This is a genomic window from Acinetobacter sp. ABJ-A23_2 (genome assembly GCF_044538765.1).
In the GTDB taxonomy this organism is placed as follows: Bacteria; Pseudomonadota; Gammaproteobacteria; order Pseudomonadales; family Moraxellaceae; genus Acinetobacter; species Acinetobacter nosocomialis_A.
Window position 1 is genome coordinate 1 of the sequence record NZ_JBIUCP010000020.1, and the last position, 57,671, is coordinate 57,671.

At 39.0% G+C, this 57,671-nt stretch carries 53 protein-coding genes (1 of these 53 running past the window's edge); 39 read left to right on the forward strand and 14 right to left on the reverse strand.

Annotated features, from left to right (window positions below; genetic code table 11):
• Positions 1-245: 245 nt before the first annotated feature.
• From ACH63V_RS08785 to ACH63V_RS08795, 3 genes are read right to left on the reverse strand one after another with little or no spacing between them, the layout of a single operon-like run.
• Positions 246-854, reverse strand: coding sequence for an OB-fold-containig protein (locus tag ACH63V_RS08785; protein WP_396463279.1), 609 nt, complete (start codon positions 852-854; stop codon positions 246-248).
• A 25-nt stretch (positions 855-879) separates the two neighbouring features.
• A complete protein-coding gene (locus ACH63V_RS08790) occupies positions 880-1,188 on the reverse strand; it encodes a Rieske (2Fe-2S) protein (protein ID WP_002050689.1) in 309 nt (102 codons plus the stop codon).
• A 16-nt stretch (positions 1,189-1,204) separates the two neighbouring features.
• Complete coding sequence (locus ACH63V_RS08795; protein ID WP_233929883.1) at positions 1,205-2,209, reverse strand: adenosine kinase; 1,005 nt, start codon at positions 2,207-2,209, stop codon at positions 1,205-1,207.
• A gap of 237 nt (positions 2,210-2,446) precedes the next feature.
• Between ACH63V_RS08795 and ACH63V_RS08800 the strand changes: the two genes are divergently transcribed.
• From ACH63V_RS08800 to ACH63V_RS08810, 3 genes are all read left to right on the forward strand, one after another.
• Positions 2,447-4,537 carry a TonB-dependent receptor gene (locus ACH63V_RS08800; protein WP_396463280.1) on the forward strand — a complete coding sequence of 697 codons (2,091 nt, stop codon included), beginning with the start codon at positions 2,447-2,449 and terminating at the stop codon, positions 4,535-4,537.
• Between the two features lie 252 nt (positions 4,538-4,789).
• Positions 4,790-7,729 carry an insulinase family protein gene (locus ACH63V_RS08805; RefSeq protein ID WP_396463281.1) on the forward strand — a complete coding sequence of 980 codons (2,940 nt, stop codon included), beginning with the start codon at positions 4,790-4,792 and terminating at the stop codon, positions 7,727-7,729.
• 20 nt (positions 7,730-7,749) lie between these two features.
• Entirely contained in the window at positions 7,750-8,901 is a 1,152-nt protein-coding gene (locus tag ACH63V_RS08810) for a phospholipase A (RefSeq protein WP_263613854.1), read from the forward strand.
• Between the two features lie 44 nt (positions 8,902-8,945).
• Here ACH63V_RS08810 and ACH63V_RS08815 read toward each other — a convergent pair whose 3' ends face one another.
• From ACH63V_RS08815 to ilvA, 3 genes are all read right to left on the reverse strand, one after another.
• Complete coding sequence (locus tag ACH63V_RS08815; RefSeq protein WP_396463282.1) at positions 8,946-10,283, reverse strand: TrkH family potassium uptake protein; 1,338 nt, start codon at positions 10,281-10,283, stop codon at positions 8,946-8,948.
• A gap of 15 nt (positions 10,284-10,298) precedes the next feature.
• On the reverse strand, positions 10,299-10,949 hold the full coding sequence (locus ACH63V_RS08820; protein WP_311070804.1) for a TrkA family potassium uptake protein: 651 nt from the start codon (positions 10,947-10,949) through the stop codon (positions 10,299-10,301).
• 144 nt (positions 10,950-11,093) lie between these two features.
• Positions 11,094-12,641 carry a threonine ammonia-lyase, biosynthetic gene (gene ilvA, locus ACH63V_RS08825; RefSeq protein ID WP_171063662.1) on the reverse strand — a complete coding sequence of 516 codons (1,548 nt, stop codon included), beginning with the start codon at positions 12,639-12,641 and terminating at the stop codon, positions 11,094-11,096.
• Positions 12,642-12,742: 101 nt separating this feature from the next.
• Here ilvA and rpiA point away from each other — a divergent pair, with 101 nt between their 5' ends.
• Positions 12,743-13,414, forward strand: coding sequence for a ribose-5-phosphate isomerase RpiA (gene rpiA / locus ACH63V_RS08830; RefSeq protein ID WP_000061060.1), 672 nt, complete (start codon positions 12,743-12,745; stop codon positions 13,412-13,414).
• Positions 13,414-14,094, forward strand: a complete 681-nt coding sequence (locus tag ACH63V_RS08835) for a SprT family zinc-dependent metalloprotease (protein WP_396463283.1) — start codon at positions 13,414-13,416, stop codon at positions 14,092-14,094. The genes rpiA and ACH63V_RS08835 overlap by 1 nt, the downstream gene beginning before the upstream one ends.
• On the opposite strand, the gene ACH63V_RS08840 is transcribed toward ACH63V_RS08835, so the two are convergent.
• On the reverse strand, positions 14,091-15,611 hold the full coding sequence (locus ACH63V_RS08840; RefSeq protein ID WP_396463284.1) for a hypothetical protein: 1,521 nt from the start codon (positions 15,609-15,611) through the stop codon (positions 14,091-14,093). The two genes, ACH63V_RS08835 and ACH63V_RS08840, sit on opposite strands and share 4 nt — an antisense overlap.
• A 183-nt stretch (positions 15,612-15,794) precedes the next feature.
• Between ACH63V_RS08840 and argC the strand changes: the two genes are divergently transcribed.
• From argC to ACH63V_RS08870, 6 genes are all read left to right on the forward strand, one after another.
• Positions 15,795-16,850 (forward strand): N-acetyl-gamma-glutamyl-phosphate reductase, encoded by a 1,056-nt coding sequence (gene argC / locus ACH63V_RS08845; RefSeq protein ID WP_396463285.1) that lies wholly within the window; start codon positions 15,795-15,797, stop codon positions 16,848-16,850.
• 75 nt (positions 16,851-16,925) lie between these two features.
• A complete protein-coding gene (locus tag ACH63V_RS08850; protein ID WP_263614982.1) occupies positions 16,926-17,684 on the forward strand; it encodes a DUF6776 family protein in 759 nt (252 codons plus the stop codon).
• Positions 17,685-17,693: 9 nt separating this feature from the next.
• Complete coding sequence (gene clpS / locus ACH63V_RS08855) at positions 17,694-18,107, forward strand: ATP-dependent Clp protease adapter ClpS (protein WP_001260033.1); 414 nt, start codon at positions 17,694-17,696, stop codon at positions 18,105-18,107.
• Positions 18,108-18,116: 9 nt separating this feature from the next.
• Positions 18,117-20,393, forward strand: a complete 2,277-nt coding sequence (gene clpA / locus ACH63V_RS08860) for an ATP-dependent Clp protease ATP-binding subunit ClpA (RefSeq protein WP_263613848.1) — start codon at positions 18,117-18,119, stop codon at positions 20,391-20,393.
• 3 nt (positions 20,394-20,396) lie between these two features.
• The gene (locus ACH63V_RS08865) at positions 20,397-20,759 is read left to right on the forward strand and encodes a YnfA family protein (protein WP_107972808.1); all 363 of its coding nucleotides are present in this window, start codon (positions 20,397-20,399) and stop codon (positions 20,757-20,759) included.
• Between the two features lie 425 nt (positions 20,760-21,184).
• A complete protein-coding gene (locus ACH63V_RS08870) occupies positions 21,185-22,240 on the forward strand; it encodes a 3-deoxy-7-phosphoheptulonate synthase (protein WP_263613846.1) in 1,056 nt (351 codons plus the stop codon).
• 50 nt (positions 22,241-22,290) lie between these two features.
• Here ACH63V_RS08870 and ACH63V_RS08875 read toward each other — a convergent pair whose 3' ends face one another.
• Both ACH63V_RS08875 and ACH63V_RS08880 read right to left on the reverse strand, forming a co-directional pair.
• The gene (locus ACH63V_RS08875; RefSeq protein WP_396463286.1) at positions 22,291-23,208 is read right to left on the reverse strand and encodes an alpha/beta fold hydrolase; all 918 of its coding nucleotides are present in this window, start codon (positions 23,206-23,208) and stop codon (positions 22,291-22,293) included.
• Positions 23,209-23,210: 2 nt separating this feature from the next.
• Positions 23,211-23,771 (reverse strand): PadR family transcriptional regulator, encoded by a 561-nt coding sequence (locus tag ACH63V_RS08880; protein WP_000056573.1) that lies wholly within the window; start codon positions 23,769-23,771, stop codon positions 23,211-23,213.
• A gap of 135 nt (positions 23,772-23,906) precedes the next feature.
• On the opposite strand from ACH63V_RS08880, the gene ACH63V_RS08885 reads away from it, so the two are divergent.
• The 4 genes from ACH63V_RS08885 to ACH63V_RS08900 all read left to right on the forward strand — a co-directional run bounded on the left by ACH63V_RS08885 (position 23,907) and on the right by ACH63V_RS08900 (position 28,276).
• Positions 23,907-25,931 carry an FAD-dependent oxidoreductase gene (locus ACH63V_RS08885; protein ID WP_396463287.1) on the forward strand — a complete coding sequence of 675 codons (2,025 nt, stop codon included), beginning with the start codon at positions 23,907-23,909 and terminating at the stop codon, positions 25,929-25,931.
• A 69-nt stretch (positions 25,932-26,000) separates the two neighbouring features.
• Positions 26,001-26,408 (forward strand): nuclear transport factor 2 family protein, encoded by a 408-nt coding sequence (locus ACH63V_RS08890; RefSeq protein ID WP_240061649.1) that lies wholly within the window; start codon positions 26,001-26,003, stop codon positions 26,406-26,408.
• Between the two features lie 37 nt (positions 26,409-26,445).
• Complete coding sequence (locus ACH63V_RS08895; protein WP_396463288.1) at positions 26,446-27,162, forward strand: SGNH/GDSL hydrolase family protein; 717 nt, start codon at positions 26,446-26,448, stop codon at positions 27,160-27,162.
• Positions 27,163-27,181: 19 nt separating this feature from the next.
• The gene (locus ACH63V_RS08900) at positions 27,182-28,276 is read left to right on the forward strand and encodes a YheT family hydrolase (protein WP_396463289.1); all 1,095 of its coding nucleotides are present in this window, start codon (positions 27,182-27,184) and stop codon (positions 28,274-28,276) included.
• 54 nt (positions 28,277-28,330) lie between these two features.
• Here ACH63V_RS08900 and ACH63V_RS08905 read toward each other — a convergent pair whose 3' ends face one another.
• Together ACH63V_RS08905 and ACH63V_RS08910 are read right to left on the reverse strand one after the other, a co-directional pair.
• A complete protein-coding gene (locus ACH63V_RS08905; protein WP_396463290.1) occupies positions 28,331-29,176 on the reverse strand; it encodes a metal-dependent hydrolase in 846 nt (281 codons plus the stop codon).
• Between the two features lie 233 nt (positions 29,177-29,409).
• Positions 29,410-29,898, reverse strand: coding sequence for an internalin (locus ACH63V_RS08910; RefSeq protein WP_396463291.1), 489 nt, complete (start codon positions 29,896-29,898; stop codon positions 29,410-29,412).
• A gap of 223 nt (positions 29,899-30,121) precedes the next feature.
• Between ACH63V_RS08910 and ACH63V_RS08915 the strand changes: the two genes are divergently transcribed.
• From ACH63V_RS08915 to eno, 3 genes are read left to right on the forward strand one after another with little or no spacing between them, the layout of a single operon-like run.
• Positions 30,122-31,759, forward strand: coding sequence for a CTP synthase (locus ACH63V_RS08915; RefSeq protein ID WP_263613838.1), 1,638 nt, complete (start codon positions 30,122-30,124; stop codon positions 31,757-31,759).
• A gap of 30 nt (positions 31,760-31,789) precedes the next feature.
• Positions 31,790-32,647, forward strand: coding sequence for a 3-deoxy-8-phosphooctulonate synthase (kdsA, locus tag ACH63V_RS08920; RefSeq protein WP_000080538.1), 858 nt, complete (start codon positions 31,790-31,792; stop codon positions 32,645-32,647).
• A 45-nt stretch (positions 32,648-32,692) separates the two neighbouring features.
• Positions 32,693-33,982 (forward strand): phosphopyruvate hydratase, encoded by a 1,290-nt coding sequence (gene eno / locus ACH63V_RS08925; protein ID WP_004701335.1) that lies wholly within the window; start codon positions 32,693-32,695, stop codon positions 33,980-33,982.
• Positions 33,983-34,079: 97 nt separating this feature from the next.
• Here eno and ACH63V_RS08930 read toward each other — a convergent pair whose 3' ends face one another.
• A complete protein-coding gene (locus tag ACH63V_RS08930) occupies positions 34,080-34,757 on the reverse strand; it encodes a YetF domain-containing protein (RefSeq protein ID WP_311070836.1) in 678 nt (225 codons plus the stop codon).
• 265 nt (positions 34,758-35,022) lie between these two features.
• Here ACH63V_RS08930 and ACH63V_RS08935 point away from each other — a divergent pair, with 265 nt between their 5' ends.
• From ACH63V_RS08935 to ACH63V_RS09030, 20 genes are all read left to right on the forward strand, one after another.
• The gene (locus ACH63V_RS08935) at positions 35,023-35,751 is read left to right on the forward strand and encodes a sulfite exporter TauE/SafE family protein (RefSeq protein WP_396463292.1); all 729 of its coding nucleotides are present in this window, start codon (positions 35,023-35,025) and stop codon (positions 35,749-35,751) included.
• 232 nt (positions 35,752-35,983) lie between these two features.
• Positions 35,984-36,373: a cell division protein FtsB gene (gene ftsB / locus ACH63V_RS08940; RefSeq protein ID WP_004701341.1), complete on the forward strand. Its 390-nt coding sequence runs from the start codon at positions 35,984-35,986 to the stop codon at positions 36,371-36,373.
• Positions 36,339-37,055, forward strand: a complete 717-nt coding sequence (gene ispD, locus ACH63V_RS08945; protein ID WP_396463293.1) for a 2-C-methyl-D-erythritol 4-phosphate cytidylyltransferase — start codon at positions 36,339-36,341, stop codon at positions 37,053-37,055. The genes ftsB and ispD overlap by 35 nt, the downstream gene beginning before the upstream one ends.
• A gap of 348 nt (positions 37,056-37,403) precedes the next feature.
• The gene (locus ACH63V_RS08950; RefSeq protein ID WP_272305809.1) at positions 37,404-38,075 is read left to right on the forward strand and encodes a 3-oxoacid CoA-transferase subunit A; all 672 of its coding nucleotides are present in this window, start codon (positions 37,404-37,406) and stop codon (positions 38,073-38,075) included.
• An 18-nt stretch (positions 38,076-38,093) separates the two neighbouring features.
• The gene (locus ACH63V_RS08955; protein WP_163082065.1) at positions 38,094-38,747 is read left to right on the forward strand and encodes a 3-oxoacid CoA-transferase subunit B; all 654 of its coding nucleotides are present in this window, start codon (positions 38,094-38,096) and stop codon (positions 38,745-38,747) included.
• A gap of 12 nt (positions 38,748-38,759) precedes the next feature.
• Positions 38,760-39,971, forward strand: a complete 1,212-nt coding sequence (pcaF, locus tag ACH63V_RS08960; RefSeq protein WP_396463294.1) for a 3-oxoadipyl-CoA thiolase — start codon at positions 38,760-38,762, stop codon at positions 39,969-39,971.
• 2 nt (positions 39,972-39,973) lie between these two features.
• Positions 39,974-41,332 carry a 3-carboxy-cis,cis-muconate cycloisomerase gene (gene pcaB / locus ACH63V_RS08965; protein ID WP_114251679.1) on the forward strand — a complete coding sequence of 453 codons (1,359 nt, stop codon included), beginning with the start codon at positions 39,974-39,976 and terminating at the stop codon, positions 41,330-41,332.
• Positions 41,329-42,114, forward strand: coding sequence for a 3-oxoadipate enol-lactonase (pcaD, locus tag ACH63V_RS08970; RefSeq protein ID WP_114251681.1), 786 nt, complete (start codon positions 41,329-41,331; stop codon positions 42,112-42,114). The genes pcaB and pcaD overlap by 4 nt, the downstream gene beginning before the upstream one ends.
• Before the next feature lie 42 nt (positions 42,115-42,156).
• Entirely contained in the window at positions 42,157-43,512 is a 1,356-nt protein-coding gene (locus ACH63V_RS08975; RefSeq protein WP_000168125.1) for an MFS transporter, read from the forward strand.
• A 15-nt stretch (positions 43,513-43,527) separates the two neighbouring features.
• Positions 43,528-43,941, forward strand: a complete 414-nt coding sequence (gene pcaC, locus ACH63V_RS08980) for a 4-carboxymuconolactone decarboxylase (RefSeq protein WP_000997505.1) — start codon at positions 43,528-43,530, stop codon at positions 43,939-43,941.
• Between the two features lie 10 nt (positions 43,942-43,951).
• Positions 43,952-44,677: a protocatechuate 3,4-dioxygenase subunit beta gene (pcaH, locus tag ACH63V_RS08985; protein ID WP_000077912.1), complete on the forward strand. Its 726-nt coding sequence runs from the start codon at positions 43,952-43,954 to the stop codon at positions 44,675-44,677.
• A 14-nt stretch (positions 44,678-44,691) separates the two neighbouring features.
• A complete protein-coding gene (gene pcaG / locus ACH63V_RS08990; protein ID WP_396463295.1) occupies positions 44,692-45,321 on the forward strand; it encodes a protocatechuate 3,4-dioxygenase subunit alpha in 630 nt (209 codons plus the stop codon).
• 69 nt (positions 45,322-45,390) lie between these two features.
• On the forward strand, positions 45,391-46,218 hold the full coding sequence (gene aroD, locus ACH63V_RS08995; protein WP_081037734.1) for a type I 3-dehydroquinate dehydratase: 828 nt from the start codon (positions 45,391-45,393) through the stop codon (positions 46,216-46,218).
• Between the two features lie 19 nt (positions 46,219-46,237).
• Positions 46,238-47,689 carry a nitrous oxide reductase family maturation protein NosD gene (locus ACH63V_RS09000; RefSeq protein ID WP_396463296.1) on the forward strand — a complete coding sequence of 484 codons (1,452 nt, stop codon included), beginning with the start codon at positions 46,238-46,240 and terminating at the stop codon, positions 47,687-47,689.
• Positions 47,690-47,748: 59 nt separating this feature from the next.
• A complete protein-coding gene (locus ACH63V_RS09005) occupies positions 47,749-49,068 on the forward strand; it encodes a carbohydrate porin (RefSeq protein ID WP_002047625.1) in 1,320 nt (439 codons plus the stop codon).
• An 81-nt stretch (positions 49,069-49,149) separates the two neighbouring features.
• Positions 49,150-51,579 carry a glucose/quinate/shikimate family membrane-bound PQQ-dependent dehydrogenase gene (locus ACH63V_RS09010; protein ID WP_396463297.1) on the forward strand — a complete coding sequence of 810 codons (2,430 nt, stop codon included), beginning with the start codon at positions 49,150-49,152 and terminating at the stop codon, positions 51,577-51,579.
• Positions 51,580-52,209: 630 nt separating this feature from the next.
• On the forward strand, positions 52,210-52,677 hold the full coding sequence (locus tag ACH63V_RS09015) for a DUF6438 domain-containing protein (protein ID WP_002048825.1): 468 nt from the start codon (positions 52,210-52,212) through the stop codon (positions 52,675-52,677).
• 135 nt (positions 52,678-52,812) lie between these two features.
• Positions 52,813-53,226 carry a YeeE/YedE family protein gene (locus ACH63V_RS09020; protein WP_396463298.1) on the forward strand — a complete coding sequence of 138 codons (414 nt, stop codon included), beginning with the start codon at positions 52,813-52,815 and terminating at the stop codon, positions 53,224-53,226.
• Positions 53,227-53,230: 4 nt separating this feature from the next.
• Entirely contained in the window at positions 53,231-53,644 is a 414-nt protein-coding gene (locus tag ACH63V_RS09025) for a DUF6691 family protein (RefSeq protein ID WP_049836833.1), read from the forward strand.
• A 4-nt stretch (positions 53,645-53,648) separates the two neighbouring features.
• On the forward strand, positions 53,649-54,515 hold the full coding sequence (locus ACH63V_RS09030) for an MBL fold metallo-hydrolase (RefSeq protein ID WP_396463299.1): 867 nt from the start codon (positions 53,649-53,651) through the stop codon (positions 54,513-54,515).
• A 58-nt stretch (positions 54,516-54,573) separates the two neighbouring features.
• Here the strand turns inward: ACH63V_RS09030 and pcaU are convergent, their stop codons facing one another.
• Both pcaU and ACH63V_RS09040 read right to left on the reverse strand, forming a co-directional pair.
• The gene (pcaU, locus tag ACH63V_RS09035) at positions 54,574-55,386 is read right to left on the reverse strand and encodes an IclR family transcriptional regulator PcaU (protein ID WP_396463300.1); all 813 of its coding nucleotides are present in this window, start codon (positions 55,384-55,386) and stop codon (positions 54,574-54,576) included.
• Between the two features lie 42 nt (positions 55,387-55,428).
• Positions 55,429-56,349 carry a LysR family transcriptional regulator gene (locus ACH63V_RS09040; RefSeq protein WP_396463301.1) on the reverse strand — a complete coding sequence of 307 codons (921 nt, stop codon included), beginning with the start codon at positions 56,347-56,349 and terminating at the stop codon, positions 55,429-55,431.
• An 88-nt stretch (positions 56,350-56,437) separates the two neighbouring features.
• Between ACH63V_RS09040 and ACH63V_RS09045 the strand changes: the two genes are divergently transcribed.
• Positions 56,438-57,671 carry the 5' portion of an acyl-CoA dehydrogenase family protein gene (locus tag ACH63V_RS09045; protein ID WP_396463302.1) on the forward strand. Its footprint extends 11 nt past the window's final position, so the window shows 1,234 of its 1,245 coding nt (coding positions 1-1,234); the start codon lies at positions 56,438-56,440; its stop codon lies off the right edge, out of view.

Here is a 57,671-nt window from a genome sequence, read left to right on the forward strand (position 1 = left end):
AAATATCTTACTAAAATAGTTTGAATTAATTATTAAATCCAACTAAAACACTTGTAAATAAATATATTAAGTTGATTAAAATGGTATGGTTAAATTTAATTCTGATTAAAATGGTTGGATATAATAAAGGTGATTTTATTTCAAACTAAAATAGTTGGATTAATTTTAATTAAAGAAAATAATAGGATAGAGAGAAGTAATAAAGCCTGTAAAAAGCGATAAAAGACTACAGAAATTAAAAATAATTAATCAGGAGCGAAAAGATCGTTTGAGAGAGAAATTTTCTTGGCAACGTAATGGCTTTTATGAACTTTAATAAGAATCACTTGAGAATATAGTTCTAACTCACCAAATTCTGGTTCAACTTGTACATAGTGTAATTGACCGAACTCATCACGTACACGTGCTTGAGCTGAAAAACCGGGTCTGGCACTACCACTGGAAATAGTGGCTAATCGCCCTAATAGATTGTAATTGGTATGCGTAAGTTTGGGTTTAATCACTTGGTCAAGACAATGGATCATGAACACTGTAAAAAAGATTGCGATGACCAGTGCAGGAATAATTAAGTAAAACGGGGTAATAAAGTAATGCTGTATAGCAAAGAAAGAAAGCTGTAAGAAATAGCCAGCAAAACTGAAATTAATAAGTAAAAAAACAAAAATTAGAGCTTTAGAAAATTTAACATTAAATAGAGGTGAGTTAGTAAGCCAATCTGGTGCAATTTTTTTTAGGAGTTGGCTTGGTCGTAACCCTATATACATACCAATGGTTTCTACCACGCTGAGCAATATCAAAGCCACAACACTTAAATGAAATGGCATAAGATAATAATTAAAAAAGAAATCAGCCATGGTAGAAACTCTAATGTTGATGATCTCAGTCTACGATATAAATACCGCCATCTGAATGTACTTTAATCTCAACTTTATTTAAAAAATCACCTAAACAAGGACCTGAAATACATTCGCCCGTTTCCACGTTAAATAAAGCACCGTGAGTAGAGCATTGAATATATTCTTTGTCTTGGTCTAGAAATTGATTTTCTAAATATTCAAGTTCGGTTTGCAAATGTGGGCATAAATTCTGATAGGCATAGAATGAGCCATCACGCTGTGTAATGAAAATAGTCGTTCCTTGTAAAGTGTCAAAAGCTCTAGCTTCACGCTCAGGAACTTCTTCCGTCATACAGATCCTTTCCATTTCAAGCACATTCCTTCTGAAAATTTTCGAGAAGTTTAGCATAGTCATTAATGGCTAAACGAGGACCAAATTGAGACACAACTTCACTCGAAATTAAGATGGCTAACTGTGCAGCAGCAGTTAAGTCTTCATGATGGTTTAATGCATAAAGGAATGCACCCGCAAAAGCATCACCAGCACCATTTGTATCTACAGCTTCGACGTGACGGCCTGGTACATGGAAATGTTGAGTTGGGTTTGCAACTAGAGCACCTTTTGCACTTTGTGTAATCACAACAGTATGGTTTTTAAAACGCAATTGAGTGAGAGCATCTTCAACTGTAGCGGTATTGGTATACATTAAAGCTTCTTGCTCATTACAGAACAATAAATCTACACCATCATCCATAAGTTCTTCTAAGCCTTCACGGGCATATTGAACCATTGCTGGGTCTGATAAAGATAAAGCGATTTTAACACCGTTAGCTTTTGCAATTTCTCGAGCTTGTTTTACTGCTTTACGAGCTGTTTCACTTGTAGAAAGATAACCTTCAATATAAAGCCATTTTGCTGTTTTAAGTGGCTCAAAATCGATTTGATCTTGAGAGAGTTCAGCCGTAATACCTAAATAGGTATGCATGGTACGCTCAGAGTCTGGGCTAATAAGTACCATACAGGTACCTGTTACACCTTCACTGATTGACTTTGGCGTGGTTTGGATGCCTGCATCATTTAGACCTTGTAGGTAAATTTCACCTAATTGATCATGACCAACACGACAGCCATAAAAAGCGCTACCACCTAATGCACTAAAGGCTACAGTTGTGTTCGCAGCAGAGCCGCCACTTGCTTGGCCTTTGTAATCTTGAGTTTGCTTTAAATTTTCATATAAAGCAGATTGTGTTTCACCATCAGACAACTGCATTGTGCCTTTTTGTAAGCCTTGCTGACTAAGAAAATCATCAGACACTTTAAATTCTTGGTCGATTAATGCATTACCAATTGCAAAAAGATCTACAGTTGCCATATGTGTTGTCACAGAATAAAAAATCAGATCGATAAGTTTACACCATTGCTCACATTTGCTGTAGTTTGTTGAATAAAATTCAGGTAATTCAGCGGCTAGCAGAGTTTTATTGTTTGCCTAAGCAATTGAAATATTCTTTTTAATAAATATTATCAATTAATAATGATTCTTGATAATATTTACAAACGTATAGTATTTCATTGAAACTTCGCCTGAAATTATTCATAGCGAACTTACATGAAACGTTCTATTTTATTTATTTCATCAGTTGGGGTTATAACAGGCCAAGTATATGCTGCAGATACAGACTCTCAGGCGGTAACCAACCTTCCAACAATTTCAGTCAAAGCTGACAAGGAAATCAGTTTAAAACAAGAAGTGGGACAAGCATCAAGTGCAACTAAAGGACTTATGCAATTAAAAGATGTTCCTCAAATTGTAAATGTCGTACCTAAGCAAATTCTAAGAGAGCAGACTGTGACCTCTATGCAAGGTGCCTTGCAAAACGTTGCTGGTTTGAGCTTTAGTGTCGGTGATGGACAGCGTGATCAAGTCATGATTCGCGGTTTCTCAGCAATCACAGATAATTATGTAGATGGTATTCGCGATGATGCATTGTATTTTCGTGATATGTCGAATGTTGAGCGAGTTGAGGTACTAAAAGGACCTGCTTCCGTACTTTATGGACGTGGTTCAGCGGGTGGTTTGGTCAATAAAATTAATAAAAAACCAATGGATCAATCTTTGCGTGAAGTGAGCTTGATTGGTGGTACTACAGGTCAACGCCGTGCAGAAGTCGATGTGAATGAAAAAGTCGCAGAGAATGTTAAGGTTCGTTTAACTGGCGCAGTTGAAGATTCAGATGGTTATCGTGATCAGGCCTTTTTAAAACGTCAGGCGCTGGCTCCATCAGTACAGTGGGATATTAGCGATAAAACTAAACTTTTACTTCAGGCTGACTATTTGCATGATGATCGTTTAGCTGATCAAGGCTTCCCGACAGATCCAATTACAGGTAAACCTGTTAAGACAAATCCTAAAACTTTTTATGGTGCATTAAACGGTAAAGAAGTCGGGGATGTTGACACTGAAATCTCAAGTCAAACTATAAGTTTGGATCATGAGTTTAATGATCAACTCAAATATCATGGTGCAGTTCGCCACTATAACTACTCATTAGACCGTCAATATAGTGTTGATACGCATCCTGCTGATAAATCAAAAATTACTTTGACTCAAAATAAACGCTTGCGTAATGAAGATGGTGTGTATGTTCAGCAAGAGTTGAGCGCTTTATTTAATACAGGTTTCTTAAAGCACAATACCTTAATTGGTGCTGAATATAGTAAGCAGCATAAAGATGAGATACTTTGGCAAGGTGCTAAAACAACCACTGATTTATATGATCCTAAATTAGAGTACTGGGCACCTATTAATACCGGAACAACAGTTGCGCGTAATAACAATAGCAATACCTTTGAAAACTACGGCGTGTATCTGCAAGACTTAATGACAGTGACAGACCAGCTTAAAGTTTTAGTTGGTTTACGTTATGACAATCTATCTCAAGATCGCAATGATAAAGTGAAGTCTCAAATATTAAATAGAACTGATAACACCTATTCTCCACGAATCGGATTGGTTTATCAGCCAGTAAACAATCTTTCACTTTATACTTCTTATAACCGTTCTTTCCAACCTTTAGCTGATTCATTTGTTTTATATACAAATAGTGCTGATTTAAGTCCCACAAAAACTGAAAATTATGAGGTGGGTGCGAAGTGGGATGTAAATGATCAATTGAATGTGACATTGGCTTTGTTTGAAATGAGCCAAACTAATATTCAAAACCAAGATCCGGCTAATCCAAATCAAGCACTGTTAGCGGGTGAGCAAAAAACTAAAGGTGTTGAACTCTCGTTAACAGGTCAGTTGACTGATCAGTTGTCAGTGCTAGCTGGCTATTCTTATATGGATGGTAAGATTGAAAAGTCGACTATTGGATTTACGGGGAATCACTCAGCGCTTACACCAAACAACACTGCTAACCTGTGGTTAAAATATCAAATTAATGATCATTGGTATGCGGCTGTAGGTGGTCGTGGTGAATCATCGCGCTTTAGTGCACCAGATAACAAAAACGTTTTACCAGGTTATGCAGTTGTGAATGCGGCCTTAGGTTATCAAAGTGAACGTTATGATGTGAACTTGAACTTAAATAACTTGTTTGATCGCGATTATTTTGTTTCAGGTCATAGTGGAGCAAATGATTCAAACATGATGGGTGACCCATTAAATGCACAAGTTGCTCTTCGCTATCGTTTTTAATTAAAAAAATATCAAAAAAGCTCATCGAAATGATGAGCTTTTTTATTTGTTGTATAGGATATAGATAGTATTAAAAGGTTTTGTTCTGCTAGGATACAATGATGCGGGCTATGTGCTTGATATCAAAGCTATGCCTATGAAAACTAATACTCAACAAAAACATAGTATTTTACTTGGCTTTTGTTCGCCAATCTCAAGCCGACTCAGGCTATAATGAGACTTATTCACTTATCCGATATGTTAGGAGATCACATGACTGTAGATGTCACTGAAACCATTTCTCAAACTGTTCACCCTGCGTTTCAGTTGCTACGTCAGCACCATGTTGAAGCATTAGATATTTTAGTGTCTGAATATAAGCATAAAGTCACAGGTGCGGTGCATTATCACTTGGCAACTGATTATGATGAAAATGTATTCCTTGTTGCGTTCAGAACACAACCGATGGACTCTAAAGGAACTGCACATATTTTAGAGCATACCGCTTTATGTGGTTCTGAAAAGTTTCCTGTACGTGACCCATTCTTTTTAATGATTCGCCGTTCATTAAATACATTTATGAACGCGTTTACAGCAGCAGATTGGACAGCATATCCGTTTGCAACACAAAATAAGAAAGATTTCCAAAACTTACTCTCTGTTTATCTAGATGCTGCTTTTTCAGCAAATTTAAATCCTCTTGATTTTGCTCAAGAAGGTATTCGTATTGAACTTGAAAATGATCAGCCTGTATATAAAGGCGTAGTGTTCAATGAAATGAAAGGTGCGATGAGTGCGCCGTCTGATCAGCTTTATCACCAGTTGGCTCATCATCTATTCCCTGAAACTACATATCACTACAACTCAGGTGGTGATCCAAAAGATATTCCTGACTTAACGTATGAACAGTTAGTCGAATTTTATAAAACTCATTACCATCCAAGTAATGCGGTATTTATGACTTTCGGTAACCAAACGGCGTATGAGTTACAAGAGCAATTTGAAAAACTAGCTCTACATAAGTTTGCTGCGGGCACAACTTTATATTCAAAACCAGAAAAACGTTTAACAGCACCTGTAGAAGTTACAGAAAACTATGCTGTTGATGGCGATGATTTAAAAGATAAAACTTACCATGTATTGTCTTGGTTATTACCACAAGCGAGTGATATCAAACTACGTCTAGGTATGCGGTTGGTCGAAGGTGTTTTACTTGAAAACTCAGCGTCGCCACTACGTCATTATTTAGAAACTTGTGGTTATGCTCAGTCAACTGGTCCATTAATGGGCGTAGATGACAGTAACTTTGAAATGACATTCTACTGTGGTGTTCAAGGTTCAAACCCAGAGTATGCAGAAAGCTTTAAAGATGGTGTTTTAAACATTTTACGTGAAGTGGCTGCAAAACCAATTGATTCGGCTTTAGTTGATGCGATTTTGCATCAAATCGAGTTGCATCAACGTGAAATTAATGGTGATGGTACGCCGTATGGTTTAAGCCTAATTTTAAATGGTTTAAGTGGCGCTATTCACCATAATGACCCAATTCAGATTTGGGATGTTGACAGTGCGATTGCTCAGGTCAAAGAAGAACTTCAAGACCCAATGTGGTTATCTAATCTGATTCAAACACATTTGTTAGATAACCCGCACCGTGTACAAATGACTTTAGTACCGGATGCAACCAAGTCAGTAAAAGAGCAAGAAGCTGAAAAAACACGTTTAGCTGCGATTGGTGAAAAGCTTACTGAAGAAGACAAAGCAGAAATCATTGCTAAAACCAAAGCATTACAAGAACGTCAAGATACACCAGACAATCTTGAGCTGTTACCAAAAGTAGGTCTAGAAGACGTTCCAGCTGACTTGCATATTGTACAAGGTCAATTGCGTGAAATTATTTGTAATCGAATGGATACGCCGTTGAATTTGTATCATGCTGGAACGAATGGTATTTACTATCAACAAGTCCTCATTCAGATTCCTGATGATGTGGTTAAATCACCATACTTCAATTTGCTCTCTATTTTAATGGGAGAGGTTGGTGCAGGTGAGTATGACTATCTTGAACTACAAAACTTACAAACAGCTGTAAGTGGTGGTTTAGGAATGGGTGCTTCGCTACGTAGTAAGGTTGATGATAAAGACAAAATTAGTGCTTGGTTAACTTTAACGACTAAATCTTTAACTCAGAAGTTCGATGCGATTCATTTATTAAAATTAGCATTTGAACAACTTCGTTTTGATGAGAAAGAGCGAATTATTGAGTTGTTACAGCAACGTAAGACACGCTGGCAGTCTCGTTTGTCGGGCGCGGGCCATAGTTATGCGATGCAAATTGCTTCTCGTAACATGAGTGCATTAGCTCAACGCGACTATCAAAACACTGGTTTAGGTGCATTAAATTGGTTAGGTGAGCTTGTTACTAAAATTACCCAAGACGATGGCGCTTATGATGCACTTATTGCTGAATTGAAGCATATCCATACCAAATTATTGCAAGCACCTAAACAGTTCTTGTTGGTATGTGAAGAGCATCAGTCAGAGCGTTTAGTTGAAGAAATTCAGAATGTTTGGGATAAGCTAAACGTTGATACAGCAGCGACTGAGTTAACTCTAGTTGAGCAAGAAAACGATAATGAACATGAAGCATGGTTAATTCAAACCAATGTTCAGTTCTGTGCTTCAGCATATCAAGCTGTGGACGTATCTCATCCAGATGCTGCGCCTTTAATGGTGTTGGCAGCCTACTTGCGTAATGGTTTCTTGCACAGTGCTATTCGTGAAAAAGGTGGTGCTTATGGTGGCGGTGCTAGTTATGATGGAAATGCATGTTCATTCCGTTTCTTTAGTTACCGTGACCCACGTTTAGCTGAGACGTTTAAAGACTTTGAAGCAAGCGTGCAATGGTTGTTAAATACAGAGCAACAACCTCATCAGCTTGAAGAAGCAATTCTTGGTTTGGTGGCGAGTATGGACAAACCTGGTTCACCAGCCGGTGAAGCAATTACAGCATGTTATGCACTGTTACATGCAAGAACTCCAACTTTCCGTCGTACATTACGTGAAAGATTATTGCATGTGACTTTAGAAGACTTACAACGTGTCGCGCGTCAATATTTAATTGAACAAACACCTGTAAAAGCTGTGGTTGCACCTTTTGCAAAACGTGATGAATTGCAACAACTGGGCTTTACGATTAAACAAGTTAATTAAAATAAAAATTGGAGATGAACATGGCGTTCAGACAATTTGAACGCACATCATTACAGCTAAGTATGGGAACCCTGCTTAGCTGTTTATGTGCGTCGGTGGCATATGCTGACACCTTAGCCCCTGTAAAACCTGCGACCGTAGATGCATGTGTTGCCCTTGCTTCAAATGCTGATCGCCTAGCTTGTTATGACTCTGTATTTAAGCCCTCAGCTTTACCGGCTGTTCAAGCTGCAGCAGTACCAGAGCCTGTTAAAAAAATTGATAAACCTGCTGTTCAGCCTGAAACATTTAAAGAGAAGGTTGTAGATACAGTTAGTAATATTAAAGTAATAGGGAAGGCTCCAAAAATTGAACCTACTACTTCTTTATTAGATCAACGTTGGGAGTTATCTGAAAAAAGTAAACTTGGTGTTTGGAACATTCGAGCTTATCAGCCTGTCTATTTGCTGCCTGTATTTTGGACCAGCGATAAAAATGAATTTCCAAGTAGCCCAAATCCCAATAACACTGTTAAAGAAGCTCAAGATTTGAAATCTACGGAAACTAAATTTCAAATTTCTTTAAAAACGAAAGCTTGGGAAAATATTTTCGGTAACAATGGTGATTTATGGGTGGGTTATACTCAATCATCACGTTGGCAGACATTTAACTCTGAAGAATCTCGTCCTTTCCGTGAAACGAATTATGAGCCTGAAGCAAGCTTAATGTTTAGAACAAACTATGAGTTGCTTGGTTTAGATGGTCGTTTATTAGGTGTAACTTTAAATCACCAGTCAAATGGTCGTTCAGATCCCTTATCTCGTAGCTGGAACCGTGTCATCTTTAATGTGGGCTTAGAGCGCGGTAATTTTGCCGTAATGCTTCGTCCTTGGGTACGTATTAACGAAGCAAGTAAAGATGATAACAACCCTGATATTGAAGATTATATTGGTCGAGGTGATTTAACCGCTTTTTATAAGTGGAAAGACAATGACTTCTCGCTAATGCTACGTCACTCTTTAAAAGGTGGTGATGACTCTCATGGTGCGGTTCAGTTTGACTGGGCATTTCCAATCAGTGGTAAGTTGCGTGGTCACTTCCAGCTATTTAATGGATATGGTGAAAGCTTAATTGACTATAACCACCGTGCAACTTATGCAGGTTTGGGTGTTTCACTCATGAACTGGTACTAAGTTCGAAGCCTATAAAAAAGCCGCTTTTTACAGCGGCTTTTTTATTAACCAATTTGAATGTTGGCCTGAGGATGTTTGAGACGACTCTTTTTAGGAGTAGCGATTAAATATGCCAGTGTTAACGGTCCAAGTCTTCCTGCAAACATAAGTAGACTTAAGATAAACAAGCTACCATTATGTAAGTCTGGTGTAATCCCTCGAGACAGCCCAACTGTGCATGCTGCCGATACCGCTTCAAATAATAAGTTCATAAAGTCGGCTTTCGGTTCTAAAAGCAAAAGTATAAAGAACCCAATAAATATGAGTATGCTGGTAATCGCGGTAACTGCTAAGGCCTTATAAGTGGTTTCGTGGGAAACAGAATGATTGAAAACCCTGATTTCATCGGTACGTCTTAAAAAGGACAGTACACTTAAAACTAATATAACAAAAGTACCCACTTTTATACCGCCAGCAGTGCTTAACGAACCACCACCAATGAACATCAGTAGCATCATAAGCAAAGAGCTACTATTGGTCATTGCTCCTGTATCAATGGTGTTAAACCCGGAAGATCGCGGAACAGTCGCTTGAAACCAAGCATGTAAAGCTTGATCACCTACGCTTAGCATGCCTAATGTGTGAGGGTTTTGTGCTTCCATAGCCCAAATTAAAATAAAAGCGACTAAATTAATAATGGCAATAGTCGTTAAAATCAGTTTGCTGTTTGGGCTAAGTTTTTTCCATTTTTTATTCTGTTTAATGTCCATGAGAACTAAAAAACCAAGTCCACCTATTGTATAAAGCAAACTCACCGTAAGACAGATCACATAGTTGTTTTGAAAACCCATTAAACTGTTATTAAATAATGAAAAACCGGCATTATTAAACGAAGAGATACTATAAAACATTGCATAATACAAACCACGAGCGAAGCCAAAAGCAGGCGTAAATGCGCACGTGAGAATGACTATTCCAATCAGTTCAAATAGGAGAGTGTAGGTCACAACTCCTTTAGCCACAAAAGTCACTTTTGATAAACTGGTTTGGCCAAGGCTGTCTTGGGCCATCATTTGCTGTTTAAGACCAATTTTAGGCGAAAGGCTTAGTGCGGCCAAAATGGCAAAAGTCATAAAGCCTAAACCACCGGACTGAATTAGTAATAAAATAATGACTTGCCCAAAAAGTGTAAAAGATTCATGAATATTTAAAACAGATAATCCAGTAATGGTAACTGCTGAGGTTGCCGTAAACAGTGCATCCATCCAGCTCACATGTCCGTTATTGGCAATTGGAAGTTTAAGCAATAATGTGCCAAAGACAATAAAGCCTAGAAAGCCCAGCGCTAAAAGAGAAGGTGGACTTAAATTTAGTGTTTTATGTGGTTTGGGCTTAAGAGACATATTTTTGGTTCGTTTTTATAGGAAACAATTAGAGAGTTTTTTAAGTTGCTGTAAATGTCCTTCTAAAATAAGAATATCATGCGTTTGTAAAGTAAAAGTCTCTTCAGTTTCAAATAAAATCTGCTGCTTTCGTTTTACAAGTAGCGTTTTAACTTGTGGTGCTTGCTGCATAATCCCATACAAATTAATGCCATTCAATTTCTCTGGAATGTCAATTTTCACAATATAGTGATCATCATCTAAAGACATGTACCGACTTACCATTGGGTAATTGAGTGCTTGAGCAACACGTACGCCCATATCTTCTTCAGGATGAATGATTTTGTTGATATTAAGGTGAGATAAAATGGTGTGGTGGGCTTTGGTTTTTGCTTTTACCCAAATTTTATCAATACCGAGATTTTTTAAATTCAGCACACATAAAATACTGGCTTCAATATCTTCACCAATTGCAACAACAACCGCATCACAATTTTGAATGTTTAATTCATCTAGTACATGTTCATCTGTAGCATCAGCAATGACAGCATGAGTTAAAACATCGGCAAGATTCTCAACATTCTTTTTGACTGTATCAATGCCAATAACATCATGATTTAATTTTGTGAGTTCTTGAGCAACTGTTGCTCCAAAACTTCCCAAGCCGATGACCGCGAACTGTGCCATAAATAACCTTTTATACTTAATTAGGGCTTTATTTTTAATGATATTTTCTTTGAGATAAAGAGAAGCAATGTAAATATAGAAAATATTGGGCTTAAATAATAAAAAAGCCGACAAATTTGTCAGCTTTTTTATCAAAATCAGAGATTATTTTAAGAAACGCTTATAGCCCACATTGTCAGTAATTTCTGCATATGGATAGCTAATTTGCTCTAGGGTTTCAATTAAGCCATCTGGATTTTGTTTGGCATCTGTGGCTTGTAAGCCAACCAATACACGACCTTCAGCAGCACCGTGGTTACGGTAATGGAACAGGGTAATATTGTGGGTTGGACCTAAACGAGTTAAGAAGGTGAGTAATGCGCCCGGACGTTCAGGGAATTCAACACGGAACAATCTTTCATCATCCAGATTGGCATGACCACCAATTAAGTAACGAATATGCAATTTAGCAACTTCATCATCAGATAAATCATCGACAACATAATTTTGCTGTTTAAGCTGCTCTAAAATTTCATGACGTTCGGCGTCACCACCTTTTAAGCTAATACCCACAAAAACTTGTGCTTCTTCTGTGTTATTTGCGCGGTAGTTAAACTCGGTAATATTGCGGCCTTGTAGGGCACGGCAGAAACCTAAGAATGCACCTTTTTCTTCAGAAAGTGTAACTGCATAAATTGCCTCGCGCTGTTCACCGAGCTCAGTACGCTCTGCAATGTAACGTAAGCGGTCAAAGTTCATGTTGGCACCACAAACAATCGACACCATGTTTTTACCGCTAATTTTATGCTCAGCTACATATTTTTTAATACCCGCTAACGCCATTGCACCTGATGGTTCAACAATGCTACGGTTTTCATCAAAAGTATCTTTAATTGCAGCACAGATTTCATCTGTATTTACAGTCACAATGTCTGGGTCAACAATTGGACCTGAGTTATCAGATTTGCGAAGACGAATAATATCAAACGGCAAAGCACCAATTTGTGCAACAGCAGTACCGTCTGCAAATAAGCCTACATGTGGCAAAATTACACGTTCATTTGCTTCTAGTGCTGCTTTTAAGCAAGCAGACTCTTCATATTCAACGCCAATAATTTTCACATGGGGTGCAACTTCACCAAGATAAGCTGCTACGCCTGAAATTAGACCACCACCACCTACAGCAACAAACACATATTCTACATCACGCCATTGACGTAAGATTTCATTTGCAATGGTGCCTTGACCAGCAATAACAAGTTCATCGTCATAGGGTGGAATGAATACAAGACCTTCAACTTCGGCACGTTGCTGAGCGTATTTATTTGCTACATCAAAACTATCACCATGTAATACAACTTGACCACCCAAGCGTTTAACTGCTTGAACTTTAATGTCAGGAGTTGTACTTGGCATAACAATAATTGCAGGAATGCCTAAACGTTGACCAGACAATGCCACGCCTTGCGCATGGTTGCCTGCAGATGCACAGATTACACCACGCTCAAGTTGATCTTTCGGTATTTGACTAATACGGTTATAAGCACCGCGTAATTTAAAAGAAAAAACAGGTTGTAAATCTTCACGCTTAAAACGAATTGTATTATTTAATTTTTGACTAATTCGTGGAGCTGCTTCGAGAGGTGTTTCAATTGCAACATCATAAACCGTTGCTTGTAAAATTTGTCGTACCACACGAGACAGCATGTTCATCTTCCCTATAACAGTTTAAAATAGGAAATTATTGTAGCAAACCCTTGTGCATTTGCGCCGATTATTGGCGCATAAATGTCAAAAAATAGTTGAGTGATGTAATGAGCCTATATGCAACCCAAGATGAAAAGAAACAAGCTGCTGCTAAAGCTGCTTTAAAACACTTACCCAAAGGTGGCATTTTGGGGGTAGGAACTGGAAGTACTGTAAATTTTTTAATTGATTTATTACCTGAACTACAATTAGAGGCAGCTGTGGCAAGTTCGCAAGCAACAGCAGATCGTCTTAAAAAATTAGGTATTGAAGTGGTTGATATGAACCATGTAGGCAGCCTTGATGCTTATGTTGACGGTGCAGATGAGATTGATCGTCACATGCATATGATTAAAGGCGGCGGCGCAGCATTAACTCGTGAAAAAATTGTAGCTTCAATTGCTAAAAAATTTGTATGTATCGTTGATGATTCGAAATGGGTTGATCAACTTGGTCGTGATTTCCCATTACCAGTAGAAGTGATTCCAATGGCGCGCTCTGCTGTAGCTCGTAAATTGGTCAGCTTAGGCGGTGATCCGGTTTATCGTGAAGGTGTAGTAACAGACAATGGTAATGTGATTTTAGATGTATTTAATTTGAACATCTTAAACGCAATTGATTTGGAAAAGACCATCAATAATATTCCGGGTGTTGTGACTAACGGTATTTTTGCGTTAAACCCTGCAACAATTGCAATTGTTGCGACAAATAATGGTATTGAAGAGCGTACTGCACAGTAATGTCTGTGGAAATGCCAGAAATTAAAATTGTTCGTCACGTAAGGGCAAGAAAATTGCGCTTACGTGTTGAGCCTGCGTCTATACGACTGACTGTACCGTTATTTTGTAGTAAGAAACAAATTCAGCAGTTTTTGGCGCAGTCTGAACAATGGCTGATCGAGACGTGGAGTAAACAGCAACACGTTCAGTCTACGTCGTTTAAGATTCCTTCAGAAATTTCTTTTTTCAATAGAGAACAGCCTTTTCAAATTGTGGTACAAAAGCAACATCGTATTTTTCAATTTGATTGGGAAAATAATTATTTATTTATTAAAGATCAACAACCTTATCAAGCTTTACAAAATGCTGTGATTGCTTATGCCAAACAAGAGTTGCCACTTCTTTTGTCAGAACTTAGTCAAAAAACACGGTTAAGTTATGCCGAATGTGCAATTCGACGTCCTAAAACACGTTGGGGAAGTTGTAGTAGTCAGCATAATATTATGTTGCATGCAGGACTGGTTCTTATGCCAGCCCAAATTACCCGTTATGTTTGTATTCATGAGTTAGCACACACCAAACACTTCGACCATAGCCCTGCATTTTGGGCCGAAGTTGCAAAGTTCGACCCTCACTATATGCAGCATCGCAGACAATTAAAAGGTAATCCATTGCCTGCGTGGTGGTATGTCACAGCTTAGTTAAAGCTACATTCTAATTGTATTGTCTGTAATACATCCGGTGCTTTGCGGCTATCGAGGCCTGCTTGAGCACTAACAATTTTGTTCGCTTTAATATGTAGCTGTATAAAATTATATTGCTGTGTTGAATTGTTGGGTTCAGATGAGCTTGAGTTAAGTAAGTAACTATAACTTGCAGCGTCTGTTTGCAGTAAGTTGTCTGTACTATCTGCACTCAAAGCAGAACGATAACTTTGTGAGCCTTGAATTAACTCAATTTGGCCATTTGCACGGAAATTAAGTTGGCAGCCCGATGCGCTGTTTTCATAGTGACCGACTAAATAGTCTGTGGCTGGGAGTTTAGGGTCAGCTATATTGATGCTGGTTAAACCTTGTTTACACGGATAAGCCGAACCATTACAAGTCGCCGTAGTACCACTAAAACCAACAGCACGTCGGTAATCACCCGCACCATCTATACGGAAAAAGTCAGTCGTATTTCCAGAAGGCACAACACCAGAATAGAGTTTTTTCTGCAAAAGAGCATATCCAGTTTGATCTAAACTGGACTGACTTTGTGAATCTGCTAATTGCAATGTGGCAGCTTTTAAATTGGTAGCAAAATAATCACGAGTTGCTTTTTGATTGGCTGCAATGTCCAAAAGCGTATTTTTTACAGGGTCAATATTATCTGGCGATGGGCTAAAAATAGGTGTCATGCTTGTATTGTCACCAATAAGTTTTTTGCCGTCTAAATATCCATCTTTTAAATCGGTTGCAAGGCTATTAGTCAGTTCTTGATAAGTATTCACATTGCCATGAATCGTATTCCAATATTGTAAATATCCAAAGCTCAGATAGCTATCTACATAACTACTTGGTTGCTTTGTTGAATACTGTAATAAATTTAGCACAGTCAGTGGGCTAGCTGGGCTTAAGCTTGGAATGGCAGCATCTTTAAACGCGCTAATAAGGGCGTTGTAAACATCTTGAGAAGCCAAATCAACATGTGATTGTTCAATACGGGTTGGATCTATCGTTTCTTGTGGAAGTTGTCCTGATCGGATTACAGCGCGTTGATAAATTGCTTCTGAACTTGGACTAATCAGTTGAGTTTTATTACTTATTGAACTTGGGGTAATAAAAGCGTGGTAGACGCCAGAAATACTCTCATATTTAGAATTAATTGGATCAAATACTTGAGATGAAGCTTGAGTTGTGACTTCTACTCGATAAAGCCGATTCAACTTGGTACTTGGAAGTTTAATATTATAACTTGTTAAACTGGCAACTTGGGTATCAATCAAAATACTATTGTCGGTATTGTCATAGACTTTGAGTTGAACATTGCGCATTTCGACAGGGGTTTTAAGCGTAAAATCTGTCATAACTTCAGGAGTTGGCACAGTTGGTGTTGGGGTACTAGATGAACCTCCGCTACTACTGCCACCACCACATCCAACAAGGGCTACGCTTAAAATTAAAGTACTAAGGCCGAGATAAGTGCACAACTTTGTTTGTTTTGATTGATCAAGCATCCTAGCTCTCCAAAAATGGATCTGGTATTTATTTACTGATATTTGTTTGGTTCTGACAGACCAGCAAGTGCTATGTAATTAACGCTAAAAAATAAAAAAATTAAAATTACCAAGCATGAAATGGTTTTGTAAGCCTGGACATCCTGTCATACTACCGCAAGTATAGATTCAATATTTGAGGTAATGCACGTGATTTCTGTCGGAATTGTTGGTGGAACTGGTTATACAGGCGTTGAACTATTACGTATTTTATTACGACATCCAAAAGCGCAGGTTCGAGTTCTGACTTCACGTACAGAAGCAGGCAAACCAGTTGCTGATATGTTCCCAAACTTACGTGGGCATACAGATCTTCAATTTTCAGATTTAAACATTGATGCATTAAAAGAATGTGATGTTGTATTCTTTGCGACCCCACATGGTGTTGCGATGCAGCATGCAAAAGATTTGATCGAAGCAGGGACCAAAGTTATTGATTTGGCAGCGGACTTTCGTTTGCAAAATCTTGAACAGTTTGAAAAATGGTATGGCATGGAACATACGTGCCCAGACGTACTAAAAGATTCTGTTTATGGTTTAACTGAGTTAAATCGTGAAAAAATTAAACAGGCTCAAGTCATTGGTAATCCAGGTTGTTACCCAACAACTGTTCAATTAGGTTTGGCTCCACTTTTAAAATCTGCACAAGCATTGATTGAAACCAAGAATATTATTATTGATGCAAAATCAGGTGTTTCTGGTGCTGGCCGTAAAGCAAGCTTAGGCATGATTTACAGTGAAAATGCCGATAACTTTAAAGCGTATGGTGTTGCAGGTCACCGTCACCATCCAGAGATTGTCGAAGCATTAGAAAATATTGCTGGGCAAAAAGGTGGGTTTGATAGTCTTTTATTTGTACCGCATTTGGTACCAATGATTCGCGGTATGTTGAGTACAATTTATGTGGACTTGACTGAGGCAGGTAAGCAAGCAGACTTACAAGCTTTGTATGAAAACTTCTATGCAAATGAAAAATTTGTGGATGTCATGCCTGCGAATAGTTCACCTGAAACACGCAGTGTGCGTGGAGCAAATGAATTACGTATTGCTTTATATAAACCACAACCAAATAAACTCATTATTTTGGCGGCTCAAGATAATCTTGTAAAAGGTGCATCTGGTCAAGCTGTACAAAATATGAACCTTATGTTTGGCTTTAATGAAGACGAAGGCTTACAAGGGATTGGTTTATTACCATAAAAAACTCTTTTTTGCTTCACACACATTTAAATTTCGATTTAAATGTGTGTCTTGACTCTGATCTTAAACACTGAGATGACGATGCAAAACTCGGAACAGACGACTTCTGTAGAAAGTTCGTTGCAAAAGAAAAAATTTTTAAACACCAATAAGCCTTTGTTTATTGGTGCTGCTATTTTAATGAGTGGTTGTTTTGCGCTCGGCTATACAATTGGGCACCGTCAAGGTTTAACTGTTGTAGGTTACGATGCAGATGCAGAGCAATTGGTTGAAGTGGTGCAAAAACAAAAAACAGCGTTAGATGCAGTCAACAAAAGCCTGAATGCTGCTGTACAAGAGCGTGATGTTGCTGTTACAAATGCGAATGACTTGTTTACAGCACTTAATCAAGCCAATGCTGATAAAACACAACAACAAGGTATGAGTAATATCTACCGTGAAATTTTAAGACAACGTGGTGGTTTAAGCTTAACCATTCAGGATTTGGCAATTAAACCACTACCAGAAAATGCTTATGAATATCAGCTTGATCTGGTGCAAGTTAGCCCAAGCAAACGCCGTGCTTCAGGTTCAGTTGAAATAAGACTGATTAAAGATACTGAAGTCTTGGTTGTGCCACTTGAAGATAAGAACTTTAACTTCACTGATTTTGAGCGTTTGACTGGCCGTTGGACCATGCCTAAGGGCTTTACACCTCAATATATTGAAGTGCGTTTAACAGGTGGTTCTGAGACACCAGTAATTAAACGTTTTAGTTGGCAGCGTGGTAAACCTGTCGAAACACCTTCTGCTTTTGTTGCAGAAATTCCTCAAGCTGAAGCAAATTCACAATAGTAACATCATATGCGAACAAATAAGCGTCAAACAAATTTAAAAGATATTAAGGCTTCTTTTCAGCAGTCTGGCTATGTCGATTGGCACTTCAATCCACGCTTAAGTGATTCGCAAAACGAAGATCATGACGGAGAGGTTGTTGTTCAAACAGCACCTCCCGAACTCAAGCGTCCACCCTTATATGCAGTAGTATTATTGAACGACGATTACACGCCAATGGACTTTGTAATTGAAATTTTACAACAATACTTTGCAATGAATCTTGACCAAGCAACTCAAGTAATGCTAACAGTACACTATGAAGGTAAAGGTACTGCCGGGGTATATCCAAGAGACATCGCGGAAACCAAGGCAAACCTTGTTAATAATTACGCTCGATCGCAAGGTCATCCATTACTTTGCCAGATTGAGCCTAAAGCATAAGGGGGTCACATGCTCAGTCGTCAATTAGAAGTATCATTACGTTTGGCTGTTAGCATGGCTCGTCAAAAGAGACATGAGTTTCTTACAGTTGAACACTTACTATTAGCCTTACTCGATAACGATTCGGCTGTGAATGCATTAAAGGCATGCGGAGCTGATATTGTTTCTTTACGTAAAGAATTAGAAGAATATGTAGAACAACATACTCCTAAGCTTGGCGAAAATAGCGAGCAAGCTCCACATCCAACAGAAAGTTTTGACCGCATTTTGCAACGTGCAATTTTCCACGTGCAATCAAGTGGTGGTGATCGTACTGTCGAAGGTGCGGATGTTTTGGTCGCAATGTACTCAGAGCGTGATTCTTTTGCTGTTTATTTACTTAAACGTCATCAAATTAATCGTTTGACTTTGACTCAATACTTGTCTCATGGGACACGTAAAGACGAAGTTCAGGTTGAAGAAGAAGTTGAAGACATTGAGGGTGAAAGCAACTCAGGCAATGCTGGGCCATTGGAACTTTATACGCTCAATTTAAATGTTGAAGCGCAAAAAGGAAAAACAGACCCACTCATTGGTCGTGAAAAAGAAATTGAGCGTACAGCACAAATTCTTTGCCGCCGTCGTAAAAACAACCCATTACTAGTGGGTGATCCAGGTGTAGGTAAAACTTCAATTGCAGAAGGCCTTGCATGGCTCATTGTAAATGGTAAAGCACCAAAACCACTAAGCAATGCAGAAGTCTATAGCCTCGACATTGGTGCATTGGTCGCGGGTACAAAATACCGTGGTGATTTTGAAAAACGTTTAAAACAATTGCTGAATGCTTTGAAGAAAAATCCAAACGCGATTTTATTCATTGATGAAATTCATATGATCATTGGCGCTGGCTCAAGTATGGGCAGTACTATGGATGCATCGAATCTCATTAAACCAGCTTTGGCAAATGGTACTTTACGTTGCATCGGTTCAACTACTTTCCAAGAATATCGTCAGGTATTTGAAAAGGATCATGCGTTATCTCGTCGTTTCCAAAAAATTGATGTAAATGAACCAAGCATTTCTGAAACTATTGATATTTTACGTGGCTTGAAAACTAAGTTTGAAGATTTCCACCACGTACAGTATGACGACAAAGCTTTGGTTTCTGCGGTTGAGCTTTCTGCGAAATTTATTAATGATCGTTTCTTGCCAGATAAAGCAATTGATGTCATTGATGAAGCAGGTGCACAGCGCCGCTTAAAAGCAGAAAGTGAAGACAGCTTAATTACTGTTGAAAATATTGAAGACATCGTTTCTAAAATTGCGCGTATTCCGCCTAAGACTGTGTCTAAAGATGATAAATCAGTACTTGAAAATCTTGAGCGTGACCTAAAACGTGTTGTTTTTGGTCAAGACGAAGCAATCACTGCATTGGCTTCTGCAATCAAGTTGTCACGTGCTGGTTTGAAATCACCAGACAAGCCTGTTGGTAGCTTTGTATTTGCTGGTCCGACGGGTGTTGGTAAAACTGAAGTCACTAAGCAATTAGCGAAATTGTTAGGCGTTGAGCTTGTTCGTTTCGATATGTCTGAATATATGGAACGTCATGCTGTTTCTCGCTTAATTGGTGCTCCTCCGGGTTATGTAGGTTATGATCAAGGTGGTTTGCTCACAGATGCGATCCATAAAAATCCACATTGTGTTTTATTACTGGATGAAATTGAGAAAGCACATCCTGATGTGTTTAACCTGTTGTTGCAAATCATGGATCATGGTGCGTTGACTGATAATAATGGCCGTAAGTCAGACTTCAGAAATGTCATTATTGTATTGACTACAAACATTGGTGCAGAAAGTATTTCTCGTGCAAGCATTGGATTTACCGAGCAAGACCATAGCTCGGACAATCAAGAAGCAATGAAACGTGCATTCTCACCGGAGTTTCGTAACCGTTTAGACAGTGTTATTCAGTTTAAAGCTTTACCAACCACAGTGATTGAATCTGTAGTTGATAAGTTCTTAACAGAATTACAAGCACAGCTAGATGAAAAACGTGTAGTTCTAGATGTAGATCAAAGTGCGCGTGACTGGTTAGCAACCAATGGTTATGACCGTTTAATGGGTGCTCGCCCAATGCAACGTCTTATTCAAGAACACTTGAAGAAACCATTAGCTGAAATGATTTTGTTTGGTGAACTTGCAGATCATGGCGGTAATGTGGCGGTATCAGTGAAGAAAGAAGATGGCAAAGCAGTTGGCCTAAAACTTGAAGTTTTTGAAGATCACCATACGGCAGAACCAGCTTAATTTATGTTAATTGATAGTCTTTCTATAACCCGAATACTCAGTGTGTTCGGGTTATTTATTATTACTGCAATCGCTGAGATTTTAGGGTGTTACTTTCCTTATCTTATTCTAAAAGAAGGGAAGTCCGCTTGGTTGTGGTTGCCGACAGTCTTAAGTTTAGCTGTCTTTGTCTGGTTACTTACATTACATCCAGCAGCCTCTGGACGAATTTATGCGGCCTATGGTGGTATTTATATTTTTACTGCGCTGATGTGGCTGCGTTTTGTAGATCAGGTTGCTTTAACGAGATGGGATATTTTAGGTGGCTTTATTGTGCTTTGTGGTGCAAGTTTGATTATTTTACAGCCGCAAGGATTAATTCGTTAATTATGAAAGTGGTCAGTTAAGTTTTAAGTGAAAAATAAGAAATATTTTCGCAAAAAATACTTGTCAAACTCATCAACAATGCGTATTTTAGATTTAAGGAACATTTTTTAATATTTGAGATAAAGATGTTAAATCAATCTGTGAATTCTAACGCTTACTTTTATTTCTGGCAATTTAGATAGTTGCCTGAGCGTATTCGGGCACGAAAGTTGCCCATCACAGTTAATACCTGATCGGCAACCCCGATCAGGTTTTTTTATGCTTTATCTTTTTCAAATCGAGGAACTCAAAATGAACAACATGACTTATTCATACTTTAGCAACTTTTATTGGTTTTACTTTTGCCTACCTTTGCCAACGAATAGATCCAAAACGCTCAAATAAATGATCGGACTGATTCGGTTTCAGTCCAAAGGAAAAGACCAATGAATGCTTTAAATACTCTACTAACTCAAAGTAATACAAAAGAAACACCAGTTAGTTTGCCTGTCCAGTTAAAAGCTAAATATCCGCTTGTGCAGACCTTCGCACGTCAAATTGCAGAACACCGTCAAATTATTCAAAATATTCTAGCTGGTAAAGATCAGCGCTTAATGGTTATTACAGGACCATGTTCAATTCATGACCCAGTTGCGGTTCTTGAATACGCAGAAAAACTGCAAAAATTACAAGAAAAAGTAAAAGATCAAATATTCATTGTAATGCGTGCTTATATTGAAAAGCCGCGTACAACTGTAGGTTGGAAAGGTTATATGTATGATCCAAATCTTGATGGATCATCTAATCTACAATTAGGTTTAGAAAAATCACGTGAGCTTTATTTACAAATTATTGAAAAGGGTTTGCCGATTGCGAGCGAAATTTTAAGTCCAATGGCAACGGGTTATTTTGATGATTTGTTGGCTTGGGGCGCAATTGGTGCTCGTACCAGCGAGTCTCAAATTCACCGTGAAATCTCAAGTCACATGCCATACAGTATTGGTTTCAAGAATGGTACAGATGGCTCAATTCAAATTGCTTTAGATGCTATTCAGTCGGCACAAAATGAGCACCAGTTTCTAGGTATGAATCAGCAAGGTTTACCTTCTGTCATTCAGAGTGCTGGTAACCCATTGCCACATTTAATTTTGCGTGGAGCGAATCATGGTCCTAATTATGATTTAGCTTCAATTCAGGCAATACGTGAAAAACATAAACAAAATCTTCCTGCCTTAGTCATTGACTGTAGTCATGGCAACAGTGGTAAAGACCCTTTGCGTCAGCCAGAGGTTTTGCAGCAAATCGTTGCTGAACGCTTAAAAACTCAGGTGAAGGGTGTCATGATTGAAAGTCATTTAGTTGATGGTAACCAGAAGATTTCATGTGAAATGACTTATGGTCAGTCAGTGACAGATGGTTGTTTAGGATGGGATAAAACTGAACAACTTTTATTAAGTGTTGCTGAACAATTAAAAGCAAATGAGTTAGCTCATTCTGCTTAATGAATTGTAGGTTTAAAAAAGGATCTGTTTTAGCAGATCCTTTTTTTATTTTACGAAGCTTGTTTAAGCTCAGACAAGAACGTCGTGATTTCATGACCGAATTTTTTTGGCTCGGTTAATAATGGCGTGTGGCCTGAACGCTCAAAATAAATTGTTTTTGCATGTTCGACACTATGTGCAATTAGTGTTTGCCCCGTTTCTGGATAGAGTGTCGAATTACGCCCAATAAAGAAAGTTGTTGGACACTGTAGTTGCTGAAGTGCTTCACGATAATCTTCATTGTGAAAAAGATAATTTTCGACATACCAAAATAAATAGTCTAATCGTTGAATCGGTAATAAATACTTCTGTAAAAATGGTTGTTTTAATGCAGTTTTAAAAACAAAAGGACTAAATGGATTGCTACTTTGCAATTCAATAAAATCTACCCATAAACGTACTAGTTCTTGGCGGTCTGGAAGCGCTAATTCATAAAGATACTTAGCATTTTTGTGCTTTGATAATAATTGATAAATATCATTGAGTAGTTGTTTGAATTGGGCATGTAAAGGGCCGAATAAACCATATTGCCATGTCGAATCTACAGATATTTTTGGTGTCTGATCTATGTGTAAATACGCTTTTAACTGCTGTGCGAGATGGGCATGCTTCATGCCATGCATTGCAGTAGTGGCACCCATTGAGTAACCCATTAAAATAAAGTTCTCAAGTTTTAATTGCTCAATTAAATGAGCAACATCTTGCCAGTGACTTGATATGGCATCTTGGTCGGGAATTGCACAATTTTTTGAACCGCCAAAACCACGCCAGTCAGGAATAATGAACTCATATTCTTTGCGATTTGCATAGATAAACGGTAGCCATTGCCAACTCTGCATACCTAAGCCAGATAATACTAATACCGGTTCACCACGACCAACACGGCGTACAAATAAACTTTCCTGATCGAGCATGGTGTAATACGGCATGGTTATTCTCCAGATACGTTATCTTGAGCAAAAAGTTTTAATTGAGGAATGACTTGTTCTAACCATTTAATCCACTCAGTTTCCATGGTAATACCAAGTTCCAAAATCATTTTGTGGATATATAGCACTCGATCATTCAAGTCATCGCTATCTTTAAAATCTTTATCGTAAATACTTTGGTAAAGCTTGAGCTTTTCTTGGTGTAAACCAAGATGTCGTAACAGTTCGGGTAATATTTGATTATTGCTCAATTGCGCCTCAGCACGCAATCTTACCATTAAGTCATCTCTAAGCTGTGCAGGTTCACTTTGCTGTGTCATCCATGAAGCGAGTTCTATACGGCCAAGTTGTTCGACCTGATAAGTTTTTTTTCGGCCACTATCCATCTCATTTTCTAAAGTAGAGACCCAGCCTTTTTTAAGCATGTTATTGAGTTCACGATAAATTTGTTGATGTGTGGCATTCCAGAAAAAGCCCATAGAACGGTCAAAACGGCGGGCAAGTTCAAAGCCTGTACTTGGTCGTTCTAATAAGCTGGTCAGTAAAACATGAGGAAGTGACATGGCAATCCGTTTGTAAGCAAAAGTAAAGTGTGACTCATAAGATTATGCAACATGTTGCATAAAAGTCAAAATTTGATTATAAATTTGTGCAACAAGTTGCATTAAGCAAGCAGATTAGCAAGCCAAGGAGTTGTTATGTCGTTATATCCACATTTATTAAAACCATTAGATTTAGGTTTTACGACATTAAAAAATCGCGTATTGATGGGGTCTATGCACGTTGGTCTAGAAGAGGCGCCCGGTGGTTATGAGCGCATGGCGGCTTTTTATGCGGAACGTGCTAAAGGGGATGTAGGATTAATCGTAACCGGTGGTATTGCGCCAAATGAAGCAGGTTTAACCTTTGCTCATGCTTCTAAGTTGGATAGCACAGAAGAAGCCGAAAAACATAAAGTCATTACCGAAGCGGTCCATGCTGCTGGCGGAAAGATTGCATTACAAATATTACATACAGGCCGATATTCTTATCAGCCAGAAATTGTTGCACCTTCGGCAATTCAAGCACCAATTAACCCAATTAAACCTAAAGCAATGACTTCTGCTGAGGTTCAACAAACCATTGATGACTTTGCAAACTGTGCGAAGCTTGCTCAATATGCCGGCTATGACGGCGTTGAAATTATGGGCTCTGAAGGGTATTTAATTAACGAATTTATTGCAGCTAGAACAAACCATCGTGACGATGAATGGGGTGGTAGCTATGAAAACCGCATTCGTTTTCCTATTGAGATCGTAAAACGCACACGTGAAATAGTTGGTGAAAACTTTATTATTATTTACCGATTATCAATGCTTGATTTGGTTGAAGGCGGCTCTACTTTAGAAGAAGTGATTCAGCTTGCTAAAGCGATTGAAAAAGCAGGCGCTACCATTATTAATACGGGTATTGGCTGGCATGAAGCCCGTATTCCAACAATTGCCACAAAAGTACCAAGAGCTGCATTTACTTGGGTCACCGAAAAATTAAAAGGCGAAGTTTCAGTTCCATTAATTACCTCAAACCGTATTAATACACCTGAAATGGCTGAGCATGTATTAGCATCGGGTCATGCAGATATGGTTTCAATGGCACGTCCAATGCTTGCAGATCCTGAGTTTGTTCTAAAAGCCAGTGAAGGTCGTAGTGATGAAATCAATACATGTATTGGCTGTAACCAAGCCTGTCTTGATCACATTTTCTCTATGAAAATCGCAACATGTCTAGTTAACCCTCGTGCATGTTATGAAACTGAACTGATTTTTAAAGAAGCTCAAAATCAGAAGAATATCGCTGTCATTGGTGCAGGACCAGCAGGTCTCAGTTTTGCTGTATATGCAGCTGATCGCGGACATCAAGTTAAAATCTTTGAAGCAAGCCATCAAATTGGTGGTCAGTTTAATATCGCTAAAACTGTACCAGGTAAAGAAGAGTTCTACGAAACACTACGTTATTTTAATCGTCAAATTGAATTACGCCCAAACATTGAGCTTGTATTAAATCATAAGGCAACTTATGAAGAGTTAAGTCAATCAGGCTTCGATGAGATTGTAGTTGCAACGGGCGTAACGCCTCGTCAATTGCAATTTGAAGGTATTGATCATCCAAAAGTGTTGAGCTACTTACAAGTGCTTAAAGAGCGTGTACCGGTAGGTCAGCGTGTTGCCATTATTGGTGCAGGGGGTATTGGTTTTGATACAGCTGAGTACCTAATCCATGAAGGTGAAAGTGGCAGTTTAAATCCTGAAAAGTTCTATGAAGAATGGGGGATTGATACTCACTATGAGCATGTTGGTGGTTTAAAGCAGCCGAAAGTTGAAGCTTCTGAACGAGAAATCTATTTGTTACAGCGTAAAGCTTCTTCAGTTGGTGCGGGACTAGGTAAAACGACTGGTTGGATTCACCGTGCAGGTCTTAAGAACAGAAATGTGAAAATGTTGGCAGGCGTACAGTATGACAAAGTCGATGATCAAGGTCTTCATATTACTGTTGATGGAAAACCAACAGTACTTGAGGTTGATAACGTGGTGATTTGTGCGGGTCAAGAATCATTTACTGCTATGTATGACCAATTAAAAGCAGATGGCAAAAATGTTCATTTGATTGGTGGTGCTAAAGAAGCAGGTGAGTTGGATGCTAAACGTGCAATTCGTCAAGGCGCTGAACTAGCAGCGGTTCTTTAATGAGTGGAGTGAGCATTGTCTTGAATAAGAGAATGCTCACTACTAAAACCAATTTGAAGGAAAAGAAAAATGACACTTGAAACAACGAAACAGTCATTAGAAAAATGGCACGACATGATTCAATCAAATGACTTATCGAACTTAAATGATTTGCTGGCAGATGAAGTCGTTTTCCGTTCACCAGTGGCTTATAAACCGTATGAAGGGAGACAGGTTGTTTTCTTTATTCTTACTAACGTGATTCAGGTATTCGAAAACTTTACATATCATCGTGAGTTTTACACGGAAGATGGCGAAAATGTGGTGCTCGAGTTTAGTGCGAATGTAGGGGATAAATCATTGAAAGGGATTGATATGATCCGTTTTAATGAGCACGGTAAAATTATTGATTTTGAAGTAATGATTCGCCCAATGAGTGGTTTAGCTGCATTGGCTGAGCAAATGGGTATAAGAATTGCTCAATTCAAACCGCAATAATTTTGTTAAATAGCCTAAGAGTCTTGAGGTATATAAAATGTGGTTAAAACTTTCAACATTGCTTTTACTGCCCGTATTATTTGTACAAGGCAGTAAAGTTCGAAAGAACACGCCACGTTTAGCAGAAGCCAAAGGTGAACGAGAAGGTAGCATTGGTCAAGGCAAGCCTTTATCTCTGCTTATTTTAGGAGATTCTGCAGCAGCAGGTGTGGGTGTAGAAACACAAAAAGATGCCTTATCTGGTGCAATTGTTCAGGAACTGCAAAATGAATTTTCCCTAGAGTGGAAACTTCATGCTAAAACGGGTGATACGACTCGACAAGTTTTTCATGCTTTGCAGCATTTAGAAGAGCAGAAGTATGATGTGATTGTGACATCTATTGGTGTAAATGATGTCACAAAGCTGACCTCGGCTAAATCATGGGTCAAACAACAGAAGCAGTTATTTGATCATATTCAGAAACGATTTCAGCCAAAGCTGATTATTGTTTCTGGCGTGCCTCCAATGCAACATTTCCCAGCTTTACCTAATCCTTTGGCTTGGTTGTTTGGACAATATGCAGAGCAAATGAATCAAAAATTACAACAATGGTTGGCGCCACAGAGCCAATTTGAGTTTCTTCAATACGATATTGAAACTTTTCAAGCCATGAATTGGCCAATGGCAAGTGATGGTTTTCATCCTAGTAAGGAAGTTTACGCAATTTGGGGAAAGCAGGTTGCTGCTTTGGTGCGGCAATCATTTAACTCATAGTCATAGGTAGTCATTGGATATGGGCATATCTGTTTTTAATAAAATTAAAGATTTCGGTTCAGAGCTGTTCGATTTAGTGGTAGGTGCTGAGCATCCAAAAGTTTATTATGATCCTCAAGGACAAATTAAAGATGTGTTGGATAAGCTCCCTCAACTTAAACAGAAATACCGTCCTACGCCTTGGTTGACGAACAGCCATGTCCATTTACTCTATTTTGATCTTATTAGAAAACAGACAATAAAGCTGGAATATGATCGGATTGATCAACTCACTATGAATGACGGAGGTGTTACCGCAATTGCTTGGTATGGTTACAATTTACCAGCAGATACACCAACGGTTGTAATTATGCATACCATTACAGGTACACCTGAGAGTATGCGTGAGTTGGTACGTGATTTAAATCAATATACTGGCTGGCGAATTGCACTGTGTCTACGCCGTGGTCACGCTGGTTTGCCAATGCCTGTGCCGCAAATTTCTCTTTTTGGATCTACGCGTGATCTAAAAGAACAGCTTAATCATATTCAAAGTCTATTTCCGGCATCGGACTTATATGCGGTAGGTTCATCAGCAGGTACAGGTCTGCTTGTTCGCTATTTGGGTGAACAAGGCGAAGATACACCTTTTAAAGCTGCTTTTGCGATGTGCCCGGGTTATAACACTGAAATTGGTTTTAAAAATGTTCATCCTTTTTATAGTAAAATGATGACTAAAAAGCTCTTTAAGTATTTTATTTATCCGTATCAAAATACGTGGAGCAAAATAGCATCTTTAGAAAAAGTCTTATCGACAACCAATTTAGAAGAATTTGAAAAAGAATACTTCGAAATGGCTGGTTTTCAAGATTATGAGACTTACTGTAAATCTATTAACCCGATTTATGTTTTTGAGAATATTAAAATTCCATTAATGATTCTGAACGCGGAAGATGACCCTGTTTGTTCTATTAAAAATTTAGAGCCTTACAAAGAGCCAATTCAGCAAATGAGTACGGTGGCTGTAGTGACAACTAAAAAAGGAAGTCATTGCGCATTTTATGAAGGATGGCGTAGCACGTCATGGGCCGCACGTCTGATGTCTGATTATTTTTTAATTGAACGTAATAAATAGACAATCATCAAATGCATAAATAAAGCCCAAAGTCTGGGCTTTATTTTTTACCTCTTAAGATAAGAGTGGAGTTTTATCATTTATACCAATTTTTATTTTAGTGGCAGCAACTAAAGCTTTTTCATCTGTTTGGTTAGGATGGAAATCAAAACGATAATATTCAAGAAATTTAGGAATCAAAACTTTATATTGTTTGCTAGCAAAGCTAAAAAAGTTGCGCCAAGATTTGAAGTTAGCCAGTTGTTTATCCCGTTTCATTAAAACAATTTGGTAAACGGTTAAAAAAGCAGTGATCAGAATTAAGCTAAAAGTAAAAACTGAAATACGAGGAATATAAGCACCTAATCCGTTGCCATATAAATACTGATATAAGTCGAATGCAACAGCTTTATGCTCGGTTTCTTCTACACTATGCCATAACCATAAGTTACGAATAGTTGTATCAGTCATAAGCTCATTTACCGATTGCATCATGCTGACTACCAGTACTGCTGTGTAATGTTCCAAACCTACTGTTACAAGCAAATTCCATTTTTTACTAAAAACTTTCTCAATAGCTTTAAGAACAATGCCTGTCGCTTTTTCTAATGACTCTGGATTTAAACCATATTGCTGCGCACTGACATGAAAAGCATGATGTTCTTTAGAATGCATTGCCTCTTGACCAATAAATGCACCTATTTCTCTGTCTAAAATTTTATTTTCTTTAGCTTTAGCACGTAACGCACGCACAGATCTAACAAAATACGATTCTCCTTCGGGAAATAAAGTAGAAAGACCTGTGAAATAGTGGGTGAGTGAAGGCTCATTATTGCACCAATAACGTGGAATATTTTCAAAATTGTAGTCCATGCGACGCACAGGAAAAGAGGCCGGTACACGGTTTAAAGCTGTATTCATTTTCTTGCTCCAATCTTCTTTTAATTTAAGTTCCAAAAAGGAACTTGATGTAAAAAGTATAAGCAGACAAGATTGGAGTCAATGATTTTTGAATGATTGAAAATAGATTGTCCTAAAATGACAGACAGGGGAGCTTTAAAGATAAAAAAGAAAGGGATTAAATTTATTTATATTATGAAGATTATATAAATGCCCAAATTAAATAGTTAATTTGGGCATTATTGAACAGAAGATTAGTTTTTAAGTGCTGGTGTTGCAGCAGCAATTGCAGCAGCAACTGCGTCATCTTCTGTCTTTGCAGGCTCAGTTGCCTTAGCAGGTTTTGGCTGAGCTTTTTCAGGTTTTGGTTCTGCTTTAGGCTCAGATTTTTTTTCAGGTTTTGGTTCTACTTTAGGTGTCTCAGATTTAGGTTGTTCAGCAACTTGTGTCTGTGAAGATTCAGCAGAATGCGCAGGACGAGTTTCGCGACGAATTTCAGTTGTAGTATTGGTTGTTTCTTCACGCTGAACTTCAACTTGTGGTTGCGCTGGAATTTGAGCTTCTTGGTGAGTGTCTACACTCTCTAAAGATTCAAATTTTGCAGGCTTCGCTGGTTGAGGTTCTGAAACAGCAGTTTCAACCTTGTCTTGCTCTTCTTCTTTCGGTGTCTCTTTTTTAACGCATGCGGTTAACAATAGTCCAGCCGCAATTGCAGCACAGATTAAAAGTTTTTTATTTGCCATTGCCCAAAACAACATTTAATTGAGGAGTTGGCATTATAACAGTAAATAGCAATGAAAAAATCATGTCAGATTGAGCTAATTTTTTGTTAAAAATGCTGATAGAATAACCAGTTGTTTATTGTTCTTTGAATTGATGCGGTTTGACTTTGCTTTATAGGGGCAGAGTACAGTAAAATTGCCAAACATTGTAGGCCGATTTCGGCTTGATTGTACGAGAAACTTAATGACCCATTTTATTTTTGTCACTGGTGGTGTGGTTTCATCGCTAGGTAAAGGTATTTCTGCTGCTTCTGTTGCTGCACTTTTGGAAGCTCGTGGCTTAAAAGTCACAATGGTTAAAATGGATCCTTATATTAATGTCGATCCAGGGACAATGAGCCCATTCCAGCATGGTGAAGTTTTTGTTACCGAAGATGGTGCAGAAACCGATCTGGATCTGGGTTATTACGAACGTTTCTTACGTCGCGCTAAAATGACAAAACTAAACAACTTTACGAGTGGTCGTGTATATCAAGACGTTTTAAATAAAGAACGTCGTGGTGATTACTTAGGTGGTACAGTTCAGGTTATTCCTCATATTACCGACAATATTAAAGAACGTGTTCTTCGCGCAGGTGAAGGCTATGATGTTGCTATCGTAGAGATTGGTGGCACCGTAGGTGATATCGAATCATTACCGTTCATGGAGTCGGTTCGTCAGTTAATGGTTGAGCTTGGTCATAAACGTACCATGCTTATGCATTTAACTTTGTTGCCATATATTAAGTCAGCAGCAGAGTTAAAAACTAAGCCAACTCAGCACTCAGTAAAAGAGTTACTTTCAATTGGTATTCAGCCAGATATTCTGATCTGCCGTACTGAATATGATGTTGATGTTGATACTAAACGCAAAATTGCATTGTTCACTAACGTAGAAGCACGCGCTGTAGTGGTATGTAAAGATGCGAAAACGATTTATCAAATTCCACGTACATTCTATGAACAAAACGTTGATGATTTGATCTGTGAACGTTTTGGATTTAATGATCTTCCAGAAGCAAATCTAGAAGATTGGGACAATGTAGTCGAAGCATTACTGAACCCTGAATACACTTTACGTGTAGCTATGGTTGGTAAGTATGTTGAATTACCAGATGCTTATAAGTCTGTAAACGAAGCATTGTTACATGCAGGTATTAAAAATCGCGTAAAAGTACAAATTGATTATGTCAATGCTGAAGAGCTTGAAAGCCAAGACGTATCTATTTTAAGTACAGCTGACGCAATTTTAGTTCCAGGTGGTTTTGGTGAGCGTGGTACTGAAGGCAAAATGAAAGCTATTCAATACGCACGTGAAAATCGTATTCCTTTCTTAGGAATCTGTTTAGGTATGCAATTGGCTGTTATTGAATATGCTCGCCATGTTGCAGGTATGCCAGAAGCTTCTTCTACAGAATTTAACCGTTCTACAAAATATCCACTCATTGGTTTAATTACTGAATGGTTAGATGAGCGCGGTGAATTACAACAACGTAGTCTTGAGTCTGACTTGGGCGGAACAATGCGTTTAGGTGCACAAAAATCTGAATTGGTTGAAGGCACAAAAACACGTGAAGTCTATGGAAAAGCTGAGATCACTGAACGTCATCGTCACCGTTATGAAATGAATAATCGTTTCATTGAGGCGATTGAACAAGCGGGCATGAAGATTTCAGGTTATTCTTCAGCACAACATTTAGTTGAAACTGTAGAAATTCCTGATCATCCTTGGTTTATTGCTGTACAATTCCACCCGGAATTTACAAGTTCACCACGTGATGGACATCCATTATTTGCTAGTTTTATTGACGCTGCGAAAACACAGCATCAAAAAAGTAAGTAATGCGATTTTAAATAAACTGGGAAAGTTTAAATGTCACAATTAAAACCACAAGAAGTTGTACGTTTAGGCGATATACAAATGGCAAATCATTTGCCATTTGTATTATTTGGCGGAATGAACGTACTTGAGTCAAAAGATTTAGCTTTTGAAATTGCTGAAACTTATATTGATATTTGTAAACGCCTAGATATTCCTTATGTATTTAAGGCGAGCTTTGATAAAGCAAACCGTTCTAGTTTGCATTCATTCCGTGGTCCTGGACTTGAAAAAGGTATTGAATGGTTAGGCGACATTAAAAAACATTTTAATGTGCCAATTATTACTGACGTTCATGAACCATATCAGGCAGCACCAGTTGCCGAAGTCGCTGATATTATCCAGCTTCCAGCTTTCTTAAGCCGTCAAACTGATCTTGTTGAAGCAATGGCGAAAACACAAGCTATTATCAACATTAAAAAAGCACAGTTCTTGGCTCCTCATGAAATGCGCCATATTTTGCATAAATGTTTAGAAGCTGGAAATGACAAACTTATTCTTTGTGAGCGTGGCTCAGCATTTGGCTATAACAATTTAGTTGTAGATATGCTTGGCTTTGACATCATGAAAGAAATGAATGTACCTGTATTCTTTGACGTGACTCATGCTTTACAAACTCCAGGTGGTCGTTCTGACTCAGCTGGTGGTCGTCGTGCTCAAATTACAACTTTAGCGCGCGCAGGTATGGCAACAGGTTTAGCGGGATTATTCCTAGAGTCTCATCCAGATCCAGACAAAGCAAAATGTGATGGTCCATCTGCATTGCGCCTGTCGCAGCTTGAGCCATTCTTGGCACAACTAAAAGAATTGGATACTTTAGTTAAAGGATTCAAAAAGTTAGATACTCATTGATGCAGGAACTTGCATCGCGTTATTCATTCAACAGAGGAATTGTTCATGAGCCAAATCGTTGACATTCGTGCACGTGAAATTTTGGACTCTCGTGGTAACCCAACCATCGAAGCAGACGTCATCTTAGAATCTGGGGTGGTTGGTCGTGCATGTGCACCATCTGGTGCTTCAACTGGTTCTCGTGAAGCTTTAGAACTTCGTGACGGTGACAAATCACGTTACTTAGGTAAAGGCGTTCGTACAGCAGTTAACAACGTAAATACGTTGATTCGTGATGCTTTGTTGGGTAAATCAGTTTTTGAGCAAAAAGACATTGATAACACAATGATCGCGCTTGATGGTACTGAAAACAAAGAAAAATTAGGTGCTAATGCAACTTTGGCTGTGTCATTGGCTGCTGCACGCGCTGCTGCTGAAGAAAAGAAACTCCCTCTTTTCCAATATATCGCAGATCTTCGTGGTCAAACAATTTTGACTATGCCTGTTCCAATGATGAACATCTTGAACGGCGGTGAGCATGCAGATAACACTGTTGATATTCAAGAGTTCATGATTGAGCCTGTAGGTTTCACTTCATTTGCTGAAGCTTTACGTGCTGGTGCTGAAGTATTCCATTCTTTAAAATCAGTTCTAAAGAAACAAGGTTTGAACACTGCTGTAGGTGATGAAGGCGGTTTTGCTCCTAACCTTCGTTCAAACGAAGAAGCAATTACTGTAATTCTTCAAGCAATTGAGCAAACTGGTTATAAAGCTGGTTCAGACATGATGCTTGCACTTGACTGTGCGTCTTCAGAATTCTATAAAAATGGTCAATACGTTTTAGAAGGCGAAGGCAACCGCGCATTTACAAGCCATCAGTTTGCAGACTACTTAGCTGGTCTTGTAAATCAATATCCAATTATCTCGATTGAAGATGGCCTTGACGAGTCTGATTGGGAAGGCTGGAGCTACTTAACTTCAATTCTTGGTGACAAAATCCAATTAGTTGGTGACGATTTATTCGTAACTAACCCTAAGATTTTACAACGTGGTATTGATGAGAAAGTAGGTAACTCAATTCTGATTAAATATAACCAGATTGGTACATTGACTGAAACTTTAGATGCAATCTACCTTGCTAAAGCAAATGGTTACTCAACTGTTATTTCTCACCGTTCTGGTGAAACAGAAGATTCAACTATTGCTGATTTAGCAGTAGGTACAGCAGCAGGTCAAATCAAGACTGGTTCACTTTGCCGTTCTGACCGTGTTGCTAAATATAACCAATTGCTTCGTATTGAAGAAATGACTAAAGCGGCTTACCGCGGTAAAGCTGAGTTCAAAGGTTTAAACTAATCTTTTGAATAATGCTTTGCTTATTTAAATATTGATGAAAAATTAATATTTAAAATAAAAGTGCTATTTCTACTTCTTAGAAATAGCACTTTTTTATTTATCCTAAACGCCGAGTTTTTAAAGATTCAGCCCAACTATGATGATGACAACGAGAACATTCTTGATCGAGTTTATTTAAAACCTTAGTCTCGCCACATTTCATACAAGAATAAAAAGTATTAATTTTAAGTACATCAGCTTTACGATAGGCGTCTGGGAATAAAGGTAGACCCCATTTAACATCTTCATCCTCATAATAAAGTAAGCTCAAAATACCATCGGATTCAAGCAGTGCTGTTCTGACTTGACCTAAATGCTCTACGTTTTGCTGGCGCATTTCTGAGAAAAATTCGTCATGAGAATATGTCTGTTTTTGGAAGTCTTTATAGACGAGAAGGCCATCTTTGACGACGCAAAGAGCTCTTCCTTCTAACAAGTTTTCAATTTTTTTATGTTTTACCATACCCCATGTAACAAAACGATATAATGAAAGAATAACTATAAAAGCTACGAATGCGTGGGCAATGGGTAAATCTTTAGTAAACATAGGATCGCCAGCAGCAGATCCTAAACATAAAATGATAGCCAGTTCGAATAAGGAGAGTTGCCGTATACCGCGTTTACCAGATAGTCTTAAAAAACTAATAATGATAATGAACATGACAGTACAGCGAATTAATATTTCTAAAACAAAGGGCCACGTCGTGTCACCTATAAAAATATTAGAAAGATCCATCTTTTTTCTCACTTATTTAAAATATGTATCAAAAATACATTTAAAATTCTTATCAAAATAAAAATTAAAAAACTATACTTTTTAGGTGGTTATTGGTTAAAAGTATAAGAAATATGTGTTTTTAAAAAGCTTTATTCATCTAAGCTCATAGTTATTTAATTATTTTTGAAAAATTTTTAAATGCCAAAAATAGAAGAGAGCTATAGTACGATTTTAAAACCTAGACTATTGTAGATACTTAAGAATAATTATTTTGGTTAGGCCTATGATCTATGTAGCACTTGCTGTTATTGGGATTCTATCAGGACTGATTAGTGGGGTAGTAGGGACTGGGTCATCTATTATTTTGTTGCCTATACTTTCTTATATTTTTGGGGCGAAACTTGCGGTACCTATTATGGCGATTGCTGCAATCATGGGGAATATTTCACGTGTAGTGATGTGGCGTAAAGAACTTAATATTAAAGCATTTCTTTTATTTACTAGTTTGGGCATACCAGCAACGATACTAGGGGCCAATACCTTATGGATCATGTCACCTGTATTGTCTAACTTATGTATAGGTATATTTTTCTTCTGTTTAATACCGATTAGGCATTATGCCAAACGCCATAGTTTTAAATTTAGTTCATGGCAAATGGTTATTGCAGGTGGTGTGCTTGGCTATATTACAGGCGTTGTTTTCTCGACAGGCCCCTTATTACTCCCAGTTTTTAATGGTTTCGGTTTAACGAAAGGAGCTCTCTTGGTGACAGAGGCAGCCGCTTCATTTGGTATTTACGTAACGAAAAGCTTAACTTTTGGTGCTCTAGGCGTTTTACAACAAAATATTTTAATTGCGGGAGTTGCTGTCGGTTTTTCTCTAATTATTGGTAACTATATTGGCAAAACTTTTGTAATAAAGATGTCTGAGAAAACTTTTAATTTATTGCTGGATTGTATGTTAGTAGTTGCTGGTTTTTCTATGATATTTGCTGTTTTTACTCATTCTTAAGAGTAACTTTTATATCCATAGATTGATTTATAAACAGTTGTGTTTATAAACATTATTTTCCTTTCCAATTGAGTTTAATTTTGACAAAATGAAACATGTCACAATGGTCAATTTAAAGTAATATGACCATTCATAGTTTTGCAGGAATTTTGCAGGTATTTTGCATGTCGCTTGTAAATTGTCATACAATACAAAAACTTAATAAAAGTTTTTAATTAAAGCTCTTAATGCTATGTTAGAAGTATTTCGATCCACTTCAAGCAAACTTATATTGCTACTGGTTATTGTTTTAGTAGCTATATTGCAATATCAGTTCTGGTTAGGTGAGGGTGGTTATTTTCCTCATCAAGCGCTTATGCAACAGATCCAACAACAAGCTGAAGTAAATGATGAGCTTAAAGAGCGAAATCGCATTTTGGCAGCTGAAGTTTTTGACCTAAAAAATGGTACAGAAGCAATAGAAGAGCATGCTCGTCTTGATCTTGGTCTAGTTAAGCCTCATGAAACATTTGTTCAAATGAGTACAATTAGTACTAATTATAAGCCTATTTATATTGACCCGAACGCTAAAGTAGATTTGGAAACTAATGAGACACCTCCATCCCCAGACATCCCAGACTAAATTATGGGCGGTTATCCCTGCTGCTGGTTCGGGAAGTCGGTTTTCCAAAACTGAATTAAAGCAATATCAATACATTCAAGAAGCTACTGTTTTAGAGCATACAGTTAAACGTTTAAGTCAACTTCCACTAAGTGGCTATGTTTTAGCAATTGGTGCACAGGATAATTTTGCCTCGACTTTAGCTTTTCAAGATAAAAATAAAGCCCATTTTTGTAATGGTGGTGCTGAACGTGTGCACTCAGTATTAAATGCTTTGAGTTATCTATTGCAGATTGCGGATGAGAATGATTGGGTATTAGTACATGATGCTGCAAGGCCTTGTGTGACTTTTGAATGCCTTAACGCTCTCGTTAAAACTGCGGTTGAAACAAACCAGAGTGCTATTTTGGCAATTCCTGTGCGCGATACGCTAAAACAAGTAAATCAGGAACAGCAAATTGACAAAACCGTAAGTCGAGAGCTGTTGTGGCAAGCTCAAACTCCTCAAATTGCTAAAATTGGAATTCTTAAAAAAGCGATAGAAACAGCGCTAAAAAATAATTTGACTATTACAGATGAGGCGAGTGCACTTGAATCTATAGGAGAGAGTGTACAGGTGGTCATGGGACGTTCTGATAATATAAAAATTACTTACCCCGATGATTTAGAACTTGCTCGCTTGATTTTACAATCACAAAATTAAGATTTTATATACAGGATAGATGGTAATTTTACTTATAAAATAGCCTAAGTGAATATGGTGTTTCTACATATCTATCCAAAATAATTAGTATTTTTTTATAACTTGTATTTGTAAGATTGAATAAGTAATTTACTTAGATAATGTTCGATAGTCGAACAAAAAAATCCTAAATCGAACAAAACTATATATAGCTGACTAGATCAAAATCTGAAAATTATCAAAAATGTTTAAAAGGGAAATCTAAGGGAAACACTCGGGATTGAGTGAAATATTTATCTATTCTTCTCGCCTCAGTGTGCCTAAATCTCTTACCTCTCTCTTCTTCAATGAGCACAATGGAGTTGTCTAATGATTGACAAAAGTAAGTTCTCACTAAGCGAGGTTCTATCGCAGATTAAAGATGGTGCAACCATTCTGATTGGTGGTTTTGGTACCGCAGGACAACCCGCTGAACTCATTGATGGTCTGATTGATCTTGGCGTTAAGGACCTGACCATTGTGAGCAACAATGCCGGTAATGGGGATTATGGTCTCGCTAAGCTGCTCAAAGCTGGTTCAATTAAAAAAGTGATTTGCTCTTTCCCACGTCAGTCTGACTCTTATGTATTTGATGAACTGTACCGTGCCGGAAAGGTTGAACTTGAACTGGTACCGCAAGGCAATCTGGCGTGCCGTATTCAGGCAGCAGGCATGGGTCTTGGGGCGGTGTTTACCCCAACTGGCTTTGGAACACTTTTAGCTGAAGGCAAAGAAACCCGTCATATTGATGGTAAAGACTATGTGCTTGAGTATCCGATCAAGGCTGACTTTGCCCTGATTAAAGCCTATAAGGGCGACCGCTGGGGCAATCTGGTTTACCGTAAATCTGCACGTAACTTTGGCCCGATCATGGCCATGGCTGCTGATGTCACCATTGCCCAGGTTTCTGAAGTGGTTGAACTGGGTGGATTAGATCCGGAACACATCATCACCCCAGGTATTTTTGTACAGCACGTTGTACAAGTACAGCCCGCACAGTAAGCAATAAGGAGAAATAACATGAGCTACCAGAAACTCAGCCGTGACCAGATTGCACAACGTGTGGCACAAGATATTCCCGATGGAGCCTATGTGAACTTGGGTATTGGTTTACCGACCAAGATTGCCAGCTACTTACCTGCTGACAAAGATGTCTTCCTACATTCTGAAAATGGCCTGTTGGCTTTTGGCCCACCGCCAGCTGCGGGTGAAGAAGACCCTGAACTGATTAATGCGGGTAAAGAGTTTGTGACCATGCTTGAAGGCGGCAGCTTTTTCCACCATGGCGACTCATTTGCCATGATGCGTGGTGGTCACCTTGATATTGCCGTGCTTGGGGCATTTCAGGTGGCAGCGAATGGTGACTTGGCGAACTGGCACACGGGTGCACCTGATGCAATTCCTGCGGTAGGTGGTGCGATGGATTTAGCTGTGGGTGCCAAGAAAGTATTTATCACTACAGACCACGTCACCAAACAAGGTGAACCGAAGATTGTCGCTGAGCTGACTTATCCGGTGACGGGTAAACACTGTGTTGACCGTATTTACACTGACCTGTGTGTGATTGATGTGACCAGAGATGGTTTAAAGGTGATTGAGAAAGTTGAAGGTCTTAGCTTTGATGAGTTACAGGCTTTAACCGGTGCAACTTTGATTGATTCGACTCAAGGGTAAGGAAGTAGGGAAATGACATTAAAAAACGCTTATATCATCGATGCCATCCGTACTCCATTCGGCCGTTATGCCGGTGGCCTTGCACCTGTCCGTGCCGATGACCTTGGCGCTGTGCCGATTAAAGCGCTCATGCAGCGTAACCCAAATGTAGATTGGGAACAGGTCGATGATGTGATTTATGGTTGTGCGAATCAAGCCGGTGAAGATAACCGTAACGTGGGCCGTATGTCATCACTGCTTGCAGGTTTACCGTATCAGGTACCGGCAACCACCATTAACCGTCTCTGTGGTTCTTCACTCGATGCCATTGCCATTGCTGCCCGTGCTATTAAAGCAGGTGAAGCGAACTTGGTGATTGCAGGTGGTGTAGAAAGCATGAGCCGTGCACCGTATGTGATGGGTAAGTCTGAAAGTGCCTTTGGCCGTAGCCAGAAGATTGAAGATACCACCATGGGCTGGCGTTTCATTAACCCTAAACTTAAAGAATTGTATGGTGTAGACACCATGCCCCAGACTGCCGAAAACGTGGCTGAACAGTTTAACGTCAATCGTGCAGATCAGGACCAGTTTGCCTTGGTGAGCCAACAACGCACCGCAAGCGCGCAAGCCAAAGGCTTTTTTTCTAAAGAAATCGTGGCAGTTGAAATCCCTCAGCGTAAGGGTGAGGCTGTTGTGATTGATACCGATGAACATCCACGTGCATCGACCACCCTTGAAGGCTTAAGCAAACTTAAGCCTGTTGTGAAAGCAGATGGTACAGTTACTGCGGGGAATGCTTCAGGTATTAACGATGGTGCAGCAGCTTTGCTGATTGCTTCTGATGATGCCATTCAAGCTTACAACCTAAAACCGCGTGCCAAGATCATTGCCTCAACAGCCGTGGGCGTAGAACCACGCATTATGGGTTTTGCTCCGGCACCAGCCATTAAAAAACTACTTAAACAAGCCAACCTGACTTTAGAGCAGATGGATGTAATTGAGCTGAATGAAGCCTTTGCTGCACAGGCTTTGGCCGTCACCCGTGATTTAGGTTTACCAGACAACTCTGACAAGGTGAATCCAAACGGTGGTGCAATTGCATTAGGTCATCCACTCGGTGCGTCAGGTGCACGTCTTGTGACTACAGCCTTAAACCAGCTTGAACAGATAGGTGGTCGTTATGCCTTGTGTTCAATGTGTATTGGGGTGGGTCAAGGCATCGCATTGATTATTGAGAGAGTCTAGTCATGAGCCAGTTATATGCCAGCTTGTTTTACCAAGAAGACGTCACTGACATCTTTAGTGACTCATCTTTAGTCACTTACATGATTCAGGTTGAAGTTGCGTTAGCGCAAGCACAGGCACAAGTTGGTGTGATTCCTCAAAATGCGGCTAATACCATTGCCCAAGTAGCTGAGCATGCACTAGACAAGTTTGATTTTTCCGCTTTGGCGGTAGCAACTGGCTTAGCTGGAAATATTGCAATTCCATTTGTAAAACAGCTTACGGCAATTGTTAAAGATATTGATGAAGATGCTTCACGTTATGTGCATTGGGGCGCAACCAGTCAGGATATTTTAGACACAGCTTGTATTTTGCAATGTTGTGATGCGTTGAACATTATTGAAGCTCAACTTCAACAGTGCTACAGCACTGCGTTAGAACAAGCTAAACAATATCGCCATCAAGTCATGATTGGGCGTACATGGTTACAGCAAGCTTTACCTATTACTTTAGGGCATAAGCTTGCTCGTTGGGCTTCTGCATTTAAACGTGATTTAGACCGTATACAAGCTATGAAGTCACGTGTGCTCACTGCTCAGTTAGGCGGTGCTGTGGGTTCGTTGGCTTCATTGCAAGACCAAGGTTCGCTTGTGGTCAGTGCATTTGCGAAGCAACTGAATCTGAGTGTACCAACAAGCACATGGCATGGTGAGCGTGATCGTATTGTAGAAATTGCAAGTGTGCTTGGCATGATTGTCGGGAATACGGGCAAGATGGCACGGGATTGGTCACTCATGATGCAAACTGAAATTGCAGAGTTGTTTGAGCCAACCGCAAAGGGTCGTGGTGGTTCATCGACCATGCCTCATAAGCGTAATCCAGTTGCGGCAGCATCCGTATTGGCCGCGGCGAATCGTGTACCAGCACTGATGTCTAGCATTTATCAAAGCATGGTACAGGAACATGAACGTAGCTTAGGTGCGTGGCATGCAGAATGGTTAGCAGTTCCAGAAATCTTTCAGCTTTGTGCTGGAGCATTAAGCCGTACTGGTGAAGTTCTACAAGGTTTTGAAGTTAATGCTGAGCATATGCAACAGAACCTTGAGTGTACCAACGGGTTAATTATGGCAGAAGCGGTGATGATGGCACTTGCTCCCAAAATTGGTCGTTTAAATGCTCATCATTTAGTTGAAGCTGCATGTAAAACAGCCGTGGCTCAAAAGCAGCATTTATCTGAGGTTGTTAGTCAGTTAGATGAAGTAAAAGAACATTTTAGTCAAAAAGAAATTTTGGAAATATTTAAAGCAGAAAACTATTTGGGCAACATTCAAGCTCAAATTGATGCTGTTCTGCAAGAAGCACAAGGAGGAGACATAAAGTGAAACAGCTTATAACCAACCGACAAGGGAAACAGCTCGCTGTATATACCGACGGATTAAAAGATGCTCCAGCACTTGTGTTATCTAACTCCTTAGGAACAGATCATGGAATGTGGCAGCCGCAAGTAGATGAGCTTAAAAGTCATTTTAATGTCATTACATACGACACACGTGGTCATGGCGAAAGTGATGTAATTAGTGACACCACATTGCAAAACTTAGCTGAAGATGTTGTTGATATTTTAGATGCCCTGAATATTGAAAAAGCTCATTTTTGCGGCATATCAATGGGCGGAATTACAGGGCTTTGGTTGGGTATTCATCATCCAAATCGTTTTAATAGCATTACGGTTGCAAACTCAGCAGCCAAAATTGGTCAGACTGAGGCTTGGTTAAGTCGTGCTGAATCGGTAGAAAAAAATGGTTTAGCCGAGCTAGTTAAAACTACGCATACCCGCTGGTTCAGTGAAAACTTCGACTATCAACATAACGTGGTTGCACAAACGACGATTCAAAGTCTCGCAAACACACCAGCACAAGGTTATGCCAATGCATGTCGCGCTTTAGCGTATGCCGATTTAAGAGATGAAATTGCACAAATCCAAATTCCAACGCTACTGATTGCAGGAACAGAAGATCCGGTAACGACGGTAGCAGATGCCGAATTTATGCAGAAAGCAATTAATAATAGCCAGCTTGCAAAACTTGAAGCATCTCATCTTTCTAATATTGAGCAACCACAAAGATTTACTCAGGAATTGACTAGATTTATTCAGCAAATCTAATCGCTTAGTAATTTAAAAGGAATTGGCCTTAAGGAGGCAAATATGGCGTCTCAGGATTACGCTACACCAAGCAAAAGCATCGATGCTCAAGCACTGATTAATGATGCTCCACTTAGTAAATATCAATGGATGATCGCAATCATCTGTTTCTTAATTATTTTTACTGATGGTATCGATACAGCTGCAATGGGTTTTATCGCTCCAGCATTGGCTCAGGACTGGGGCGTTGACCGTTCTCAGTTAGGGCCGGTGATGAGTGCCGCACTTGGTGGAATGATTATTGGAGCTTTAGTTTCTGGCCCGACAGCTGACCGCTTTGGCCGCAAAATTGTTTTAGCCTTTTCGATGCTTGTATTTGGTGGGTTCACCTTGGCATCTGCTTATGCAACCAACTTGGATAGCCTTGTCGTTTTACGGTTTTTGACAGGTATTGGGCTTGGCGCAGCTATGCCGAATGCGACCACTTTATTTTCTGAGTACTGTCCAACCCGCATTCGCTCATTACTCGTGACATGTATGTTCTGTGGCTACAACTTGGGTATGGCTACAGGTGGTTTTATTAGCAGTTGGCTTATCCCGACCTACGGTTGGCATAGTTTATTTTTGCTCGGCGGCTGGTCACCTTTAATTTTAATGATTTTAGTGATTTTGGTGTTACCTGAGTCTTACCGCTTTTTAATTGTGAAAGGCAAGAATCCAGAAAAAGTACGCAAAATCTTAAACCATATTGCACCAGCACAGATTCAAAATGCGACAGCATTTCATGTGCCTGAAGAAAAAACAGAAGTTGTTCAAAAGAAAAATGTCTTTGGAATTATGTTTTCTAAGCCATATGCCAAAGGTACGGTTTTGCTTTGGGTGACTTACTTCATGGGACTCGTGGTTGTTTACTTGCTAACAAGTTGGTTACCAACACTTATGCGTGAAACAGGTGCTTCGATGGAGCGTGCTGCATTTATTGGCGGTTTGTTCCAGTTCGGCGGTGTAGTGAGCGCATTGTTTATTGGTTGGGCAATGGACAAATTCAACCCGAACCGAGTTATCGCCATTTTCTACTTTGCCGCAGGTCTATTTGCAATTGCTGTCGGTCAAAGCTTAGGCAACTCAACCTTACTTGCAGTATTGGTACTTTGTGCGGGTATCGCCATTAATGGTGCGCAATCTTCGATGCCGGCGTTAAGCGCTCGTTTCTACCCAACGCAGTGCCGCGCAACTGGTGTGTCTTGGATGACGGGTATTGGGCGTTTTGGTGCGGTATTTGGTGCGTGGATTGGAGCTGTGTTACTCGGCAATGATTGGTCGTTTACCGCCATTCTTAGTTTATTACTCATTCCAGCGACCGCTGCTGCTGTTGCGGTATTTATTAAATCAATTGTTGCGCATACCGATGCAACTTAATAGAGGTCTATCACAATGAATGATGAACAACGCTATAAACAAGGCATTGAGGTGCGGACTGAAGTTTTGGGTGAAAAACATGTTGGTCGGTCTTTGCAGAACCTAAATGACTTTAACCAAGATTTCCAAAATTTTATTAGCCGTTATGCATGGGGTGAAGTGTGGTCTCGCCCAGGCTTACCACGTCATACCCGTAGTTTAGTGACTATCGCAATTTTATTGGCACTGGGCCGTGAAGATGAACTACGCATGCATTTACGTGCTTGTTTCAACAACGGTGTAACTAAAGAAGATTTAAAAGAGCTGATCTTACACAGTTCACTCTATGCGGGTTTACCTGCTGCAAACGCTGCAATGCACATGGCTGAAGAAGTCTTTAAAGAGTTGGGGATAGAAGTAAACCCAATTGCAGCGAAAGAACAGGATTAAGGAGATAAAGATGTCACAACATAGCTGGGGTGCTTACGCCCAACGTAATACAGATGATCATCCACCAGCGTATACGCCAGGTTATAAAACAAGTGTATTACGTTCGCCAAAAAATGCATTGATCTCAATTAATGAGACTTTAACAGAAGTCACTGCGCCGCATTTTTCTTCAAATCTGTTTGGCCCAAAAGATAACGATTTGATTTTGAACTATGCCAAAGATGGTTTGCCAATTGGTGAGCGTGTCATTGTTCATGGCTATGTTCGTGACCAATTTGGTCGTCCTGTAAAAAATGCACTTCTAGAAGTATGGCAAGCCAATGCTTCTGGTCGTTACCGCCATCCAAACGATAAGTTTATTGGTGCAATGGACCCTAACTTTGGTGGGTGTGGCCGTACCTTAACTGATGAAAACGGTTTTTATATTTTCCGTACCATTAAACCGGGTCCGTACCCATGGCGTAACCGTATTAATGAATGGCGTCCTGCTCATATTCATTTCTCTTTAATTGCTGATGGTTGGGCTCAGCGTCTGATTTCGCAGTTTTATTTTGAAGGCGATACATTAATTGACACTTGCCCGATTTTAAAAACGATTCCTTCTGAAGATCAACGTCGTGCCTTGATTGCACTAGAAGATAAAAACAACTTTATCGAAGCAGATAGCCGTTGTTACCGTTTTGACATCACTTTACGTGGACGTCGAGCGACTTACTTCGAAAATGATTTGACTTAATCGGGAGCACGAGCATGAACAACTGGAATTTTCAGGAATTAAAAGAAACTCCATCTCAAACAGGTGGTCCTTACGTTCACATTGGTTTATTGCCAAAACAGGCCGGTATTGAAGTTTTTGAAAACAACTTTAATAACCAGTTGGTTCAAGACCAAACCAAAGGTGAGCGTATTCGTCTTGAAGGTCAAGTGTTTGACGGATTAGGTTTACCGCTACGTGATGTACTCATTGAGATTTGGCAGGCTGATGCGAACGGTATTTATCCAAGTCAGGCAGATACGCGTGAGCAAAAAGCTGATCCTGCATTTCAGGGCTGGGGCCGTACAGGTGCCGATTTTGAAACAGGCGTTTGGAGCTTTAATACAATTAAGCCAGGTGCGACAGCAGGCCGTAAAGGTTCAACTCAAGCTCCACATATTGCGTTAGTTATTTTCGCTCGCGGTATTAACTTGGGTCTTCATACACGTGTTTATTTTGAAGATGAAGCAGAGGCAAATGCTAACGATCCAATTCTAAATAGCATTGAATGGGCCCCACGTCGCCAAACTCTTATTGCAAAACGTTTTGAAGAAAATGGTGAAGTTGTTTACCGCTTTGATATTCGTATTCAAGGCGATGACGAAACTGTATTTTTTGATATTTAAGAAACACCTAAGGCTACACCTGATTATTCAAGGATGCGTGTAGCCTTTTTAAGGATGAACGATATGAACATGAAAACATTATTAAGCCTCAGTTTGCTTGCACTCCCATTTTTTACAGCACAGGTGAATGCTGAACCTGTTGCTTTAGCCGCTCAAACACAACCTGCCGCTACAGCCGTTAAAACGATTGTTCCGATTACTGCAAAAACCAAAGAACAAGCTTTGGCACAAGCTCAAGTCATTGCAAATACAGCAGATGCTGATTTGGCAGAGTTTCGTATCGATTTACTCAGTTTTGCGAGTGATACAAAACAAGTGATTGCATTGGGGCATGAGTTAAAAAAGATTTTAGGCAATAAGCCAATGATCGCCACAATTCGTACCAAAAACGAAGGTGGCCAGCTTGAAATTAGTGATGTGGATTATGGTAAGACTTATCAGGCTTATTTAAAAAATCCGTTCATGGATTGGTTAGATGTTGAAATGTTCCGTGATCAAAAAGTTGTTTCAGAAATTGTTCAAAAAGCACATCAAAAGAAAGTGCTTGTGGTCATGTCTAATCATGACTTTCAAAAAACACCAAGCCAAGATGAAATAGAAAAACGCTTGTTAAAACAAGATCAAATGGGGGCAGATATTCTCAAAATTGCTGTAATGCCTAAATCTAAACAAGATGTCTTCACTTTAATGAACGCAACTTTAAAAGTAAGCCAGCAAACCACTAAACCATTATTGACGATGTCGATGGGGCAATTAGGTACGATTTCCCGTGTTGCGACTGCCAATATGGGCGGAAGTTATAGCTTTGGCATGATTGGTCAGGCTTCTGCACCGGGTCAAATTGATGTGACTAAGCTCAAACAGATTTTACAAACAGTTCAACCAACAAACCCATAAATCATAAGGATATGATGAAATGAATACATTACGTTTAACTACTCTTGCATTAGGTTTGATGGTTTCAGGCATAGCTGCGGCTCAAACTTATGTGGTTGACCGTTATCAAGACGATAGCAATAAAGGCTCTTTACGCTGGGCAATTGAACAAGCCAATGCAAACCCAAGCGAAGCTAGCGATATCTTGATTCAAGCAGTAGGCAAAGCGCCTTATGCGATTAAATTAAACAGCGCACTTCCTGAAATTAAAGCACCCGTCAAAATCATTGGTACTCAGTGGGATAAAACTGGCGAATACATCGCAATTGATGGTTCAAATTATATTAAAGGCGAAGGTGCAAAAGCTTGTCCAGGTGCAAACCCTGAGCAGTACGGCACCAATGTACGTACCATGACTTTACCGGGGTTGGTACTACGTGACGTCAACAATGTCACTTTAAAAGGTTTAGACATTCATCGCTTCTGTATTGGGGTATTGATTAACCGCTCGAGCAATAACCTGATTCAACACAACCGTATTAGTAATAACTACGGTGGAGCAGGTGTTATGTTGACGGGTGATGATGGTAAAGGTAACCCAACTGCAACCACGACTAATAACAACAAGGTCTTAGACAACATTTTCCAAGACAATGGTGATGGCTTAGAACTGACACGTGGTGCAGCATTTAACTTAATTGCGAATAACCATTTTGTTTCAACCAAAGCAAACCCAGAACCATCACAAGGTATTGAAATTTTGTGGGGTAATGACAATGCTGTAGTTGGTAATAAATTCGAAAACTATTCAGATGGCTTACAGATTAACTGGGGCAAACGTAACTATATCGCCTATAACGAAATGACCAATAACTCGATTGGTTTCAATATGACGGGTGATGGCAACATTCTTGATAGCAATAAAGTACATGGTAACCGTATTGGTGTAGCCATTCGCTCTGAAAAAGACGCAAATGCAAGAATTACATTGACTAAAAACCTGATTTGGGACAATGGTAAAGATATTAAACGTTGTGAAGCGGGTGGTTCATGTTTACCAGATCAGCGTTTAGGGGCAATTGTATTTGGAGTACCTGCACTTGAGCATGCAGGATTTGTAGGTTCTCGTGGTGGTGGTGTGGTTGTCGACCCATCTAAACAACAAAAAACATGTACTCAGCCAAATCAACAGGACTGTAATGCTCAGCCGAATCAGGGTATTAAAGCTCCTAAGTTAACAGCGAATAAAGGTTCAGTTACAGTAGAAGTTAATGGCTTACCAAACCAGCGCTATCAAGTTGAGTTTTTTGGCAACCAAAATGCAGCATCAAAAGAAGCTGAGCAATATTTAGGAACAATAACAGTAGCTACAGATGCCGAAGGTAAAGCAAAAGCCAATTGGAAACCAACAATCAAAGTTGCCTCAATTACAGCAAATGTGACTGATCGCTTCGGTGCTACATCTGAGCTCGGGTTTGTGCAAGTTAAATAACAAAAAATAAAGCGCCTCAAAACAGGGGCGCATTTCAGAAAAGACAAAAGGGACTTGAAATGCCAAATGTAATGAAATTGAGTGTGCTAACAATTGCTGTATTGGGCAGCCAATTTGCACTTGCAAATGAGCCGTGGTCACAAGACCGTCAATGGTTGCTTGGTGATTGGAATGGAAAACGCCAGCAATTAGAGCAACAGGGCTATAAATTTACTGCTTCAATTATGAGCCAAAGTGCCACAAATTTAGATGGTGGTTACAACGACAGCAATACTTTTGAAAATGCTGCACAGCTTTCTTTAGGTGCAAACTTTGATTTAGAAAAAATTGCTGGTTGGAAAGATACAACAGCGAGCCTAGTCGTGACTAAACGTGACGGCAATGCATTAACTCTTGAGCGTATTAAAGACCCACGTTCTAGCCAATTGGGCAATGCTCAAGAAATTTATGGTCGCGGGAAAATTTGGCGTTTATCCCAAGCATGGGTGAAGAAGGGCTTTGTTGATAATACTGTACAGGTCAAATTTGGTCGTATGGGAATGTCAGAGGACTTTAATAGTTCTCAATGTGAGTTTCAGAACTTATTGCTTTGCGGTGGGCAGTTAGGAAAATCAATTGGTTCAATTTGGTATAACTCACCAGTCGGTGTTTGGGCTGCAAACGTTAAATATCAGTTTGCACCTGAGTGGACTTTAGGTGTTGGTGTGTATGAGGTCAATCCAGACAATATTAAAACCGAATCAAACAGTGATGGTTTTAATCTGGATATGAATAACGTCAAGGGTGCTACCATACCAGTTGAACTTGCATGGAAACCAAAACTTGCTGCTTTTAATGGTTTACCGGGTGAATATAAAGTAGGTGCGCTGTACTCAACCGCAGAAGCAAATGATATTAAAACTGCGGGTAAAGTGCATGACGGAAAACAAAGCTTCTGGATTAATGCACAGCAACAACTTAGCCATGCCGGCCAAGATCCGAAACGCGGTTTATATGTAAGTTTTAATGGCGTTGTAAATGATAAAGCAACGACATTTGTTCAAAGTACACAACAACTTGCTCTTTGGTATAAGGGACCGTTTGATAGCCGTCCAAATGATTCGATTGGTTTTGGTATTGCCAATTATGTAGTCAATGACCGTGCTAAAGATAAACAGATCGCGACAAACGAAAGCCGCGGATACTATAGCTATGATTCGATTGCATCTGACTATATTCCAATTCAAGACGACGAGTTAAATGTCGAGTTGAACTATACCTATCAATGGTCTCCGGCCGTCATGTTACGTCCAAACATTCAATATATCCATCAACCTGCTGGTGTGAAAGAAGTCGATGATGCTTGGGTGGCAGGCCTGAGTGTGAAAGTCAATTTTTAACAATGATGATGGCTGGTTAGACATAGTTTAACTGGCCCAAATGCTTGAACTATTGTGTTCAGTATATGTGGAGTAGGATCTATGTCTGAGTCAGATTCTAAGTTTCATATCTTATTCAAAATATGGTGTTTTATATTAGGTCTAGTTTTATTGGCTACGGGTGTTTTTTACATTGTCGGTGGTGGAAAGCTAGTATCTCTCGGTGGTTCTTGGTATTTCCTTATCTCAGGACTATTTATAACAGTTTCAGCAATTAGTATTTTCCGTAAAAAAGCACTGAGTGTATGGATTTTTGCGGCTGTTTTTGTTGGTACGGTAATTTGGTCATTTGTTGACGCTGGATGGGAATTTTGGCCGTTATTTTCGCGCTTAATGTTTCCTGCTGGCCTTTTTGCTGCATTGCTATTTACTTTGCCTTCAATTCGACGTTACCAATTTCAAAACGGTTCGGCAGCTCCAGCGTATGCTGTTGGTGGTCTAGTTGTTGTCGGTATGTTGATTGCGCTTTACCAAATGTTCCAGCCGCATCCAACGGTGGCAAGTTCAGGTGAAAAGCTACCTTTAGTACCAGTTGACCCAGCTAAAAAACAGGTAAATTGGGAAAATTATGGAAATGATACAGGCGGTAGCCGTTTTGTTGCTCTCGATCAAATTAACCGAGATAACGTCCATAAGCTAAAAGAAGCATGGCGCTTTAGAACAGGTGATTTTACAACGGGTAGCGGTAATGGTGCTGAAGACCAAATGACCCCGCTACAAGTTGGAAATAAAGTCTTTTTATGTACACCACATAACAACATTTTTGCGATAGATGCTGACTCCGGTAAACAGCTCTGGAAAGCTGAAGTGAACTCTAAAGCCGATGCGTGGGAGCGTTGCCGTGGTGTTGCATACTTTGATTCAACAAAAGCACTTGTACAACCCACATTAGCTGGTGCAACTCCAGTAACTACTGTTGCGGGTAACACAACATGCCCACGCCGTGTATATACTAATACGCCAGATGCTCGTTTAATTGCAGTCAATGCAGATACTGGTGAACGTTGTGCCGACTTTGGTGTGAATGGAACGGTTAACTTACTCGAAGGCTTAGGCGATGGAACAAAAGCTCCACGTTTTGAAGTGACTTCTGCACCAACAATTGCGGGTACAACCATTGTGGTGGGTAGTCGTATTGCCGATAACGTAGCAGCGGATATGCCGGGTGGTGTAATCCGTGGTTATGATGTGATTACAGGTAAACTCCGCTGGGCATTTGACCCACGTAATCCTGATCCTAACCATGTTCTAAAACCGGGTGAAACTTATAAACGTAGTTCGGCAAACTCTTGGGCCGCAATGTCGTATGACCCGCAAATGAATACGGTGTTCTTACCTATGGGTAGCTCATCTGTCGATATTTGGGGTGGTAACCGTAATCCGTTAGATCATAAGTACAACACTTCTGTTTTAGCACTTGATGCAACAACAGGTAAAGAGAAGTGGGTATATCAAACTGTTCATAACGATTTATGGGACTTTGACTTACCAATGCAACCAAGTCTAGTCGACTTTCCATTAAAAGATGGTACGACTAAACCGGCTGTTGTGATTGGAACCAAATCTGGACAATTCTTTGTTCTTGATCGTGTAACGGGAAAACCGTTAACTAAAGTGATTGAACAACCAGTGAAAGCGGCAAATATTCCGGATGAGCAATATAGTTTAACTCAACCTCGTTCTGTTGAAATGCCTCAAATTGGTAATCAGACTTTAACCGAGTCAGATATGTGGGGTGCAACGCCGTTTGACCAACTTATGTGTCGTATTAACTTTAAGTCAATGCGTTACGAAGGTTTATTTACTGCACCGGGTACTGATGTTTCATTAAGTTTCCCAGGTTCTTTAGGTGGCATGAACTGGGGTAGCATCGCTTTTGATCCTACTCATCGTTATATGTTCGTAAACGATATGCGTCTTGGTTTATGGGTGCAACTCATAAAACAAACCCCTGAAGACATTAAGATTCAGGCGAGTGGTGGTGAAAAAGTAAATACAGGTATGGGTGCTGTACCAATGAAAGGTACACCATATAAAGTGAATAAAAACCGCTTTATGTCTGCCTTAAGTATTCCTTGTCAAAAACCACCATTTGGTACTATGACCGCAATTGACATGAAAACTCGTCAGGTTGCATGGCAAGTGCCACTAGGTACAGTTGAAGACACTGGACCACTTGGTATTAAGATGGGCTTAAAAGCACCGATTGGTATGCCGACTATTGGTGGCCCTATGGCAACTCAAGGTGGCTTAGTGTTCTTTGCTGCAACTCAAGATTATTACTTGCGTGCTTTTGATTCATCTACAGGTAAAGAGCTGTGGAAGTCACGTATGCCAGTAGGTAGCCAAGGAACTCCAATTAGCTATGTTTCACCTGCAACAGGTAAACAATATGTGGTTGTTACCGCAGGTGGAGCACGCCAGTCTCCAGATCATGGTGATTATGTAATCGCATATACCTTAGAAAAGTAAGTAAAGAGGGCAAAAGGATAAATTTTCTTTTGCCCTTATTCTTTTTAATATCTTTTTTCTATTAAAGTGATTATGTAAATTCTATAATTTTAATGAGATAGCTTTACCAAGTAGTAAAAAAGTGCTTGAAGTTATTGCTAAACTTAAAATATTCTTATAAATGATTCATCCTAAACACTAGAGATAGCCGAACTATTAAGCATTTTTTTATAATGTTTTACCTATAAATAAAACTTTAAACTTTATTAAGTTTTGTTTAACTTAAGGCTGTGAATTTTAATTAAAAATAAACATTATTAGGTTTTTAACCTTGAAAAACAGGTTTTTTTTGTTGGAAAAACAAGCGTAAATATATACTTATATTATATTTAAATAATGTATTGCATTAAGATAGAATGGTTCCCGCAGGTTATTACTACCCAGTAATAATTTGTATTTCAGGAATTTAAGCTTTAATTGGCTTAAGGCTCATCGAAAGATGGGCCTTTTTTTATGTGCTTTCTATTGCAATTTTTTATAATTTTTAAATAGCCTAAGTATTATTAAATAAAAATATGAAAAATGAGTCTTTAATGACAATTCAGATATGATTTGTTAGATTAAAGCCACTTGATAATAATAGGTGATGTAATGAGATTTTTAGTTCTTGCAACTTTATCCGGTTTGGCTTTAATGGGTTGCGCTTCTGTTCAGCAAGCTCCCAATACACAAGAAACAATACGCTATGCTTCTAGTCCATGTTTTGGTGCATGCCCAATTTACTCAGTAGAAGTGGCGCCTACAGGTTTAATTCGTTTTGAAGGTAAACAATATACAAAAACACTTGGTGTTAAAGAAATCCAAGGTAGCGTAAAAGATTATCAAAAACTTGCAGATGAATTAAAAACTTACCGTCCTCAAACAGGAACTCAATCTAAAACTGCGGGTTGTCAGCAAACAGCAACCGATATGTCTAGCTATTACATTACTTGGATTCAACCAAATGGTACTGAAACAAAATTAAGCCATTACACAGGTTGTATCTCTCCAGCAAATAATAGACTGAATAAAGTCATGGAAAAATTACCTGAACAATTAGGCATTAAAGATCTAATTTAATGACAAAAGCCCCAAAATCTTGGGGCTTTTTTTTGTTAAGAAGAATTATAAACTCAAAAGTTTTATATTAAGTATTTCTAAAAGAATAAGCGTATAATACAGATTATAAAAACATATATTGTTAAGAGTGGTTATATGTCAAATATTGTCTATGCCTTTTTTGGTGGTTTATTACTCGGCATCGCAACAGTTGGATATTTATATATAAATGGTCGTATAGCCGGAATTAGTGGATTGCTTGCGCAAATCATTAATCCTACTAAAGATACTTTTAAAAGTTCTGCATTCTGGTTCATTGCAGGACTTGTGATTACACCTTTCATATATGGTTATTTTTTTCAGCCCGAAATTGAAATTAAAGCCAATACATTTGCGCTCATTCTGGCGGGGGGGCTTGTTGGTTTTGGTACTCGACTTGGATCAGGCTGTACAAGTGGTCATGGCATTTGTGGTATGAGCAGATTGTCAAAACGCTCGATGATAGCGACAGCAGTTTTTATGCTTGCTGGCATGTTAACCGTTTATATCATTCGTCATGTATTGGGATAATCCTATGAAAAACATTTTTGCTTTTATATTTGGTAGTTTGTTTTCATTAGGCTTAATGATTTCGGGAATGTCGAATCCTGAAAAAGTATTAGGTTTTTTAGATATCTTTGGGCAGTGGGATATCAGCTTAATGTTTGTGATGTTAGGCGCAATTGCTGTGGCATTTATTCCATTTCAAAAGGCTATAAAAAGTCCTAAAACGCTTTTTAATGAGAAAATTCAATTACCAATGAATACACAGATTGACCAAAGGTTAATTGTTGGTGCTTTTATTTTCGGTATAGGCTGGGGAATAGCAGGCATATGTCCAGCGCCCGCTTTAACACTTATTGGATTAGGACATTTTGAAGCGCTTTATTTTATTGTGGCAATGTTATTAGGAATGTTTATTTACCGAGTCTTAAATAAAGGAAATTAAACCTATGCAACGACCTCTAGTAAAAGATTTTTTTGATGAAAACACCAATACTTTTAGCTATGTTGTTGCGGATTTAGCGACTCGTCAATGCGCGATTATTGATAGTGTGCTTGACTATGATGCAGCTTCAGCCACTACAAAAACAACCAATGCTGATCTGATTGTCGATTATGTCTTGGCGCAAAACTTTAAAGTGCAATGGATTTTAGAAACTCACGTCCATGCCGATCATATGACTGCTGCCCAATATTTAAAATCTAAATTGGGCGGTGATATTGCAATTAGCCAGAAGATTTCAATCGTACAAGAAACATTTTCCGCTATTTATAATTTTGATTTTAAGAAATTTAATGAAAATCAGCCCTTTGATTATTTATTTGAAGATCATGAACATTTTAAAATAGGGGATATAGAAGCCTATAACCTTCCTACACCAGGGCATACACCCGCTTGCTTAAGTTATGTGATTGCTGATGCTGTTTTTGTAGGTGATACTCTATTTATGCCCGATTATGGCTCAGCGAGATGCGATTTTCCTAAGGGAAGTGCTGCTGCACTTTATGATTCGGTACAAAAACTTTATACACTTCCTGACAACATGCGCATGTTTTTATGCCATGACTATAAGCCCGAAGGCCGCGATGAATATGTCTGTCAAACAGATATAAAAACTCAAAAGCAAAGCAATATTCATTTAAATCGACGCGTTTCCAAAGAGTCATTCATAAAAATGCGCCAAGAACGAGATGCAACTTTGGCAATGCCAAAATTAATTCTGCCTTCAATTCAAATTAATATGAACGGTGGAAACTTTCCGGAGCCAGAATCAAACGGCATTCGTTATTTGAAAATTCCTTTCAACTACTTCTAGAAATAGCCTAAGCATTTATTTTGGATCGTTTCCACCCTCTAAATAGCCTAAGTAAGATTTAAAGAACTTGTCTTAGATCCCGCGATGTCTCTTGCAATAAAGGCAAAATGTGTTGAACTAAATATTCTTCAGTTGTTTTCATGGTCGGAGATACAATATTTAAAGCTGCAACAACTTTAAAGTCTTGTCCATAAATCGGTACGGCGAGCGCATGAACGCCTAATTCGTGTTCTTCACGTGAATAACACCAATCTTGTTCTCGAATCTCTTGTAGTAATTCTAAAAACTTATCATTTTCGACATGCGTATATTTGGTTAGACGCTGAAGAGGATATTTTTGAAGCCAGTCCAATTGTTCTTGCTGGCTTAAATGTGCCAGTAAAATTTTACCCGCCGATGTCGCATGAGCAGGTAAGCGATTACCCAAGTGCAAACCATATGGATTTACACGGTCGGTTTGTTGGTGGGCAGCACTACGGGCAATGGTAATGGCCTCATAACCATCAAGCACCATCACTGAATAAATGAGAGAAGTTTGGTTAGTTAGAAGATTTAACAAAGGCTGAGACACTTTTGGAAGTTGAGCTGCACCTAAATAAGCTCCTGAAAATTTAAGAACTTTCGGGGTTAAATAGTAATAGTGACCATCTGACTCAAGATAACCTAAATATTCTAAAGTTAATAAATGACGTCTTGCTGCCGCTCGGGTGAGTCCAGTTTTTTCAGCCGCCATAGAAATGTTTAAACGATGTTGATTGCTGCTAAAGCTATCTAAAATCGCCATGCCTTTACCGATGCCAGCAATGTAATCTTCATGACGAATCGTTTTTTTGTTGTCCTGATTCTGGATTATCCGTTCATCTTTACTCATTACTGGTCCTTGTACAATAGAAGCTTAGTAGATCAATTTGCTTTACTGAAAAAGTTTAATAATTTCATGTCGCAAAAATTGATGTCTTAAATTATCCCTTAAATCTTCGTGCCAAAACATACCCATTTTAATATTGGTTATCTCAAAAGGTAGAGAATGTAAGCAAATTTTAGGACTATAAGATAAATGCTGCAAAATCATACGAGGCATGGTCAATATTGCGTCGGCTTGAGCTCCCAAAACTTGTAACGCCGTTGAGTAGTTTTGACAGCGCATAAATACATTTCTTGAAATTTTCTGATGTTGGTTTAAATAAATATCTTCAAGTAAAGCACCTGTACGGCGTGATGAAACACCAATGTGGCGTCCATTAATATAAAGAGATAAATCGACTTCTTTAAATTGACTACAAATGACGAACTCGTCTGTGACCAAATGATCAAAGGTAATTTTAGGAGACAAGTATTGTTCTAGGTCAATTACGAAATCGAGCTGCTGTGTAGCTAAGTCCGCCATAATATGTTTTCGATCTAGCTTCATACTCACAAACTGCAAATCTAAATTAAGATTTTGAAAATGTTGAGCAAGCCTTGGAAGAATAATTGGCTCAATTTCGTCATGAACGGCGATTTTTAAGCTTTTTAAACTGGTTGGATCAAAGACATGTTTCTGTTGGCTAATATTTTGAATCGTTAAAAGTGCTTGCTTCACAGTTGGGTAAATCTGCTCGGCAAAAGGCGTTGCAGACATTTTATTGCCTACTCGTATAAACACATCATCTTCAAGTTGCTGGCGTAATCGTTGTAAAGCATGACTTGCTGCCGATTGCGTAATATTGAGACTACTTGCCGCATTTGAAATACTTTTTTGCTCATAAATTGCGATAAATAGCGGATATAAATTGATATCAATTCGGTGAAAAAAGCTTAAGTCTAAACCGTGAAGGTTATGAATATTATTCATGTGACGGTATTTAATAAAATCATTTCATTCATATTAAGTTTCAAGTTATGTTGATGTAAAGACCAGATAATGATGTAAAGGAAAAAGAATGTTTGAACTCTCCAAGAAAGCTCAGGATTTTACCGAGCGAACTAAAAAATTTATTTTAGAAGAAATAGAACCTGTCGAAGCAAAATTTTGGGAAGAAGTTCACGAGTTAAATCCTGATGGAAACTGGAAAAATTGGCAGTGGCCTGAGCTTTTAGAAACTCTGAAATCTAAAGCTAAACAAGCCGGTCTTTGGAATATGTTTTTACCCGATGAAAAACTCGGTGCAGGGTTAACTGTTCAAGAATATGCGCACATAGCTGAATTAACAGGCCGTAGTTTATTGGCACCTACCGTTTTTAACTGTAATGCACCAGACACAGGAAATATGGAATTGTTATGGCGCTATGGCAGTGAGCAACAAAAAAAGCAATGGTTAGAACCTTTATTGGACGGAAAAATTCGTTCGGTTTTTTGTATGACTGAACCCGATGTTGCATCAAGCGATGCAACAAATATGCAAGCAACTGCTCTCATTGACGGTAATGAAATTGTTTTAAATGGTAAAAAGTGGTGGTCATCTGGCCTAGGTGATCCAAATGCTAAAGTCATTATTTTTATGGCACATACCCCAGATGAAACCAAAGACCGTCATCATCAACACTCTATGGTTTTAGTACCGATTGACACGGCGGGCGTTGAAATTCAACGGATGTTACCTGTGTTTGGTGACTATGATGCCCCGCATGGACACGGTGAAGTCCATTTTAATAATGTTCGAGTGCCTCTTGAAAACTTTATTGGTGGAGCAGGTCAAGGTTTTGAGATTGCACAAGGTCGTTTAGGGCCAGGGCGTATTCACCATTGTATGCGTTGTATTGGAGCTGCTGAAAAAGCTTTAGAGCTTATGATTGATCGAGGCATGTCTAGAACGGCGTTTGGCAAAGAAATTCTAAAACTTGGTGGGAACCTCGAACGCGTAGCTGATGCAAGGGTAGCCATAGATCAAGCCAGACTTTTAACCTTGTATGCTGCTTATAAAATGGATACTTTAGGAAATATGGCTGCTTTAACAGAAATATCTGCAATTAAAGTAGTGGCTCCAAGCGTATTAGAAAAAGTAGTCGATATGGCGATTCAGCTACATGGCGGTGCGGGTGTTTCAAGAGATACGCCATTAACGGGTTTCTTTGCCCAAGCACGTAGTTTACGTTTAGCTGATGGTCCGGATGAAGTACATAAAGGCATGATTGCCAAATTAGAGTTAGCCAAACGTGGTTATTTCGGTCGTCATA

Excerpts from the sequence above, each read along its gene's own strand:
- ACH63V_RS08810 (WP_263613854.1), top strand. The coding sequence starts at position 7,750 with ATGGCGTTCAGACAATTTGAACGCACATCATTACAGCTAAGTATGGGA.
- ACH63V_RS08885 (WP_396463287.1), top strand. The coding sequence starts at position 23,907 with ATGTCGTTATATCCACATTTATTAAAACCATTAGATTTAGGTTTTACG.
- ACH63V_RS08910 (WP_396463291.1), bottom strand. The coding sequence starts at position 29,898 with ATGGCAAATAAAAAACTTTTAATCTGTGCTGCAATTGCGGCTGGACTA.
- ACH63V_RS09010 (WP_396463297.1), top strand. The coding sequence starts at position 49,150 with ATGTCTGAGTCAGATTCTAAGTTTCATATCTTATTCAAAATATGGTGT.
- pcaC (WP_000997505.1), top strand. The coding sequence starts at position 43,528 with ATGAATGATGAACAACGCTATAAACAAGGCATTGAGGTGCGGACTGAA.
- ilvA (WP_171063662.1), bottom strand. The coding sequence starts at position 12,641 with ATGAACATGCTGTCTCGTGTGGTACGACAAATTTTACAAGCAACGGTT.
- ACH63V_RS09030 (WP_396463299.1), top strand. The coding sequence starts at position 53,649 with ATGCAACGACCTCTAGTAAAAGATTTTTTTGATGAAAACACCAATACT.
- ACH63V_RS08930 (WP_311070836.1), bottom strand. The coding sequence starts at position 34,757 with ATGGATCTTTCTAATATTTTTATAGGTGACACGACGTGGCCCTTTGTT.
- ACH63V_RS08840 (WP_396463284.1), bottom strand. The coding sequence starts at position 15,611 with ATGCTTGATCAATCAAAACAAACAAAGTTGTGCACTTATCTCGGCCTT.
- clpS (WP_001260033.1), top strand. The coding sequence starts at position 17,694 with ATGCGAACAAATAAGCGTCAAACAAATTTAAAAGATATTAAGGCTTCT.
- ACH63V_RS08785 (WP_396463279.1), bottom strand. The coding sequence starts at position 854 with ATGGCTGATTTCTTTTTTAATTATTATCTTATGCCATTTCATTTAAGT.
- ACH63V_RS08900 (WP_396463289.1), top strand. The coding sequence starts at position 27,182 with ATGGGCATATCTGTTTTTAATAAAATTAAAGATTTCGGTTCAGAGCTG.
- ACH63V_RS08800 (WP_396463280.1), top strand. The coding sequence starts at position 2,447 with ATGAAACGTTCTATTTTATTTATTTCATCAGTTGGGGTTATAACAGGC.
- pcaF (WP_396463294.1), top strand. The coding sequence starts at position 38,760 with ATGACATTAAAAAACGCTTATATCATCGATGCCATCCGTACTCCATTC.
- ispD (WP_396463293.1), top strand. The coding sequence starts at position 36,339 with ATGAGACACCTCCATCCCCAGACATCCCAGACTAAATTATGGGCGGTT.
- ACH63V_RS09040 (WP_396463301.1), bottom strand. The coding sequence starts at position 56,349 with ATGAATAATATTCATAACCTTCACGGTTTAGACTTAAGCTTTTTTCAC.
- ACH63V_RS08820 (WP_311070804.1), bottom strand. The coding sequence starts at position 10,949 with ATGGCACAGTTCGCGGTCATCGGCTTGGGAAGTTTTGGAGCAACAGTT.
- eno (WP_004701335.1), top strand. The coding sequence starts at position 32,693 with ATGAGCCAAATCGTTGACATTCGTGCACGTGAAATTTTGGACTCTCGT.
- ACH63V_RS09000 (WP_396463296.1), top strand. The coding sequence starts at position 46,238 with ATGAATACATTACGTTTAACTACTCTTGCATTAGGTTTGATGGTTTCA.
- pcaH (WP_000077912.1), top strand. The coding sequence starts at position 43,952 with ATGTCACAACATAGCTGGGGTGCTTACGCCCAACGTAATACAGATGAT.
- ACH63V_RS09025 (WP_049836833.1), top strand. The coding sequence starts at position 53,231 with ATGAAAAACATTTTTGCTTTTATATTTGGTAGTTTGTTTTCATTAGGC.
- ACH63V_RS09020 (WP_396463298.1), top strand. The coding sequence starts at position 52,813 with ATGTCAAATATTGTCTATGCCTTTTTTGGTGGTTTATTACTCGGCATC.
- ftsB (WP_004701341.1), top strand. The coding sequence starts at position 35,984 with ATGTTAGAAGTATTTCGATCCACTTCAAGCAAACTTATATTGCTACTG.
- ACH63V_RS08875 (WP_396463286.1), bottom strand. The coding sequence starts at position 23,208 with ATGCCGTATTACACCATGCTCGATCAGGAAAGTTTATTTGTACGCCGT.
- ACH63V_RS09015 (WP_002048825.1), top strand. The coding sequence starts at position 52,210 with ATGAGATTTTTAGTTCTTGCAACTTTATCCGGTTTGGCTTTAATGGGT.
- pcaU (WP_396463300.1), bottom strand. The coding sequence starts at position 55,386 with ATGAGTAAAGATGAACGGATAATCCAGAATCAGGACAACAAAAAAACG.
- ACH63V_RS08790 (WP_002050689.1), bottom strand. The coding sequence starts at position 1,188 with ATGACGGAAGAAGTTCCTGAGCGTGAAGCTAGAGCTTTTGACACTTTA.
- ACH63V_RS09005 (WP_002047625.1), top strand. The coding sequence starts at position 47,749 with ATGCCAAATGTAATGAAATTGAGTGTGCTAACAATTGCTGTATTGGGC.
- argC (WP_396463285.1), top strand. The coding sequence starts at position 15,795 with ATGCACGTGATTTCTGTCGGAATTGTTGGTGGAACTGGTTATACAGGC.
- ACH63V_RS08795 (WP_233929883.1), bottom strand. The coding sequence starts at position 2,209 with ATGGCAACTGTAGATCTTTTTGCAATTGGTAATGCATTAATCGACCAA.
- ACH63V_RS08805 (WP_396463281.1), top strand. The coding sequence starts at position 4,790 with ATGACTGTAGATGTCACTGAAACCATTTCTCAAACTGTTCACCCTGCG.
- ACH63V_RS08850 (WP_263614982.1), top strand. The coding sequence starts at position 16,926 with ATGACGATGCAAAACTCGGAACAGACGACTTCTGTAGAAAGTTCGTTG.
- ACH63V_RS08950 (WP_272305809.1), top strand. The coding sequence starts at position 37,404 with ATGATTGACAAAAGTAAGTTCTCACTAAGCGAGGTTCTATCGCAGATT.
- ACH63V_RS08865 (WP_107972808.1), top strand. The coding sequence starts at position 20,397 with ATGTTAATTGATAGTCTTTCTATAACCCGAATACTCAGTGTGTTCGGG.
- ACH63V_RS08835 (WP_396463283.1), top strand. The coding sequence starts at position 13,414 with ATGTCTGTGGAAATGCCAGAAATTAAAATTGTTCGTCACGTAAGGGCA.
- ACH63V_RS08870 (WP_263613846.1), top strand. The coding sequence starts at position 21,185 with ATGAATGCTTTAAATACTCTACTAACTCAAAGTAATACAAAAGAAACA.
- ACH63V_RS08815 (WP_396463282.1), bottom strand. The coding sequence starts at position 10,283 with ATGTCTCTTAAGCCCAAACCACATAAAACACTAAATTTAAGTCCACCT.
- ACH63V_RS08890 (WP_240061649.1), top strand. The coding sequence starts at position 26,001 with ATGACACTTGAAACAACGAAACAGTCATTAGAAAAATGGCACGACATG.
- rpiA (WP_000061060.1), top strand. The coding sequence starts at position 12,743 with ATGAGCCTATATGCAACCCAAGATGAAAAGAAACAAGCTGCTGCTAAA.
- ACH63V_RS08955 (WP_163082065.1), top strand. The coding sequence starts at position 38,094 with ATGAGCTACCAGAAACTCAGCCGTGACCAGATTGCACAACGTGTGGCA.
- ACH63V_RS08975 (WP_000168125.1), top strand. The coding sequence starts at position 42,157 with ATGGCGTCTCAGGATTACGCTACACCAAGCAAAAGCATCGATGCTCAA.
- clpA (WP_263613848.1), top strand. The coding sequence starts at position 18,117 with ATGCTCAGTCGTCAATTAGAAGTATCATTACGTTTGGCTGTTAGCATG.
- ACH63V_RS08895 (WP_396463288.1), top strand. The coding sequence starts at position 26,446 with ATGTGGTTAAAACTTTCAACATTGCTTTTACTGCCCGTATTATTTGTA.
- ACH63V_RS08880 (WP_000056573.1), bottom strand. The coding sequence starts at position 23,771 with ATGTCACTTCCTCATGTTTTACTGACCAGCTTATTAGAACGACCAAGT.
- ACH63V_RS08905 (WP_396463290.1), bottom strand. The coding sequence starts at position 29,176 with ATGAATACAGCTTTAAACCGTGTACCGGCCTCTTTTCCTGTGCGTCGC.
- pcaG (WP_396463295.1), top strand. The coding sequence starts at position 44,692 with ATGAACAACTGGAATTTTCAGGAATTAAAAGAAACTCCATCTCAAACA.
- ACH63V_RS08915 (WP_263613838.1), top strand. The coding sequence starts at position 30,122 with ATGACCCATTTTATTTTTGTCACTGGTGGTGTGGTTTCATCGCTAGGT.
- ACH63V_RS08935 (WP_396463292.1), top strand. The coding sequence starts at position 35,023 with ATGATCTATGTAGCACTTGCTGTTATTGGGATTCTATCAGGACTGATT.
- pcaB (WP_114251679.1), top strand. The coding sequence starts at position 39,974 with ATGAGCCAGTTATATGCCAGCTTGTTTTACCAAGAAGACGTCACTGAC.
- kdsA (WP_000080538.1), top strand. The coding sequence starts at position 31,790 with ATGTCACAATTAAAACCACAAGAAGTTGTACGTTTAGGCGATATACAA.
- aroD (WP_081037734.1), top strand. The coding sequence starts at position 45,391 with ATGAAAACATTATTAAGCCTCAGTTTGCTTGCACTCCCATTTTTTACA.